Annotated in this window: 48 protein-coding genes, 2 rRNA genes and 1 riboswitch (2 of these 51 running past the window's edge); of the genes, 33 read left to right on the top strand and 17 right to left on the bottom strand. The window is 60.7% G+C overall.

What is annotated here, in order from left to right:
* The 3 genes from YH3_RS21825 to YH3_RS21835 all read left to right on the top strand — a co-directional run.
* A 23S ribosomal RNA gene (locus tag YH3_RS21825) occupies positions 1–1,454 on the top strand (it extends 1,700 nt beyond the left edge of the window).
* Between the two features lie 153 nt (positions 1,455–1,607).
* A 5S ribosomal RNA gene (gene rrf, locus YH3_RS21830) occupies positions 1,608–1,724 on the top strand.
* A 521-nt stretch (positions 1,725–2,245) separates the two neighbouring features.
* Positions 2,246–3,535 (top strand): plasmid pRiA4b ORF-3 family protein, encoded by a 1,290-nt coding sequence (locus YH3_RS21835; protein ID WP_238592677.1) that lies wholly within the window; start codon positions 2,246–2,248, stop codon positions 3,533–3,535.
* A gap of 81 nt (positions 3,536–3,616) precedes the next feature.
* On the opposite strand, the gene YH3_RS21840 is transcribed toward YH3_RS21835, so the two are convergent.
* Both YH3_RS21840 and YH3_RS21845 read right to left on the bottom strand, forming a co-directional pair.
* A complete protein-coding gene (locus YH3_RS21840; protein WP_003940660.1) occupies positions 3,617–4,192 on the bottom strand; it encodes a TerD family protein in 576 nt (191 codons plus the stop codon).
* A 113-nt stretch (positions 4,193–4,305) separates the two neighbouring features.
* The gene (locus YH3_RS21845) at positions 4,306–7,488 is read right to left on the bottom strand and encodes a DEAD/DEAH box helicase (RefSeq protein WP_064444046.1); all 3,183 of its coding nucleotides are present in this window, start codon (positions 7,486–7,488) and stop codon (positions 4,306–4,308) included.
* 112 nt (positions 7,489–7,600) lie between these two features.
* Between YH3_RS21845 and YH3_RS21850 the strand changes: the two genes are divergently transcribed.
* Complete coding sequence (locus YH3_RS21850) at positions 7,601–8,728, top strand: alpha/beta hydrolase family protein (RefSeq protein WP_031333643.1); 1,128 nt, start codon at positions 7,601–7,603, stop codon at positions 8,726–8,728.
* Positions 8,729–8,780: 52 nt separating this feature from the next.
* On the opposite strand, the gene YH3_RS21855 is transcribed toward YH3_RS21850, so the two are convergent.
* Together YH3_RS21855 and YH3_RS21860 are read right to left on the bottom strand one after the other, a co-directional pair.
* Positions 8,781–9,140: an excalibur calcium-binding domain-containing protein gene (locus YH3_RS21855; RefSeq protein WP_003940648.1), complete on the bottom strand. Its 360-nt coding sequence runs from the start codon at positions 9,138–9,140 to the stop codon at positions 8,781–8,783.
* 172 nt (positions 9,141–9,312) lie between these two features.
* Positions 9,313–10,686, bottom strand: a complete 1,374-nt coding sequence (locus tag YH3_RS21860; RefSeq protein WP_003940669.1) for a dicarboxylate/amino acid:cation symporter — start codon at positions 10,684–10,686, stop codon at positions 9,313–9,315.
* A 339-nt stretch (positions 10,687–11,025) separates the two neighbouring features.
* On the opposite strand from YH3_RS21860, the gene YH3_RS21865 reads away from it, so the two are divergent.
* From YH3_RS21865 to YH3_RS21875, 3 genes are all read left to right on the top strand, one after another.
* Positions 11,026–11,931, top strand: a complete 906-nt coding sequence (locus tag YH3_RS21865; RefSeq protein WP_064444047.1) for a phosphodiesterase — start codon at positions 11,026–11,028, stop codon at positions 11,929–11,931.
* 78 nt (positions 11,932–12,009) lie between these two features.
* A riboswitch (SAM riboswitch) is annotated at positions 12,010–12,123 on the top strand.
* Complete coding sequence (locus YH3_RS21870; protein ID WP_154100322.1) at positions 12,106–13,452, top strand: LLM class flavin-dependent oxidoreductase; 1,347 nt, start codon at positions 12,106–12,108, stop codon at positions 13,450–13,452. Its footprint overlaps the riboswitch before it by 18 nt.
* A gap of 20 nt (positions 13,453–13,472) precedes the next feature.
* Complete coding sequence (locus tag YH3_RS21875; RefSeq protein WP_064444048.1) at positions 13,473–14,840, top strand: NtaA/DmoA family FMN-dependent monooxygenase; 1,368 nt, start codon at positions 13,473–13,475, stop codon at positions 14,838–14,840.
* 51 nt (positions 14,841–14,891) lie between these two features.
* On the opposite strand, the gene YH3_RS21880 is transcribed toward YH3_RS21875, so the two are convergent.
* Positions 14,892–16,385 carry a stealth family protein gene (locus YH3_RS21880; RefSeq protein WP_020970156.1) on the bottom strand — a complete coding sequence of 498 codons (1,494 nt, stop codon included), beginning with the start codon at positions 16,383–16,385 and terminating at the stop codon, positions 14,892–14,894.
* 279 nt (positions 16,386–16,664) lie between these two features.
* On the opposite strand from YH3_RS21880, the gene YH3_RS21885 reads away from it, so the two are divergent.
* The gene (locus tag YH3_RS21885) at positions 16,665–16,898 is read left to right on the top strand and encodes a hypothetical protein (protein ID WP_064444049.1); all 234 of its coding nucleotides are present in this window, start codon (positions 16,665–16,667) and stop codon (positions 16,896–16,898) included.
* A 3-nt stretch (positions 16,899–16,901) separates the two neighbouring features.
* Here the strand turns inward: YH3_RS21885 and YH3_RS21890 are convergent, their stop codons facing one another.
* Positions 16,902–17,450 (bottom strand): nuclear transport factor 2 family protein, encoded by a 549-nt coding sequence (locus YH3_RS21890; protein ID WP_238592678.1) that lies wholly within the window; start codon positions 17,448–17,450, stop codon positions 16,902–16,904.
* A gap of 111 nt (positions 17,451–17,561) precedes the next feature.
* On the opposite strand from YH3_RS21890, the gene YH3_RS21895 reads away from it, so the two are divergent.
* Positions 17,562–18,536: a TauD/TfdA family dioxygenase gene (locus YH3_RS21895; protein WP_003940665.1), complete on the top strand. Its 975-nt coding sequence runs from the start codon at positions 17,562–17,564 to the stop codon at positions 18,534–18,536.
* On the opposite strand, the gene YH3_RS21900 is transcribed toward YH3_RS21895, so the two are convergent.
* Together YH3_RS21900 and YH3_RS21905 are read right to left on the bottom strand one after the other, a co-directional pair.
* Positions 18,537–19,379 carry a hypothetical protein gene (locus YH3_RS21900; protein WP_064444050.1) on the bottom strand — a complete coding sequence of 281 codons (843 nt, stop codon included), beginning with the start codon at positions 19,377–19,379 and terminating at the stop codon, positions 18,537–18,539.
* Positions 19,380–19,410: 31 nt separating this feature from the next.
* Entirely contained in the window at positions 19,411–21,204 is a 1,794-nt protein-coding gene (locus YH3_RS21905) for an alanine racemase (protein ID WP_064444051.1), read from the bottom strand.
* 160 nt (positions 21,205–21,364) lie between these two features.
* Here YH3_RS21905 and YH3_RS21910 point away from each other — a divergent pair, with 160 nt between their 5' ends.
* Positions 21,365–22,810: an amino acid permease gene (locus tag YH3_RS21910; RefSeq protein WP_007729264.1), complete on the top strand. Its 1,446-nt coding sequence runs from the start codon at positions 21,365–21,367 to the stop codon at positions 22,808–22,810.
* Positions 22,807–23,727: a universal stress protein gene (locus YH3_RS21915; protein ID WP_064444052.1), complete on the top strand. Its 921-nt coding sequence runs from the start codon at positions 22,807–22,809 to the stop codon at positions 23,725–23,727. The genes YH3_RS21910 and YH3_RS21915 overlap by 4 nt, the downstream gene beginning before the upstream one ends.
* A 42-nt stretch (positions 23,728–23,769) precedes the next feature.
* Here YH3_RS21915 and YH3_RS21920 read toward each other — a convergent pair whose 3' ends face one another.
* On the bottom strand, positions 23,770–24,771 hold the full coding sequence (locus tag YH3_RS21920) for an MBL fold metallo-hydrolase (RefSeq protein WP_058037188.1): 1,002 nt from the start codon (positions 24,769–24,771) through the stop codon (positions 23,770–23,772).
* A 296-nt stretch (positions 24,772–25,067) separates the two neighbouring features.
* On the opposite strand from YH3_RS21920, the gene YH3_RS21925 reads away from it, so the two are divergent.
* The 8 genes from YH3_RS21925 to YH3_RS21965 all read left to right on the top strand — a co-directional run bounded on the left by YH3_RS21925 (position 25,068) and on the right by YH3_RS21965 (position 36,740).
* Positions 25,068–26,168, top strand: coding sequence for an LLM class flavin-dependent oxidoreductase (locus YH3_RS21925; RefSeq protein WP_054825837.1), 1,101 nt, complete (start codon positions 25,068–25,070; stop codon positions 26,166–26,168).
* A gap of 109 nt (positions 26,169–26,277) precedes the next feature.
* Positions 26,278–28,401: a hypothetical protein gene (locus YH3_RS21930; protein WP_238592679.1), complete on the top strand. Its 2,124-nt coding sequence runs from the start codon at positions 26,278–26,280 to the stop codon at positions 28,399–28,401.
* Complete coding sequence (locus YH3_RS21935) at positions 28,394–29,911, top strand: ATP-binding protein (RefSeq protein WP_064444053.1); 1,518 nt, start codon at positions 28,394–28,396, stop codon at positions 29,909–29,911. The genes YH3_RS21930 and YH3_RS21935 overlap by 8 nt, the downstream gene beginning before the upstream one ends.
* Entirely contained in the window at positions 29,908–32,832 is a 2,925-nt protein-coding gene (locus tag YH3_RS21940; RefSeq protein ID WP_064444054.1) for a Z1 domain-containing protein, read from the top strand. Before YH3_RS21935 ends, YH3_RS21940 begins: the two co-directional genes overlap by 4 nt.
* A 33-nt stretch (positions 32,833–32,865) precedes the next feature.
* Positions 32,866–33,720, top strand: a complete 855-nt coding sequence (locus YH3_RS21945) for a ParA family protein (RefSeq protein WP_042447943.1) — start codon at positions 32,866–32,868, stop codon at positions 33,718–33,720.
* The gene (locus YH3_RS21950) at positions 33,717–34,208 is read left to right on the top strand and encodes a hypothetical protein (protein ID WP_042447940.1); all 492 of its coding nucleotides are present in this window, start codon (positions 33,717–33,719) and stop codon (positions 34,206–34,208) included. The genes YH3_RS21945 and YH3_RS21950 overlap by 4 nt, the downstream gene beginning before the upstream one ends.
* A 175-nt stretch (positions 34,209–34,383) precedes the next feature.
* Positions 34,384–35,379, top strand: coding sequence for an HNH endonuclease (locus YH3_RS21955; protein ID WP_054825839.1), 996 nt, complete (start codon positions 34,384–34,386; stop codon positions 35,377–35,379).
* Between the two features lie 198 nt (positions 35,380–35,577).
* A protein-coding gene (locus YH3_RS21965; RefSeq protein ID WP_154100266.1) for an IS3 family transposase occupies positions 35,578–36,740 on the top strand; the annotation gives its coding sequence in 2 pieces (ribosomal slippage) (positions 35,578–35,862 and positions 35,865–36,740; 1,161 coding nt in all).
* On the opposite strand, the gene YH3_RS21970 is transcribed toward YH3_RS21965, so the two are convergent.
* Positions 36,728–37,282 (bottom strand): hypothetical protein, encoded by a 555-nt coding sequence (locus YH3_RS21970; protein ID WP_064442763.1) that lies wholly within the window; start codon positions 37,280–37,282, stop codon positions 36,728–36,730. The genes YH3_RS21965 and YH3_RS21970 overlap by 13 nt on opposite strands.
* A 381-nt stretch (positions 37,283–37,663) precedes the next feature.
* Between YH3_RS21970 and YH3_RS21975 the strand changes: the two genes are divergently transcribed.
* The 5 genes from YH3_RS21975 (at position 37,664) to YH3_RS21990 (ending at position 43,457) form a co-directional block, all read left to right on the top strand.
* A complete protein-coding gene (locus tag YH3_RS21975; RefSeq protein WP_082920628.1) occupies positions 37,664–38,920 on the top strand; it encodes a plasmid pRiA4b ORF-3 family protein in 1,257 nt (418 codons plus the stop codon).
* A 364-nt stretch (positions 38,921–39,284) separates the two neighbouring features.
* Positions 39,285–40,961 (top strand): sodium:solute symporter family protein, encoded by a 1,677-nt coding sequence (locus tag YH3_RS21980; protein WP_042447928.1) that lies wholly within the window; start codon positions 39,285–39,287, stop codon positions 40,959–40,961.
* A gap of 27 nt (positions 40,962–40,988) precedes the next feature.
* A complete protein-coding gene (locus YH3_RS36785) occupies positions 40,989–41,120 on the top strand; it encodes a putative transporter small subunit (RefSeq protein WP_003941363.1) in 132 nt (43 codons plus the stop codon).
* A gap of 85 nt (positions 41,121–41,205) precedes the next feature.
* On the top strand, positions 41,206–41,667 hold the full coding sequence (locus YH3_RS21985; RefSeq protein ID WP_080726576.1) for a MarR family winged helix-turn-helix transcriptional regulator: 462 nt from the start codon (positions 41,206–41,208) through the stop codon (positions 41,665–41,667).
* Complete coding sequence (locus tag YH3_RS21990; protein ID WP_064444056.1) at positions 41,664–43,457, top strand: long-chain fatty acid--CoA ligase; 1,794 nt, start codon at positions 41,664–41,666, stop codon at positions 43,455–43,457. The genes YH3_RS21985 and YH3_RS21990 overlap by 4 nt, the downstream gene beginning before the upstream one ends.
* Here YH3_RS21990 and YH3_RS21995 read toward each other — a convergent pair.
* Complete coding sequence (locus tag YH3_RS21995) at positions 43,454–43,834, bottom strand: helix-turn-helix domain-containing protein (RefSeq protein ID WP_064444057.1); 381 nt, start codon at positions 43,832–43,834, stop codon at positions 43,454–43,456. The genes YH3_RS21990 and YH3_RS21995 overlap by 4 nt on opposite strands.
* 222 nt (positions 43,835–44,056) lie before the next feature.
* Here YH3_RS21995 and YH3_RS22000 point away from each other — a divergent pair, with 222 nt between their 5' ends.
* The 3 genes from YH3_RS22000 (at position 44,057) to YH3_RS22010 (ending at position 46,336) form a co-directional block, all read left to right on the top strand.
* Entirely contained in the window at positions 44,057–44,302 is a 246-nt protein-coding gene (locus YH3_RS22000) for a hypothetical protein (protein WP_020908376.1), read from the top strand.
* 124 nt (positions 44,303–44,426) lie between these two features.
* Positions 44,427–46,016: an FAD-dependent oxidoreductase gene (locus tag YH3_RS22005; RefSeq protein WP_064444058.1), complete on the top strand. Its 1,590-nt coding sequence runs from the start codon at positions 44,427–44,429 to the stop codon at positions 46,014–46,016.
* Positions 46,013–46,336, top strand: coding sequence for a ferredoxin family protein (locus tag YH3_RS22010; protein WP_007726052.1), 324 nt, complete (start codon positions 46,013–46,015; stop codon positions 46,334–46,336). Before YH3_RS22005 ends, YH3_RS22010 begins: the two co-directional genes overlap by 4 nt.
* On the opposite strand, the gene YH3_RS22015 is transcribed toward YH3_RS22010, so the two are convergent.
* Positions 46,326–47,381: a 2,3-butanediol dehydrogenase gene (locus YH3_RS22015; protein ID WP_003941279.1), complete on the bottom strand. Its 1,056-nt coding sequence runs from the start codon at positions 47,379–47,381 to the stop codon at positions 46,326–46,328. The genes YH3_RS22010 and YH3_RS22015 overlap by 11 nt on opposite strands.
* Positions 47,382–47,464: 83 nt before the next feature.
* On the opposite strand from YH3_RS22015, the gene YH3_RS37365 reads away from it, so the two are divergent.
* Together YH3_RS37365 and YH3_RS22025 are read left to right on the top strand one after the other, a co-directional pair.
* Positions 47,465–48,055 (top strand): DUF3558 family protein, encoded by a 591-nt coding sequence (locus tag YH3_RS37365; RefSeq protein WP_371595378.1) that lies wholly within the window; start codon positions 47,465–47,467, stop codon positions 48,053–48,055.
* A 33-nt stretch (positions 48,056–48,088) separates the two neighbouring features.
* Positions 48,089–48,427, top strand: coding sequence for a hypothetical protein (locus YH3_RS22025; protein ID WP_064444060.1), 339 nt, complete (start codon positions 48,089–48,091; stop codon positions 48,425–48,427).
* Between the two features lies 1 nt (position 48,428).
* Here YH3_RS22025 and YH3_RS35025 read toward each other — a convergent pair whose 3' ends face one another.
* From YH3_RS35025 to YH3_RS22035, 3 genes are all read right to left on the bottom strand, one after another.
* The gene (locus tag YH3_RS35025) at positions 48,429–48,782 is read right to left on the bottom strand and encodes a UBP-type zinc finger domain-containing protein (protein WP_003941317.1); all 354 of its coding nucleotides are present in this window, start codon (positions 48,780–48,782) and stop codon (positions 48,429–48,431) included.
* Between the two features lie 69 nt (positions 48,783–48,851).
* Entirely contained in the window at positions 48,852–50,288 is a 1,437-nt protein-coding gene (locus YH3_RS22030) for an ATP-binding protein (RefSeq protein WP_003941311.1), read from the bottom strand.
* Between the two features lie 9 nt (positions 50,289–50,297).
* Positions 50,298–51,974: an FAD-dependent oxidoreductase gene (locus YH3_RS22035; RefSeq protein WP_003941369.1), complete on the bottom strand. Its 1,677-nt coding sequence runs from the start codon at positions 51,972–51,974 to the stop codon at positions 50,298–50,300.
* A gap of 213 nt (positions 51,975–52,187) precedes the next feature.
* Here YH3_RS22035 and YH3_RS22040 point away from each other — a divergent pair, with 213 nt between their 5' ends.
* Positions 52,188–52,682 (top strand): DUF3558 domain-containing protein, encoded by a 495-nt coding sequence (locus YH3_RS22040; RefSeq protein ID WP_082920630.1) that lies wholly within the window; start codon positions 52,188–52,190, stop codon positions 52,680–52,682.
* A 392-nt stretch (positions 52,683–53,074) separates the two neighbouring features.
* Here YH3_RS22040 and YH3_RS22050 read toward each other — a convergent pair whose 3' ends face one another.
* Together YH3_RS22050 and YH3_RS22055 are read right to left on the bottom strand one after the other, a co-directional pair.
* Positions 53,075–53,536, bottom strand: coding sequence for a 6,7-dimethyl-8-ribityllumazine synthase (locus tag YH3_RS22050; protein WP_007726074.1), 462 nt, complete (start codon positions 53,534–53,536; stop codon positions 53,075–53,077).
* Between the two features lie 46 nt (positions 53,537–53,582).
* A complete protein-coding gene (locus YH3_RS22055) occupies positions 53,583–54,095 on the bottom strand; it encodes an Lrp/AsnC family transcriptional regulator (protein ID WP_003941343.1) in 513 nt (170 codons plus the stop codon).
* Between the two features lie 219 nt (positions 54,096–54,314).
* On the opposite strand from YH3_RS22055, the gene YH3_RS22060 reads away from it, so the two are divergent.
* The 3 genes from YH3_RS22060 to YH3_RS22070 form a co-directional block, all read left to right on the top strand.
* Positions 54,315–55,430, top strand: a complete 1,116-nt coding sequence (locus YH3_RS22060; RefSeq protein WP_064444061.1) for a Glu/Leu/Phe/Val dehydrogenase — start codon at positions 54,315–54,317, stop codon at positions 55,428–55,430.
* 129 nt (positions 55,431–55,559) lie between these two features.
* Positions 55,560–56,678: a class I SAM-dependent methyltransferase gene (locus YH3_RS22065; RefSeq protein ID WP_064113001.1), complete on the top strand. Its 1,119-nt coding sequence runs from the start codon at positions 55,560–55,562 to the stop codon at positions 56,676–56,678.
* Positions 56,679–56,791: 113 nt separating this feature from the next.
* Positions 56,792–57,671, top strand: partial view of an acetamidase/formamidase family protein gene (locus YH3_RS22070; protein ID WP_064444062.1) — the 5' portion only. 488 nt of this gene lie beyond the right edge of the window; 880 of the gene's 1,368 nt are visible here — the first part of the coding sequence; its start codon is at positions 56,792–56,794; its stop codon lies off the right edge, out of view.

Below are 57,671 nucleotides of genomic sequence, written 5' to 3' on the forward strand. Positions count from 1 at the left end.
CAGTCAGTGGTAATACTGGTGTAAGCGTGTAGGGCGTGACCTAGGCAAATCCGGGTCGCACATAGCCTGAGACGTGATGCGTAGCCGATTGAGGCGAATTCAGTGATCCTATGCTGCCGAGAAAAGCCTCTAGCGAGCTTTCACACGGCCCGTACCCCAAACCGACACAGGTGGTCAGGTAGAGAATACTAAGGCGATCGAGATAACTATGGTTAAGGAACTCGGCAAAATGCCCCCGTAACTTCGGGAGAAGGGGGGCCCTGTCTGGTGACGACATTTACTGTCTGAGCTGGGTGGGGCCGCAGAGACCAGTGAGAAGCGACTGTTTACTAAAAACACAGGTCCGTGCGAAGTCGTAAGACGATGTATACGGACTGACGCCTGCCCGGTGCTGGAAGGTTAAGAGGACCGGTTAGTTCCTTCGGGAGCGAAGCTGAGAATTTAAGCCCCAGTAAACGGCGGTGGTAACTATAACCATCCTAAGGTAGCGAAATTCCTTGTCGGGTAAGTTCCGACCTGCACGAATGGCGTAACGACTTCTCAGCTGTCTCAACCGTAGACTCGGCGAAATTGCATTACGAGTAAAGATGCTCGTTACGCGCGGCAGGACGAAAAGACCCCGGGACCTTCACTACAGCTTGGTATTGGTGTTCGGTTCGGTTTGTGTAGGATAGGTGGGAGACTGTGAAACGGTGACGCCAGTTATCGTGGAGTCGTTGTTGAAATACCACTCTGATCGAATTGGACCTCTAACCTCGGACCATGATCTGGTTCAGGGACAGTGCCTGGTGGGTAGTTTAACTGGGGCGGTTGCCTCCCAAAATGTAACGGAGGCGCCCAAAGGTTCCCTCAGCCTGGTTGGCAATCAGGTGTCGAGTGCAAGTGCACAAGGGAGCTTGACTGTGAGACTGACAGGTCGAGCAGGGACGAAAGTCGGGACTAGTGATCCGGCACCGGCAAGTGGAAGCGGTGTCGCTCAACGGATAAAAGGTACCCCGGGGATAACAGGCTGATCTTCCCCAAGAGTCCATATCGACGGGATGGTTTGGCACCTCGATGTCGGCTCGTCGCATCCTGGGGCTGGAGTAGGTCCCAAGGGTTGGGCTGTTCGCCCATTAAAGCGGCACGCGAGCTGGGTTTAGAACGTCGTGAGACAGTTCGGTCTCTATCCGCCGCGCGCGTTAGAAACTTGAGGAAGGCTGTCCCTAGTACGAGAGGACCGGGACGGACGAACCTCTGGTGTGCCAGTTGTTCCGCCAGGAGCACCGCTGGTTAGCTACGTTCGGAAGGGATAACCGCTGAAAGCATCTAAGCGGGAAGCCTGTTCCAAGATGAGGTTTCTCACCCCCTCGAGGGGGTAAGGCCCCCGGCAGACCACCGGGTTGATAGGCCAGAACTGGAAGTGCAGTAATGCATGCAGGTGACTGGTACTAATAGGCCGAGGACTTACCACAAAGAAGCTACGCGTCCACTGTGCGGTATCTGAAACAACACACAGATACTGATGAGAAACCCTGTTTTCTCCATCCCCCAACACCAGAAACTGGTGTTGACGGGTGGTGAAACCAGGTGATCAGAAGAAGGTTACTGTGACAGTTTCATAGAGTTACGGCGGTCATAGCGAAGGGGAAACGCCCGGTCCCATTCCGAACCCGGAAGCTAAGCCCTTCAGCGCCGATGGTACTGCACTCGACAGGGTGTGGGAGAGTAGGACACCGCCGAACACACATTAGAGAAGCCCCCCAACCAGTACTGGTTGGGGGGCTTTCTCGTACCCAAAACACCCCACCCCGCCAACACCCGAAAGCACCCCCGCCGGCACCCCCGACTTCGAGCGAACAGCACTGTCGTCGCCTCAGATCGACCGAACGTACCGTTCGCACGATCGAAGGGGGAGCATCCCCGCTGGCATCCCCGCATCGAGTGAACGGCACTTTCGTCGCCTCAGATCGACCGAACGTGCCGTTCACCATCAGGGCAGGAATTGGGCGAGGAAGATGCCGCCGCCGACGCACGTAGCGACTTGTTAGCCAAGGTATTAGGTTGTGAACCGTCTCATAAGTCCGAAGTACTCTCCGATTTTGTGCCTTCGTCCCTAGCACTTTGGCCTAGGCTGAGTCTCATGGTGGGGTTGAGCAGCTCGAGGGTGTCGCATTTGCGACTCGTTCCGACGGAACCTGAAGAACTGCAAAGGTTTGTACAAGAAGCTGGCGGAGGGCGTGGGGGCATTCAGATTGCGCGATCGTTGCGTTCGAAGAGACGCGCGGTACCGGCGCAATACGCGATACGTATCAGTGTCGACAATGTTTCCACTCAGATCTGGCGACGAATCCTCGTCGCGTCGGATCTGAATCTGGATGACCTGCATTCGGTGGTTCAACGGGCAATGGGGTGGAGTGACCGTCAATCGCACGCGTGGTCCAAGTCCGGCAGCCGATTTCCCGGCGAGGTCGAAGAGTACGTAGCTTCCGGGAGCAACGCAGAGCAGCGTCGCGCCGGCCGAGCCGCGATCGTAGAGTCCGCGGTACGCCTGGACGAGGTCATGGTCTCGCCTGGCGATGAAATCAGTTATCGCTACGGACGCTTCGGGAACTGGCGCCACACGCTGACACTTGAATCTTCCGAAGTACTGCCCGACGGGTTCCAAGTTGTGTGTGCCGCGGGTCGCGGTGCTTGTCCGCCGGAGGAATGTGTCGGACCTGACGAGTACGAGCAACTCCTCGGTGTTCTCGCTTCGGAGAAGCTGCGCTCCCATGAATGGACCCTCGAATGGCCGCAAACTGAATTCGAGCCGACACGATTCGAGATCGCTGAGGTCAATAATCGACTGCATAGTCCTAAACCGGACGAGATCGCTGCGTCGTACGACATTGCAAAGCTCGTCGAATGCCTGGGACCCTCGCGAGTCCCGGAACTGCACGCGGTCCTCGCCCAAGCAGGCATTGACGATCAGTCGGCAATCGGGGAGTTGGTCCACGTCGAGGCGGGCCAACGCATTCAAGCGGTTCTGGCTCTGATCGGTGTCGAAGGGATCGGTGCCGATGATTTCTTCACGACGGTCGACGCGATGCTCGACGAACCTGAACTGGGACCTGTAAACCTTCCACAAGGGCGATCACTCTTCGCAGTGCTCAAGAAGTTCGGCCTGGTGCGAAAGCACAAAGGGCAGATTGTTCTGACGAAGCGGGGACAGTCGGCAGAGCGGGACGCGTCAATGACGTGGTCGGTGATCGTCGAGGGAGTTCCGGTTGCGCCCGGCGGCTCGCAGAGAGCGGTGGAACTCCTCGTCCTCCTTGCCGTAGCCGCCGGCATGTCCCCGGCGGATCGTCATCGTTTCGTCGCGGGAGCGCTGGAGTCGATTCGGTCGTCGAGCATCCTGATGGCTGGAGCTCAGACTTCCAGACGTGACACGTCCGGGAGCACCGTAGAGGTGCTCGGATTGATCGGCGCTACGGGGTACGAGCTGGGGAAGTTCGGCAGCAAAGCGGACTCGCCCTGGGCTGTTCACCTCGCGAGGGCGATCCTGCGGCGTTAACTCGCGCGTCGACGCAGACAACCGAAACGGGGGTCGATCCGGCAATGCCGAATCGAACCCCGTTTCGTGTACCGATAGAGATCAGATGTTCACGCCGTAGTCGCGGGCGATTCCGGCCAGTCCCGATGCGTATCCCTGTCCGACTGCACGGAACTTCCATTCGCCATTGTGGCGGTAGAGCTCACCGAAAAGCATGGCTGTCTCGGTGGATGCATCTTCGGAGAGGTCGTAGCGTGCCAGTTCGGAGCCGTTCGACAGATCTACGACGCGGATGTAGGCGTTGGTGACCTGTCCGAAGGACTGGAGTCGCGCATCGGCGTCGTGAATCGAGACGGGGAAGAAGATGTTGGTGACGTTGGGCGGTACAGCCGGGAGGTCGACGTTGATGACCTCGTCGTCGCCGTCACCTTCACCGGTGAGGTTGTCGCCGGTGTGCTCGATGGATCCGTCGGGCGAGCGAAGGTTGTTGTAGAAGACGAAGTGAAGGTCGGAAAGGACCTTGCGTTCCGGGCCGGTGACCAACGCGCTGGCGTCGAGGTCGAAGTCGGCACCACTGGTGCTGCGTGCATCCCAGCCGAGACCGACTGCGACCTTGGTCAGATTGGGTGCGGCCTTCGACAGAGATACGTTGCCGCCCTTGGCAAGTGTGACGCCCATTCAGGTTCCTCTCGTTCGAACGAAGTGGATTTCTTCGTTCGGGAGTTCTGTGTTGTCCGTTCGCGACTCACATTACCGTGAGCGGGTAGGTGCGGTTCGACCGAATAGGCACCTCACTCGAACAGCGCGCGAAGATCCTCGGCGTCGAGTCCGGTGCCCAGTGTGCCTTCGGCGTCCATGACATTCGAGAACAATGCCGACTTCTTGGCTTTGAGCGCCATGACCTTCTCTTCGATGGTGTCTTTGGCAATGAGGCGGTAGACCATGACGTTTCGTGTCTGCCCGATGCGGTGAGTACGGTCGACCGCTTGTGCCTCGGCGGCCGGGTTCCACCAGGGGTCGAGAATGAAGCAGTAGTCGGCCTCGGTGAGATTGAGGCCGAAGCCACCAGCCTTGAGGCTGATCAGGAAGACGGGGACTGCACCAGACTTGAACTCCTCCAACACTTCACCGCGATTGCGCGTCGAACCGTCGAGATAGCTGTACGGAATTCTTTCCTCGTCGAGTCGGTTGCGGACAGAACCGAGGAACCCGGTGAATTGGCTGAAGATCAACGCACGGTGTCCGCCGGCAATGACGTCGTCCAATTGCTCGACGAGAGCGTCGACCTTGGCCGATGGGACGGGTCCGCTTTCCTCGTCGACCAGCGAGACGTCGAGACTGAGTTGGCGTAGCAGCGTCAGCGATTGCAGGATCGTGAACCGATTCTTGTCGACGTCGTCGAGCAGTCCGAGAATCTTCTGCCGTTCGCGTTGCAGGTGGGTGTCGTAGATCGCGCGATGGCTCGGATGCAACTCGATCTCGAGTACCTGCTCCTGCTTGGGCGGCAAGTCCGCAGCCACCTGTTCCTTGGTGCGCCGCACCATCAGCGGTTTGACGCGTCGTCGCAGTTGCGCCAATCGCTCTGTGTCGCCTTCCTTTTCGATGGGAGTGCGGTAGAAATCGGTGAAGGTGGTGGGGCTGGGAAACAGTCCTGGTGCAGTGATTGCGAGGAGCGACCACAACTCCATGAGATTGTTTTCCATGGGTGTTCCGGTGATCGCGAGTTTGAAGGGTGCGTTCACTGCCGTCGCACACTTGTGGACCTTGGACTTGTGGTTCTTGGCGAATTGGGCTTCGTCGAGCACCAGTCCGGACCAGCGGCCGGCGGAATACGCATCGGTGTCGAGGCGAAAGAGAGCGTACGACGTCACGACGATATCCGCCCCGTCGACGAGTGTTGCCAGGTCGGTTCTTCTGCGCCGCAGAGTATCCGTGATGACAGCGGTGTGGAGGGTCGGTGCGAACTTCGCCACTTCGGACTTCCAGTTGGAGACCACGCTGGTGGGAGCGACGATCAGAAAGGGAGGCGCGGCCGGATTCGATTGCCTTGCAGCGCAGATCATTGCGAGGGTCTGCAGGGTCTTGCCCAGGCCCATGTCGTCGGCGAGTATGCCGCCCAAGTTGTGCAGTCGGAGGAAATTGAGCCAACGGAATCCGTCGACCTGATAGGGACGTAGCGTTGCCGTCAACGTGTCCGGGACTTCGACGGGATCGATGCCCGAACTGCCGAGCAATCCTGCGATCTGCTTCTTCCAAGCTGCTGCTTGATGTTCCACCCTTCCGAGCGCCGTCAATTCTTCCCACAGTCCGGCCTGAAATTTGCTGATCCCGAGTTTGCCGGTAGGCCGATCGAGTAGCGACCGCGCTTCGGTGATGAGACGGTGCAGGCCGAGTAGTTCAGGTGCGTCGAGCCGAAAGAAGGCGCCGTCCGGTAGCAGTATGTGAGTCTCGCCCTTGCTCAGAGCAGAGAACAGTGTTGTGAACGGAACGCTTTGTCCCGCAACATCGACGGTGACATCGAGGTCGAACCAGTCGGATCCGCTGTCCCCGTCGGGGGCTGATGTGCTGAGGCCGATCACGACAGCGTCGTCTGCAGGCCGGTAGTCGGCGGGGGTTCCTGCAACCGTGAGGTCGATGGCGTCGTGCGCTTCGAGTTGGGGCAGGAGGTCGAGTGTGAACTGCATGGAATCGAGGCCGGTCAAAGTTCCCGCGAGAGTGGCCTTCGCCGCGGCCGCACCGAGGCTCTTGGCAATGGCATCTTCGGCAACGTGGTTGCGGATCTCGGACTCGTCGGTGGTTGTGTCTGCGGTAGAAATGATCAGTTCGTCGGCATCGACGGTGTACTTCCATGCCGATTCGATGTCGATGCGGTGGTTGTCCGCGTAAGTGGCCATCAGTTGTAGCCGAGGACCGGACACAGTCGGTGGGTTGTAAGCACCGTCGGAAGATATGACGGGAGCGAGGTTTCCGAGTTTGAACACGAACCGCGACGTGAATGCATCCCGATGCTCGGCGGGTATGTCGACCGATTTTCCGGAGTCGATCAACTGCCTCAATTGGTGAGTTATCGGCGTGTGCAGTGGTGCGAGAGTGATCGCGTTGGCGGCGTCGAGCGCGAAGACGCCATGTGCCGGCGTGCCGACCAGTCCCCAGTCGGAATGAGTCACGATGTGCCCATCGGTCTGAATTCGGGGAGTGAGACGGAGGTTGTTGTCTTCCGCTCCGTGGACGTCGAGGCAGATGTTGGCGTCGTAGAGTAGGGAGATGTTGCCGAGGCCGGCTTTCGAGTGAACGAGTGAAACGCCGACGCTGAGGGCCTCACGAAGAAGCGACCAGAGTTGCGGGCTCGCGAACCCGGCAAGATCGATTTCCGCGGCATTTTGATTTCGGTAGTAGTTGCCGGCGCTGTGGAGGAGATGTATGTCGCGTAGAACCCGGAGGTGATCTGCGGGGAACTGAAAAGTGCTTCCGAGTTTGTTCCAGGCGAGCCCGCCGGAGATCCACCCTCTCGCTCCTGGTTGTACGGGTTTGATGATGAGCCTTGTCGATGCGCCCTTGGTTCGGGTGGTGAATTGAATGCCAAGTCCACGTGTAGTGCGGCCGGCCAGGTCTGGTCGGAGCAACTCCTCGAGCGAGCTGTCCCATCCGAGGTGTTGTGGAGTCTTGTTCGCCTCGGCAACCGCTGCGAGCACCAACGCGACTACGTGCTTGCAGTTCATCCGCACGGGACACGTGCAGAGGCCACGCGTGAACGTTGCTGTACCGGCCGCGCCGCGACTTACCGAAATCGTGCAGGTGTACGGCTCTCGCGCAGTTCCCGATACAGCGCCGGTCAAGATGTCAGCGGTGTCGTTCCATCCGATGGATTCGACTGCATTCTCCCGCAGGTAGACAAGTCCGCGGTCGTAGGTGGTTGTGCCCACGACAGCGCGAATTCGGTCGAGGTCGAGGGCCCTGACTGAATCCGGTTGCACGGGGGCCAGCCTAGTAGCGGCGACCGACAGATCTTGTCGTGGTCGTTTGTCCAAGAAAGTCCGAACTGCACGGTATGTTCACGGAAACATCTTTGACTGGTTTGGGAGTTTCATGAGGACTGAGCGGCGTGCGTGGATTCGATCTGCGCGCACAGGTGCGGTGTGTTTGGCCGTCTGTGCACTTTCTTTGCAATTGGGCGGACTGTCGACGGCAGCGCCGAGTTCCGGAAGCTCGGGTAGTTCGGGAAGCTCGGGAAGTCTGGGCAGCGTCGAGGGAAGCGTGAGCTCGGGGTCGACGATCCCGGGACCACTTCAGGAGGATCCGGGCCCCAAACCGGACCTGCGCGACGACATCGTCGTCCCGGCCATCGTCGGCGAGAAGGTGACCGCACCACAAGCGATCAGGCTGACGGTGGCGTCGCCCGCACTTCGACGCGAGGTCGGCGTCGAGATTTTGCTACCCGCTGACAATTCGGTTCCGCGCCCAGCGCTGTACATGCTCGAGGGTGTCGACGCCGGAGAGAAAAGCAGCGGATGGATGACGATCGGCGGCGCCCCGGCGTTCTTCGCCGACAAGAACGTCAACGTCGTGATGCTCAATGGCGGAATCGCGAGCCTGTACTCGGACTGGGAGAATCCGGATCCGCGGCTGGGACTGCACAAGTGGGAAACCTTCATCACCGAGGAGTTGCCACCGCTGATCGACGCGCGACTCGAGACCAACGGAATCAACGCGATTGCCGGCAATTCCATGGGCGCGATGGGTGCAATGATGCTCGCCCAACGCTTTCCGGACATGTATCGCGGCGTTGCCGTGTTCAGCGGCTGTTATTCCACGATGGATCCGCTCGGCCGAACTGCCGTCCAGGCCACGATTTCTTCTCGAAGCGGAGATCCGGCCAACATCTGGGGTGTGCCAGGGGGCCCGGAGTGGGAGGCACACGATTCGTTGATCAACGCAGAGAAGTTGCGTGGCAAGGAAATCTACGTGTCGACGGCAAACGGTCGTCCCGGATCTGACGAGACGCTGCAGACTCCTGAACTGCTCGAGCGTCTGGTGATCGGCGGCGGCATCGAGGTTGCCGCCCACGCCTGCACCAAGATGTTCGACGCTCGGTTGCAGGAGCTGAAGATTCCGGCGCAGGTGGATTACGAGCCGAACGGCACGCACGCGTGGGCGTATTGGCGTGAACGACTGCCGAAGGCGTGGCCGACTCTGTCCCGGGCATTGGGCGTCTGACGGTTCGACAACAGTGCTCGGGTTGTGGATGCACCACAACCCGAGCGTTGGATCACTCGCAGGCGATGCCGTCGTTGTCGCGGTCGAGATGCGGGGCGTATCCGTTCTGGCCCCGGTACAACGGAGCTGCGCCGGCATTACGAACGGCTGTGCAGTTCTGGTAGTACCGCGCTGGTGCGGGAGTGTTCTGCGGCGCCGGCTGGTTCTGGGGCGCTTGCGGAGCGGGCGGCGCCGGCGGTGCGAAGACCGGGGGAAGGAACGGCTGGACTGCGTCGGCAGAGCCAGTCGGAATCATGCGTGCGATCTCGATCGGTAGGAAATCGAAAACCGTGGATGCCTGAGCGGCGGGTGCGGCAACCAGAGTGATTGCGGCGCAACCTGCGACGCTGAATGCCAGACGGCGGAGCTTCATGTGACCTCGTGTTCAACTGGGCAGCCCTTCCACTTCTGAGGGCTGTGCCGGCTGAGCATACTGGTCATAACGACCAAATGGTTTATTTCGGTAAGGGTGAAATCTGGGGTGAAAAGCAGCGCCCCCGCACCGTATTGCTCAGGTGCGGGGACGCTGCTGTTGTCATCGAGGGTTACGCGTCGACAAGTTCCTCGGCGAAGGGATCACCGTTGCGGGGAGCGTCGAAGCGCTCCTTGTCGAGGATTCCCTCACGCTTTGCGACGATGACCGGAACCAGAGCCTGGCCGGTGACGTTGACTGCGGTGCGGCCCATGTCGACGATCGGTTCGACTGCGAGGAGCAGTCCGACGCCGGCAAGGGGAAGACCCAGGGTGGAGAGCGTGAGTGTGAGCATGACTGTCGCACCGGTGGTTCCGGCCGTTGCTGCCGAGCCGATGACCGAAACGACGACGATCAACAGGTAGTCGGTGAAGGTCAACGGAACGTCGTAGAAGCCTGCGACGAAAATCGCCGCGATCGCGGGATAGATTGCGGCGCAACCGTCCATCTTCGTGGTGGCACCGAGCGGAACGGCGAACGAGGCGTACTCACGAGGAACACCGAGGTTGCGTTCGGTGACGCGTTCGGTCAGAGGCAGAGTGCCGATCGACGAGCGCGAGACGAAGCCGAGTTGAGTTGCGGGCCAGACACCGGAGAAGAAGCTTCGGACCGAGAGGCCGTGCGCGGCAATCAGGATGGGGTAGACCACGAAGAAGACGATGGCCAGACCGATGTAGATGGCGGCAGTGAAGACGCCCAGCGAGCCGATTGCATCCCAGCCGTAGGTGGCGACAGCGTTGGCGATCAGTGCGGCCGTACCGATTGGGGCGAGGCGAATGATCCACCACAGGACCTTCTGGACGATCGCGAGCAGCGAAGCGTTGAACTCGAGGAACGGCGCAGCCTTGGGACCGATCTTGAGTGCAGCAATACCGATTGCACCGGCGATGACGAGCAGCTGCAGGACGTTGAAGCTCAGCGATGTAGTCGCCACGCCTTCGGCGACGGAAGTCTTTGCACCCAACCCCAGGAAGTTGTTCGGAACCAGTCCGGTGATGAACGCCCACCACGAGCCGGAACTCTTGGGTTCCTTCGCGGCTTCGGCGGCGACGTCGGTCCGTGAACCGGGATCGGTGATCAGGCCGACGATGATGCCGATGATCACAGCGATGAAAGCGGTGATCGCGAACCAGAGCAAGGTCTGCACGGCCAGACGAGCGGCGTTGGCGACCTGGCGCAGATTGGCGATGGAGCTGACAATGGCGGTGAACACCAGCGGGATCACCGCAACGGTGAGCAGCTTGACGTAACTCGAACCGATGGTCTGCACGGTGCCGACCAACCAGTTGACATTGCCGTCGGCCGCATCAGGCATTGCCCGGGCGACGAGACCGATGATGACACCGAGTACGAGACCGGCGACGATCTGCGGTCCGAATGCCGTCGCCCAGGACGGAAAACGGGACGTGGACTTTTCCGGCACGCCGGTGGAGGTGGAGCTGGGCATGACTATGCCTTTCGAAAATCAAGGGAGCGAAACGCAGCGCGGCACCAGAGGCCGGGCAGATTCGAAGAAATGTTTCCTGGTACGCGTCAGGTCAGAGCGAGCGCGTACACATTGCGCTCGCCTGCAGGCGAAGGTCGACGTAACGCCGACTGGTCAGGAACAACACTGTCCACACACTACTCGCAGCTTCAACTACTCGATCCCGAGGGTCGCCGCGGGAGTTCGCTTCGTGTTCGTCGGGCGTGCCCCGATCAGTCACTGTTGGTCGGTTGACTAGTCTCGACGATCAGTAGGTGCCGCACCGGCGCCTACGCGTCGGCAAGCGGAAGCGAGAGACCGATGAGCGTTCGGAATGCCGAGTACCCGCGTCCGAAGCATTTCCTGGTGCACCTCAGTGACACGCATCTGGTGGCTCAGGGGGAGTTGTACGACGCCGTGGATGCGTCGACGAGATTGCGGGAAGTGCTCAGCGGGATCGTGGCCTCGGGCGCACGCCCGGATGCACTGATATTCACCGGCGACCTGACCGACCAGGGACACCCCGACGCATACGCGGAACTGAAAGCCATCGTGGAACCCGTGGCGGCCGAGATCGATGCGCAGGTCGTCTGGGCGATGGGCAACCACGACGACCGCCCTACGTTCAGATCTCTGCTGTTGGGCGAGGATGCCACCGATCATCCCGTCGACAACGTCTACGACCTTGACGGACTGCGGGTGATCACCCTGGATTCGTCGGTTCCCGGTCATCACTACGGTGAGATCTCGGATCGTCAATTAGACTGGCTACGAACAGAATTGACGGTGCCGGCGCCCGACGGAACAATTCTGGCGCTGCATCATCCGCCGGTTCCGTGCATTCAGGATCTCGCGGTTCTGGTGGAGTTGCGCGATCAGTCCCGGTTGGCAGACGTCTTGCGTGGCAGCGACGTCCGGGCGATTCTTGCCGGGCACCTGCACTATTCGACGACGGCGACGTTCGCCGGCATTCCGGTTTCCGTGGCGTCGTCGACGTGTTACACCCAGGACTTGAACGTGGAAGTCGGTGGTCAGCGTGGTCGTGACGGGGCTCAGGGGTGCAATCTGGTGCACGTGTACGACGAGACAATTGTTCATTCGGTCGTTCCACTCGGTGCGCACATGACGGTCGGTGAGCCCGTCGACGCGGCCGAGGGTGCCCGGAGGCTCAGTGCTGCCGGCATTCGAATCCTCGAGAGCGAAAAGGCGGCACGCTCGATCATCTGAGGTCGCAGGCGGTTTCCGGCACCCACGCGCAGTTCCGGGTGATTGCCGGGCGGTCGCGTACTCACTACCGTCGAGGTAGGTGCAGAGCTCCAGCAACAAGGACCGGCTAGCTGGACGGCAACCCTTCATGCCGATGGGGTGCCCCGGAATCACACCTGGCGATACGCGCGGTGCGTGTCGCAAGCGGCAGTCGCCACGAGAACCGTCAGTCGGGTGCTGACGGTTTCTGCGGTCGGCACTGTGCGCTCCCGAGTAGTTCTCGAACAGGAGTATGCGCCGATGACCTCCACCCCTTCTTCTCATCTTGCTCCGTTGCATCTCGCCGTAGCGCTGGACGGTGCCGGTTGGCACCCAGCGGCCTGGCGAGAGCCGCACTCGCGCCCGAGTGAGCTGTTCAGCGCGTCGTATTGGACTGACGTGGTGACGATCGCCGAGCGTGGTCTGCTCGATTTCGTCACCATCGAGGACAGTCTCTCGGTGCCGGCCAACCCACTCGAGCCCGTCGACGACGCGGTTGATCGGGTGCGCGCTCGGCTCGACGCGCATCTCGTAGCCGCCCGACTGGCACCGATCACGAGCAACATCGGCTTGATCCCGACCATCACCACCATTCACACCGAGCCGTTTCACGTGTCCAAAGCCGTTGCCACGCTGGATTACACCTCACGCGGTCGCGCCGGATGGCAGGTGAAGGTTTCGGCGTCGGAATCCGAGGCAGCACAGTTCGGGCGTCGCGACATCCCAGCGCTCACCGATGCCGACCGTCAGTCGATCGTTTCAGGCGTCCTCCCGGACTTCGTGCGCGACCTGTTCGACGAAGCTGCGGAGGCGGCTGACGTAATCCGGCGACTCTGGGACAGTTGGGAGGACGACGCCGAGATCCGTGATGTCGAACAGCGTCGATTCATCGACCGGGACAAGTTGCACTACATCGACTTCGAGGGAAAGTACCTCTCGGTCCGTGGACCGTCGGTGACCCCGCGCCCGCCGCAGGGGCATCCCGTCGTTACCGCGTTGGCACATCAGCGGGTCGCGTACGAACTGGCGGCGCGGACGGCCGATCTGGTGTTCGTGACGCCGTTCGACGAGGAGCAGGTCACGGCAATCCTGGGTGAAGTGCGAGCAGCCGAAGAACACGTGCAGCGCACCGGCGAACCTCTTCGGGTCTTCACCGACATCGTCGTCTTCTTCGATACGCCGGAAGAAACCGGAAAGGAACGGCTCGCTCGCCTCGACGCGCAGGCCGGCGCCGAATACCGTTCGGACGCACTGACCTTCACCGGCTCTGCTGCGGAGTTGGCGGATCTTGTTCTCCGGTGGCAGCAGTTGGGAATCGACGGCTTCCGTTTGCGGCCGGGCGTTGTCGTGGACGACCTCGACGCCATCGCAGGTGAGCTGGTGCCTGAATTGCAGCGACGCAACGTATTCCGCACCGAATATCCGCAGGCGAATCTTCGCGGACTCCTTGGTCTACCCATCGACGTTCCCAACCGCTACGCCGCCGGTACTCCGGCCGCCTGACAGACGAGGAATAGATTCTCATGAGTTCTCAGAAGCGTAAGCAGGTCATCCTGGGTGCCTACCTCGGCGGCGTCAACCATCACACTGCGTGGTGGGATCCGCAGGCGGGCAGCCAGATAGAGTTCGATACCTTCGAACACACCGCTCGAACCGCCGAGCGTGGGAAGTTCGACTTCTTCTTCCTCGCCGAAGGCCTCGCCCTTCGTGAGCGTGCGGGACAGATTTTCGACCAAGACATCATCGGTAGGCCGGACACCTTCACGGTCCTTGCATCGTTGGCGGCGGTAACCGAACACCTCGGATTGGCCGGCACTATCAATGCCACGTTCAACGAGCCGTACGAACTGGCCCGCCAATTCGCGACGCTCGATCAGTTGTCCGGAGGGCGTGCCGCCTGGAACGTCGTCACCTCGTTCGACGCATTCACCGGCCAGAACTTTCGCCGCGGCGGATACCTCGACCGCGCGCAACGATACGAGCGTGCGGAGGAGACCGTAGCGCTGGTGCGTGAACTGTGGGATTCGTGGCGAAGCGACGACATCGTGGCAGACAAGGCATCAGGGCGCTTTCTCGCGCGACCGGATGCCGGTGAATTCGTCTTTCATGGATCGCATTTCGACGTGAACGGCCGATTCACAGTGCCGCGTAGCCCGCAAGGGCGCCCGGTTATTCTGCAGGCCGGGGTGTCGCCGCAGGGGCGCGATTTTGCTGCCGGCAATGCCGACGCGATCTTCTCACCGTACGGTCAGTTGCCCGAGGCGGCCGATTTCTATCGCGATATCAAAGCACGTGCCGTCGCGGCCGGACGTGACCCGGGTGACATCAAGATCCTGCCGTCGGCGAGTTTTGTTCTCGGCACCTCGGAGGCAGATGCGATCGAGAAGTACCGAGAGATTCGCGACCAGCAGGTCACCGGCCAGACCGCTTTGGTTCTGCTCGAACAGATCTGGAATCTCGATCTGTCGAAGTACGACCCCGAAGGACCACTACCCGATATCGCTCCGGATCCCGAGGCTCCGCCGATCATCCAGGGCCGCGCCTTCATTCACCAAGATCGTTTCGCGACCGTCGCAAAACTGCGCGCGGTAGCGGAGAGCAAGAAGTTGAATCTGCGCGAAGTGGTGATCGATCAGTTCGAGCGTGGACCGATCGTCGGTACACCGCAGCAGGTTGCCGAGAAAATAGATTCGTTTGTCAGCAACGACGGTTCGGATGGGTTCATCCTCGGGTCGCACCTTGTGCCGACCGGCCTCGACGAGTTCGTCGACGACGTGGTGCCGCTGCTGCAGGATCGAGGTGTTCTCCGCAGTGACTACGAAGGAACGACGTTGCGTGACAATCTCGGTCTGCCCATTCCGGTGCAACGGGAGCATGTGACAGCACGCTGATCGACCGAAGTAGCAAGGGCCCAGCCGAAATCGGCTGGGCCCTTGTTTCGTCTAGGCTTCCCAGGGCGCCGGGATGGGGTAGTAGCTCTCCAGGAACTCCGTGATCTTGCGTGTCCGAAGTTCCAGATCGATCTCCGGAGCGCTGCCGTCGTTGAGGCAGAAGAAGTCCATGGAGCGCTTGGCGAGCAGTGAGTCCATGTCGCGCAAACCGGCCTTGACCGTCGTGTCGACGTATTTGACGGCGGCGGACTTCTGCACCACCGACCGTCCACTCATGAGCGTGTAGTAGTGGTACAGCGAATTGGTCACCGAGATATTGGAACTCGCGCGGAAGGTGCTTGCTGCAGTGGCCGCGAAGTCTTCGGCGAACTCGCGTTCCATCTCGGCCATCACGCTCTTGCGTAGTGGCGTCGCTGCGTGCTCCAGATGTCTGGTGGTCATCAGACCGAAGCGGTCCTGTAGCAGACGGCGGTTGACGCGAGCCGCATTCTCGAACCCGCTGCGGTCGTTGTCGTTGTGTCCCAAACCGATTCTGGTGTCGGCCTCGATGAACATGCTGATCCCGCCGGGGGAGAAGAACATATCGGGGCCGACGGGGCGACCGAAGAACATGTCGTCGTTGGAGTAGAGGAAATGCTCCGCCAGACCCGGAATATGGTGCAGCTGGCACTCGACAGCTTGAGAATTATGGGTGGGCAACACACTTGGATCGGCGAAGAACTTTTCGCTGGGCATGAACGTGACTCGCGGATCGTCCGCAAGCCAGTCCGGACGATCGGAATCGGTTGCGACGAAGATCCGCCGGATCCACGGCGCGTACATGTGGATGGATCGAAGCGCGTATTTGAGCTCGTCGATCTGACGGAAGCGCGCTTCTGATTCGTCGCCCTCTCCGACGATGTAGTTCTGCATGCGCTTGGCGCGCTGAGCCTGAAACTCCTTGGAAGAGCCGTCGACCCAGGAAAAGACAAGATCGATATCGAAGCTGATATCGGAGGCATGATCGGCGAACATGTTCTCGATGGTCGGCCAGATCCGGCCGAATCGCTCGACGGTTCCTCGGACCGCTTCTTCAGGGAGGACGGTTCGTCGTGTCAGTGAGTTCTCGACGGGTAGGACGATTTCTTCGTCGGAAATCGACCACAATTCGATTTGAACGCCGATGTTCGCGCCGTAGTTCATACCGCTTGCGACGTGAACCCTCGGACGGAACAAGCGGAAGATCCGTGACTTGTTGGTTTTCGACAGGGCACCGTCCGCGACAAGGAGAGCTGGGCTCTTCTTCGCGTCGACGGTTTTGGAATAGAAGGGTGCGTTTGCGCATCCCTCGACAAGTGCCTGCCGCAGGTTTTTGCGCTCGGTCCAGCTCACCGCGATCACGGGGCGCTCGTCGTTTCCGCGGACGAGTAGATACTCGATTCCTGCGGCGTCGAGGATGTCGCGGATGAAGAGGAGATCTTCGACCATCGCCTCGAGCGGCGTGGTGGTCGTGATCGCGAGGGCAAAACGATTCTTGAATCGGACGGTCTCGGGTAGCTCGCCCATCCGTGCGCGTGACGCGGCCGACGCCGGCTCCACAGGATTGGGGCTGTCCTGCTCCGGGGGTACGAAGTAGATGTCGTGCGGAGCGGGAGATTCTGTAATGGGATGCCTTCCGATTCTGATCCAGCTGTGTATCTGTCGCCCCGACGCTGCGAGAGCGTGGTGGCGACGAGCTCAGTCTATGCCGTCGGCGCCGAAAGTCGGACATGAGTGACGGCGATGGGTAGGGCGGGCCGAGTCGGGTACCCCGAGGACCGAAGCGAGAGTGAAGGAGGAGAACCGATGCGTGTGAAAGCGATGGTCGGAACAGGCGCGATGGCGGTTGCGCTGGCCGCCGGCCCAGTTGCGACAGCGTCTGCGGAGGGAACCGAGGCAGCGGGGTCGGAGGGTTCACCGGAGATGCTGACCTGCGAGGTGGTCTTCGATGCACTCGAAGACATGAGCCCCGAATGGACGGAAGAGGGGATCGATCAGGTCGAAGACTGGTGTGAGGCGATCACCGGCGAAGAAGACTGAGCGTCAGCCGCGCGAAATCACCCGTCGCGAGAGTCGCCACCGCCCATCTTCGAGTTCGAACTCGTCCGCGTAGCTCCCGACGCCGCTGAGCTTGGGGGTTGTGGTCGTGTCGACGTAGAACGTCCACACCGCATCCGCGCGGGCTGTCGTTTCCGAGGTCACGTCCACGGCGATCGCCGTGGTGACGTGGCGTGTGAATGTGCCCGGGCCTTGTATGCCGGCGGCTCGACGCTCGACTACTCCAGCAGCAATTTCTTCGCGGCCACGTCGTACCTGTGCGGGGATACCGCGATCGGGATTGGCGGGCATGTTCCATTCGGCCTCGCGGGTGAACTGCTCCACGTAATCCTCGACCGAGCCGGTGTCGGCAAGATGCGCGATGCGAGCGAGCGTTGAACGAATCTGTTCGGCAGGGCCCTCGGGTTGCATGCTGTCCTCCGTAGACGTGGGTGCGGCAGATCGCACGCTACAGCTCATGACGACAACGACGACGGCCTCGTCCCAGTGAGCGGCAGTATTCTCCGACGAGGGAGCGGTGAACTTTGAGATCACCTCGAGTTCAACCGTATTCGAGCCCGCAGCGTAAATGATTGAGTGTTCACAGTAGGCGGCGCCATGACGACTGCCGCGCCCGTAGGCTTGACCGACTCACAGGAGATCGCCATGTCCGTCACCGAACTCGAACGTGTCACCCAGACCCCGGAGCAGATCTACGCTGCCGGTGGAATCACTGTCCACAAGGTCGGTGAGCTGATCGGCGCCCGCATCGACGGCGTACACCTCTCGGGGGATCTGTCCGAAGAGACCGCCTACGCGATCAACTATGCGCTGGCAGCGCACAAGGTTGTGTTCTTCCGTGGGCAGCATCATCTCGACGACACGTCGCAGTACGAATTCGCCGGAACCCTCGGCACCCAGACCACCCCGCATCCGACGGTGAAGTCCAGGGGCGACAAGCTGTTGGTGCTCGACCGAGCCGCCAACAGTTGGCACACGGACGTGACGTTTGTCGACCGCATCCCGAAAGCCTCGATTCTGCGAGCGACGACCATTCCCGAGTACGGCGGAGCGACCACGTGGGCGTCGACCACCGCCGCGTACGACCAACTGCCGTCTTCACTCAAGGTCTTGGTCGAGAATTTGCGGGCCGTTCACACCAATGCCTACGACTATGCCGAGGTTGTCGATCAGGCGAACCCGGTAGACGCGCAGCGCCAGGCCTACTACGCCGAATTCACCCGTGAGATCTACGAGACCGAACATCCGGTGGTGCGTATCCATCCGGCGACGGGGGAGAAGACCCTCCTGCTCGGTCACTTCTTCAAGGAGTTCGTCGGGCTCAAACCGTCGGAGTCGGTAGCTCTTTACCAGATCCTGCAGGCACGAATCATCAAGTTGGAAAACACTGTTCGATGGAACTGGTCGGCCGGCGACCTGGCGATCTGGGACAACCAGGCGACTCAGCATTACGGTATCGCCGACTACGGGACTCAGGCGCGCAGTGTGCACCGAGTGACATTGGCCGGCGACGTCCCCGTCGACGTCCACGGCGAGCAGAGTCGAATCCTCCAGGGTGACGCCGCGGAGTATTCGATCATCGCGGACATCGATCGGCTTCCCGGCTTCGCCGCGAACTGATCAGTCGTGCTGCGGGTGATCCGGCGGGAACATCTGTCCCCATGAGTGACTGCACGCTCGGCACGTCCATTCCGGGGTGTCCGGTCCCACGACGCAGCCAGTTACGGCGAGCCACGGTAGGTGATCGAACGGATGGACCGGCATCCCCGGTGCACACTGAGCGGTTCTGTGTGCACCGCAGAGTGGGCACGACGGATTCTTCGCCAGCATGTAGTCGATGAAGTTGGTGTGCCCAGACGTGGCCATCCTTCCGGTGCACTTGCGGCACAGGACGGCTGGGTAGTCGTCACCAGGTTCAGCCTGCCTGAAGATCCGTGATGCGGAATGAAAGTGAAGGCGATCGCTGCTGTTGAACTTTCGCAACGGCATCGGTGAGCTGCAACCTGTGCAGTTGCCCCGCTCGTTCATCAACGTTCGGGCGTGGGCAGCTGTGGACGTCGGATCCAGCGTGTCGATGTCGCCGAAGTAGTGCGCATAGTGTGACTGGCCGGCCGTGAGAATCCGGTCGGCCAGTGCGTCGTCGACCGGCCCAGGATCCGTGGGAAACGTGATGGACCATCGTTGTTCGAGTTCTGGAACGGTGGGCAAACCGTGGAGTTCGTACGGGCGTTCATCGACTTCCATCGGCGACGTGCCGTCGAAGGGCGCAGCCACGGTCTCGATGCAGAGCACCGCGCGAGGAGTGGTGTCGAGAACCGTGACCAGCAGGTCACCGATGGCCATCTTTCCGCGCATGATCCAGGGATCGACACGGGCCCGGGGTTCGAGAAACGCGACCACAGCATCGATCCATGGCGTGCCGAGTGCGATGAATACGTGCTGACCGGGGCTCCGCATGATCATCGAACGATTCTCGCAAGGGCTGCCGACAACGTCAGGCTTTGACCACCTTGCGCCCGAGCAGCGATGCAACCAGTCCGTCGACGAAGGTCGCCTGACGGCCGAGAGGATCGGAATCCGCTGCCGCGACGCTGCCGATCGAAATCGATCTCGTCAGGCCGGTCTCGCTGATGAATTCGGCGGCGAGGTGAGCCTCTCGGAACGTGAGGCCGCCCAGATGTGTCGTGTCGTCGACTCCGAGAACACGTCCGTCGATGATGTCCATGTCGAAGTGGACGTGGACGCCGTTCACACCCTGTCCCGCCGCGGCGAGAACGCGAGGCATCAAGGCCGCCATGCCATGGCGATCGATCTCGTCGATCGTCACCAGCAATACCCCGTACTCGTCGAGTGCGCGCTTGTGATCGACCGTGGCGTCCTTGACGCCCACCAAGACGGTGTTCTCCAAACTGGGGCCGTGCAGATCCGCCGCCGACGACAGCAATTGTTCGATATCGCCGTGGGAGGCGAAAATGATTGCACCCAAATCGGTTCCAGGTTCGGTGGCGATCGGAATTCTGGTGTTCTGCCAGGCTTCGGCAGTGAGCCACAGCGGCAGCGTTGTGAGATCCGCAGCGGCATTCTCGGCTTGAATGCAGTCGAAACCGATTCCGGACATGTCCTCACGTAGGCCGTGATCGAGGAGATGGCTTGCCAGCCCGGTAGTTTCGAGGTCGATCAATTCGACGGTCGCATTGGCATCGATCGGTTCGGTGCCCAGGACGTAGCGCTTTTCGACGTAGGGCGATGTCATCGCCATCAAGAGCGCGCCGTAATCGATCGTGAAGTCGACGGTGCCACCCAGTCGGTATTCGTCGCCTGTTTCTCCGGCGTCGACGAGGAGGTGATCGCTACTGGCGCTGATCACCTTCAGACGCGGATCGATCGGGGTCAAGCCTTCCGGCGAGATGTCCTCGCGGCCGATGGACAAGATCAGGCGTCGGCTCGGCTTGTCCTCGTTGTCGAAGACGGGGCGTCGGCCGAATGCGTCTTCGCCTGAGACGCCGTACGGCCGCGACGGCTTGACCTTGGCCTCGATGATGTCCGCGGTGAGAGTGAAGGCATCGTTGTTCAGCAGTTCGTACAGTCCGGGGGGAGTGGGTGATTCGGCCAGTACGATGCTGGCGCCCAAACGCAGATGGTTGATCCCCTCGGGCATCGTGCCCGTCTCGAGTAGTGGCAGCGAGAACGTATTGCCGCCGGAAACGATCGGCAGTTCGATCGAGAACCGCTTCGTGATTTCGTCGGCTAGGTAGACCAGATTCGACAGGTTGTCGACGGTCGGTTGGATGCCACCGACGCACGCGAGGTTCGCGCCGATTCCGATCAGTCTGATGCCCTCGATAGGAAGGATTTCAGCGACTACGTCCAGCGCCTCCGCCGGCAGGATTCCTTCGCGGAGATCTCCGAGGTCGATCATCAGCACGATGTCGTGGACTACGCCTCGCGTTTGTGCTGCTCTGCCCAGAGCAGCAATCGTCGTCAACTCGGAGTTGAGGCTGATGTCCGCGTAGCGGATCGTGTCGTCGATCTCGTTCAGCGACGGTGCGCGGATCAGCATCAGGGGAACGGTGATGCCGTCGCGGCGAATGCGGGCCAGGTTGTCCAGGCGGGAGTCGGCGATCTGCGTGACGCCGCCGCGGACCATTGCTCGTGCCACCTTGGGGGATCCGCACGTAGATTTGCTGACACCGGCCACCGATATACCGTGAGCGCTGGACGCCTCGACGAGGACGCGCGCATTCTGTTCGATACGACGCAGGTCGACGGTGATGGTCGGTCCGGTCATGATCTCCCCGTTTTCTCCGAAGGCGGTTCACGATCCGGGCTTTCCAGACCGGACGGTTGGCGTGAGCTGGACAACTTTGCTCCAACAGTTGTGTCGCAGGACACTTGCGTGCAGTATGAGGATACAACAGTTTCCTACCAGGCACTCTAGAGGAGCGTCGATGGCTACTCTCGTCAAACACGTACTTCGGCGCAAGCCGGCTTTGCAGATAGACCAGGAGACCGGCGCAGATACCAACGGCGGCGAGCTGACCCGCAGTATCGGTTTGGCGCAGTTGTCCATGTTCGGCATCGGCGCCACGATCGGCACCGGTATCTTCTTCGTCCTCTCGCAGGCAGTCCCGGTTGCGGGTCCGGCGGTCATCATCTCCTTCGTTGTTGCCGGTGTCGTCGCGGGACTCACGGCGATCTGTTACGCGGAGTTGGCCGGAGCTGTCCCGGCGTCGGGCTCGTCGTATTCCTACGCTTACGCGACGCTCGGAGAGCTTCCGGCCATGGCCGTCGGAGCGTGTCTGCTTCTCGAGTACGGAGTATCGGCCGCGGCGGTGTCCGTCGGATGGTCGCAATACTTGAACCAGCTGCTTGGCAACCTCTTCGGGTTCCAGATTCCCGACGCGTTGTCACAAGCGCCGGAGCAGGGCGGCATCATCAATCTGCCCGCAGTGATCCTGGTGTGCCTGTGCGGTGTTCTGCTCATCCGCGGCGCCAGTGAATCGGCCAAGGCCAACGCCATCATGGTCTCGATCAAACTCGCAATTCTGTTGCTCTTCATCGTGGTCGGCATCGCCGGATGGAACAGCAATCACTTCGCCGACTTCGCACCGTTCGGATTCAGTGGCGTCATGTCCGCCGCCGGAATCATCTTCTTCTCGTACATCGGCCTCGACGCTGTGTCCACCGCCGGCGAAGAAGTGAAGAACCCTCGTCGCAATCTCCCTCTCGCGATCCTCATTGCGCTCGTGTCTGTCACCGCGATCTACATCGCTGTTGTCGCCGTCGCGATCGGTGCACAGGATTCCGCTTCGTTCGAAGGTCAGGAAGCCGGACTGTCCGCCATCCTCGAACAGGTGACCGGATCTACCTGGCCGGGAACACTTCTGGCCGCCGGTGCGGTGATCTCGATCTGCAGCGTCACGCTCGTGGTCATCTACGGTCAGACCCGGATCCTGTTCGCGATGTCACGCGACGGCATGATTCCGTCGATCTTCCACAAGGTGAACCCGCGGACTCTGACGCCGGTGCCCAACACCATCATCGTCTGCGTCGTCATCAGCATTCTGGCCGGTTTCATTCCGATCAACTTCCTCGCCGAAATGACCAGCATCGGAACTCTGGTGGCCTTCCTCGTGGTCTCGGTCGGGGTCATCATCCTGCGGCGCAGTGACCCGGACCTGCCGCGCAGCTTCAAAGTTCCCGGCTATCCGGTGACGCCGATCCTCTCGATCCTGGGCTGCCTGTGGATCATCAAGGACCTCCGAACCGTCACGATCTACGTATTCCTCGTCTGGGTGACCGTCGCGATCATCTGGTACTTCGCCTACGGTATGAAGCACTCGCGCCTCGGGGCGAAGAACCGCGCCGAACTGGGATCGGAGTCCGAGTCATGACGTTGCTCGCGGGATACGCACCCGACGGTGACAGCTCCGGAACCGTCCATCTGGCAACGCTGTTGGCGCGCTCGTCCGGTGAACCGCTGGTGATCTGCGCGGTGATTCCCTCGCCGCCACCGCCCGGGATGGCGCGTGTCGACGCCGAATACCACCAGCAATTGCGAGCCGAAGCCGAAGCGGCACTGGCGAAAGCGCGGGCAGACATGCCCTCCGACGTCGACGTAACCTATGTCGTGCATGAGGCTCAGTCGACGTCGAGTGGCCTGCTCGATCTCGTTCACGAGCACGAAGCCAAGATGATCGTCCTGGATTCGTCTACGGCCGGGGTGTTCGGTCACGTGGCTCTCGGCAGTGTCACCTCACGCTTGCTGCACAGCTCCGACGTTCCGGTCGCCCTGGCGCCGAGGGGATTTCGAACCAAGCCCGGTGAGGTGGTTCGCCGCGTCACCGCCGCATACTCGGGCACACCCGATCAAGACGATCTGGTGCTCGCCGCCGCGACCGTGGCTGCGCGTGTCGATGCCGGACTCAGACTGGCGGCGTTTGCAGTTCGCGCAAACGCGCAGTACACGACCACGCTCGGGACCGAGGGGGATTCACCGATCATCTCTGAGTGGGCCGAGGTGGTCGAGCGCGAGACCAACGCTGCCTTCGAGCGCGTGCGTGCACTGCCCGAAATACCCGACGTCATGGAATCGGTTATCAGCCATGGTCGTAACTGGGCCGAGGCGCTCGAGGGCGTCGAGTGGGACCGAGGTGACGTTCTGACTGTCGGCTCGAGCAAGGCAGGTCCACTGGCGCGGGTGTTCCTCGGCAGTCGGGCGGCGAAGATCGTGCGGTACTTACCGGTTCCGGTGGTGGTGGTGCCGCGATCGGCGTCGACCCGAATAGTCGATCAGGCCGAAGCGGAATAGAGATCATGGCCGACGAGCGGAGTGCTTGTCGGCCCTGATCTTTCAGACGGAGCGAGCGAAGAGCGCTGGCTCGGAGCCGGGAACCTGAGAGACCTGCTCTCGGGCAACCAGATGGCGAAGGTGAGCTGCGCCCTCGGAGAGCGCCATCGTCTTTCCCATCGGGGAGATCTCGGCCCACGGCTTGTACCACTTCATCTTTGCCGCGACGTCCCACACCGTGAGCTTGTCGTCGGCGAACTCCTGCAGCAGGTGATCGAGTCGCTCCTGGTGATGCTCGATCAGCTCGCCGGCGCGACCTCCGACGTCGTCGATCGGAATGCCGTGTGCGCCGAGACCGCGGGTGATGTTCATGTTCTGCACCCGTGCGAGCGAGTCGAGGAAATCGGCGAGGGCATCACGCTCGTCGAGGGGGTACACGAAGTTGCCGACGTGTGGTGTGGTCTTCTGCAGGACGTGGTCGCCGGTGAACATGACGTCGGCGTCGTCGAGGTAGAAGCAGACGTGACCAGGCGTGTGGCCGGGGGTGTAGACAACGCGGAGGCCGCGGCCGGTGAGCGCGATGATTTCGTCGTCCGCGAGAAGGCGGTCGGGAGCGGACTCGGGGCCCACCGGAGACTCACCCGCGGCAGCCAGTCGGAATGCATCACGGTCAGCTGCGGGCGCTCCGGCACGTTCCATGTTGTCGAGCTGGTACGCCATCCACTCCTCGTTACGCGCAGTGGCCATCTGATCGAACAAGTAGTGGTCGTCCTCGTGCATGGCGATCCAGGCGCCGGATGCCTCGCGGACCCGTCCGCACAGGCCGGTGTGGTCCGGATGGAAGTGCGTGACCACGACGCCCTCGATGTCGGTCACCGAATGCCCGATCTCGGCGAGCCCGGCGTTGAGGCCCTGCCAGCCGTTGTCGTCGCCCCAACCAGCGTCGACCAAGATCAGTCCGCCGGGGGATTCCATGGCGTAGACGAGCGTGTGCCCGAGCGGGTTGTCCGTGATCGGGACAGGAATCTGAAATATGCCATCACCGATGGCTGCCGCACCGTTCATATCAAGTACCTCTTAACGATAAGGGAACGCACTCTTAGTACTTCATGTTTACCGTGCGCTCGTTTGGTTGGTGACACAGGTCCTGCCTGGCGGGAGTGCGGCATGTTTTCGGTCGACTTCGGATCGGGGAGAGTTTTATCGACCGAATGATGCCATTGAGTCGAAAGTAGTTGTTGAATAGGGTTTTTCGTGATTTCGCCGTGTCAGGGGCGTCCTCGGATGGCGGATCCGTCGACGAGTCGCGCACTAGCCTCCGAGGGACAGGCGCGCTGTGCGGTTATCGAGAAAGACGGGTCATGCGTTTTCAGGTTCTGGACATCATTTTCAACCCACCCCATCCAGTGACCGGCGAGGAAGTTGCCCCGTCCGATCGGCTCAACCGCGTCGTCGAACTGGCGGTTCTCGCCGAAGAACTGGGTATCGATTCGTTCTCGGTGGGTGAGCGCCATGCCGGGCCGGTTCTTTCGTCGGCGCCAACCGTCGTTTTGGGGGCGATTGCGCAGGCCACGGACAGAATCCTGCTCTCGACGGGTGTCACGGTCCTTTCGCTACTCGACCCGATCCGAGTCGCCGAAGATTTCGGAACCATCGATCAACTCAGCCGGGGACGCCTCGAGATCGTGATCGGCAAGGGCAACGAGGTTCTTCAATACCCGCTCCTCGGTCTGGACATCGCCAAGCAGTACGAGTACCTCACCGAGAACTACGAACTCCTCAAACTGCTGATCAGCGAGGAAAACGTCAAGTGGGTGGGAACGCACCGGCCTTCGCTCGAGGACGCGACGACGCTACCGCGTCCTTTCGACGGCCCGTTCCGTATCTGGCACGGATCGGCTACCTCGTTCGAGGCCGTCGAACTCGCGGCGAAGTGGGGTGACCCCATCGTCACCGCCAACGCCTTCCAGCCTCGTGAGAACTACAAAGTGCTGATCGACCACTACCGCGAGCAGTACCTGGCGTACGGACATGACCCGGCCAAGGCGTATGTCGGTTCGGGTTCGGGCGGATTGTTCCTCGCCGACACGACCGAGCAGGCCATCGAAGAGTTCCGTCCGATCTACGAAGGCGCCGTTGCGCAGGCCGACAAACGCAAGCACGATCCCAAAGCGGTCGGAAAGTCGACAAGCTTCCGGACCATCGAGGAAGCCGTCGACCGTGGGCCGGCATTGGTCGGGTCTTCGGAGCGAGTCGCCGAGAAGATCCTCGATTATCACGAGAGCTACGGCCACGATTTCCAATCGGTGTCGGTCAATCACGTGCTCGACTTCGAGCAGCAGAAGGACACCCTGCGCCGATTTGCGGAAGAGGTTATCCCGCTGGTGAAGGCCGAACTGTCGACGACGCTGTGGACCTCGGCCGACAAAGATCGGGCGAAGGGTTTCACCGCCGTCGACTGAGCGGAGAAGTCTGACTGTCGGGTAAGCGGGTCCGGCGCTGCGACCGCTCACGAGCTGCAGTAACTTGTTACCGACATCGCGGTCGGTTTTGACCGCAATGAAGGTATCCGTGAGTGGGAGTAGTGCGTTGACGTTGGGTGTGAACTCGCTTCCCGCGAACGAGCTGAGTCAGACGCTGTGGGTCGATCTGTTTCCTTGGCTGGACGACTACGTATCCGATCGTGCTGCGCTGCTCGAGCCGCTGGCACCGTCACCTGATTGGTGGTTCAGCGAAGCGCCGTCGTTCACTGTTCTCGAGGTCGATCTCGAGAAGGTTCTCTCCGAGCTGGCGTCCCTCTACATCGCTCACCACGCGGCAGCGGTATTGAGAGCGAGCTTTCCGCTACTTGGTGAAGATCTCCCGTTGGAGGTGTTGAGTCTCGATACTCGCGCAGTGACTGCACTGTCTCGGCTCACCACCGACAAAGCAATCGGCGGACTGCTGATGCACACGACCGCTGAGATCTTCGGCGTGCGCGGAACGAGCGAACAGACGGTGCACGACATAGTGCTCAACCTGTTGGTCTGTGCGGTCATGACGACTCCGCTCGCCCGCGTCGAGGCCAATGAGGAAGCAGGTGCCCCACCCGCGATCACAGCGCTGCTCGACGATCTCGCTCAGCTTGCTATGTGGCGACGGGTCCGAGGTCAGGACAGCAGACCACTCGTCACCGTCGAGATCGACGACGAATCTCCGGCCTCGATTCAGGAAGTCGCCGCCCGGATCTCGGCTCTGACGCCGAACGACTTGCCCGACACCGACCGTACCGACGCGATGGACGAAATCGACAATCTCTTCTCCCAGTTGGACGAGCGGGAGTCGTTGGTGTTGCGTGAGCGGATCGTAGCGCGAGTGCCGCAGCGTAGGGGAGCGATCGGAGCCAAGCTCGGAGTGGGCTCGGGGCGGGTCGGGCAGATCGAGGCCGACGTGAAAGCCAAACTCAACGCGGCGTGCGGATTCGGGACAGCCGTGGGGAACCTGCTTGCCAGCCTGCGCGTCGAGATTCAGCCGGTAGCTTCGCTTGATCGCCTCCTCGACGTGCATCCGAGCATCGCGGCGGAGGTGCCTGGTTACGGAGTTCCGCTGTGGTTGGTTCTGGACCGTCTCGACGACTACTTCGAGGTGACTGACGGTTGGGCAGCCGCTCCGGGCGTCGCGGCGGCCAAGAAACGCACTCAGACCTTGCTGGAAGACTTTGAGTCCCCCAACGGTGTGGTTGCACTCGACGACGTCGCCGAAGTTGTGTCGATGTCACGCGGCGAACTGGAGAAGTGGCTTGCGTGGTGCGGCGTTGTCGTAGTGGCGGATTCTGCGCTGACGCGTGCGCGTCGGATCTCCGATCTGGCAGTCGGCGCGCTCGAAGCCGTCGGATCGCCGAAGTCCGTCGTCGAGCTTGTGGAGTTGCTGAAGTCCGATCGCAGTGACCGGTCGATCGAGCGCGCGCTCGAGGCCGACGATCGCGTGGCGCTCGACGGCGCAGTGTGGCGGCTGCACGCCTGGGGAAGCGCGGATTCCGTTGGGGAGGAATCGGTTTCTTCGGGAGAGGCTGAAGAAGCCAGTGAGTTCAACATTGGTGGTGACGGGATCGTCCGGCGCAAGCGGACACGTAAAACTGCGAAGACGCCAGAGTTGACTCGCCGCCTGTACCGGTCAGGTAGTACGTGGCGGTATCGACTGACCGTGACCTCCGATCATCTACGGGGTTCCGGGTTTGCGGTGCCCGCCGGTGTTGCGGTCGCTGCGGGCTGTGTTCGCGGTGAGACCATCGAGTTGGAGAGCCACCTCGGCGTTCAAGCAGTTCGGTGGACCGGAGCGCAGCCGACGTTCGGCACTATCCGCCGATTCCTGCGTGAACTCTCCGCTGTCGAGGGCGAAGACGTGTTGCTCGAGCTGTGGCAAGACGGAACCTTCCGCGTGGTCCGACCGGCGATTGTCCACTCTGACATCGACCCACTACGTCAGGCACTCGCAGAGGTTGGCAATCGCGAGCCATTGCGAACTGCCGAGAGACATGTGGTGCGGATTCTCGCCGAAGCAGTGTGTCTGGACGGCGAAGACCGTCCACGAAAGATACTGCGCGCGTACGAAGATCGTGGTGAAGACGTGGTTCTGGACTTCCTGGAGGCGGCATGGCGGCGCGGCGAAGCATCCGAAATCGACGAGGTAGACGGTAAGGATGCATCCCATGACTGACGTCGCGGACACCCGCATAGTGGCCACCAAGATCCTTGCTGCGGACGAGTCCCTCGCCGGCGCCATCGGCTTGCACCACACCATCGCGACAGCGCTCGCCGATCTGATCGACAACAGCCTCGACGCCGCGGCCTCCCACGTGCTGATCAGGTTCGTTCAGGACGGCACACGGATCGTGTCGATGATGGTGATCGACAACGGCTCCGGCATGGACAGTGACACCATTGATTCCGCGATGACCTACGGCCGCCGACGCGACTATGCCGCCGAGGACCTCGGTCATTTCGGTGTAGGGATGAAGGCGGCGTCGTTGAGTCAGGCTCGGTTGCTCCGAGTGTGGTCTCGAAAGTCCGGGCACCCGACGCAGGGCCGCGAGATCGACTCGGCCTCAGTGCAGGGGCGTCAGTCAGTTTCGGTGATCGAGGACCGGCAAGCCGAAGAATTCTTCGACGCAGTCACGCCCCGCTTTCCCTTCGACACCGGAAGTGTTGTCGAATGGCGCGGCATCACAACATTTCTCATGTCCGCGCACGCGGACGAGCAGACCAGCTGGCTCGAACAGACCATCAACGACGTGCGCAGTCACCTCGGCGTCGTATTTCACCGTCTCATCGAATCCGGCCGGATCGCTCTGACTGTGGATGTCTTCGACGTCGAAGCGGGACGCGCCGGCGCGCTGCGCACAGTCAGTGCCATCGACCCGTTCCGGTATCCGCGCACCGGCGACCCCAACTACCCTCGGACACTTACCGTGTCGATCGCCGGTGCCACAGTAACCGCCGAAGCTCACCTGTGGCCCGCCCGGAGCAATGCACCGGAATTTCGCATCCACGGCGCCCCCGGCCGCGACCAGCAGGGGCTCTACTTCTATCGGCACGATCGACTCCTGCAGATCGGCGGCTGGAACGCGATAGTGCGGGGCCGACCGGACTACGGATTGGCACGAATTGCTGTCGATCTGAACGATTCTCTGCTGCAGCACATCACCATCAATCCCGAGAAATCGGGGGTGACGCTCGACGCCACTGCGTCGGCTGCCGTCGACGGGGCCGTCTTCACGGATTGCAACGGTGGATTCCGTTCGTATCTGACCGATGCCGAGCGCGTCGTGCGGGCAGCCCGAAGTTCTGCACCTCGGCCGATTAGCGTCATCGAGCCGGCATCCGGCTTTCCGGAAGACGTGCTCGATTCCTTCAGCGACGCCTTCGAATTCAGCGTCGGTGATGATCCTGTTGCTGTGGGTTGGCGAGCCTTGGCGCGTGATCAGTTCTTCGAAGTCGACCTCAAGACTCGGACTTTGTGGATCAATGCGCGTTTTCGGCGTGATCTGCTCGGACGTCGCAGTCTCGACCCGGCTGATGCTCCGGTGCTCAAGACGCTTGTCTTCCTGTTGGTGAGTGAGATGTTCGAAGGAACGAGAATCGGCGCTCGTCAGAGGGAAAAGATGCAGGCGTGGCAGGAAGTGTTGATTTCCGCAGTGGCAGCGCACCGGGAGCAGGTAGTGCAGTGAGTGATGAAGTATTCCGTGCGGTTGCGCGTGAACTCGGTGACGGGTTTCCGCCCGAGAACGTGCTCTACCCGGTCAACGCGCGCCTGCGAGCGAGCTATCCGGATGGCCTGACCATCGCGGACATCATCGATGTGTTCCTCGATGAGAGTGCTGTCGGTGTACGAACGGCGCTCACCTCGCGTCTACGGCAGTGGGATGCGGAAAGTGTCGAGACGTGGGTAGGCTCGACTGTTCCGCAAAGTCCGGAACGGCGGGCTCGGATCTACGACTTGTTGGGATTGCCGGTCGACGCCCACGCCGAGATGGATGCGCACTTCCTTCGCGAAGGTGGGCCCGTTGTCATTGCGGCTCAGCAGCCGTGGGACCCCTGGTACACCTCCGAACGCCGCCGCGAGCACGACTTCTATTGGCGCGCTTACAAGCGAGTTCTAGCCGACAAGAACTGGGACGAGGCGACAATCGGAAAGCTGGACATTGCAACCACTGAGGTTGTGCACCGGCTTGCGGATCCGACGCGGCCCGAGCCGTATCAGTCCAAAGGTTTGGTGGTCGGCTACGTCCAGAGCGGGAAGACGGCGAATTTCAGCGGCGTGGTGGCCAAGGCGATCGACGCTGGGTACCGCTTGGTCATCGTGTTGACCGGCACGATCGAGATTCTCCGGAGCCAGACTCAGCGACGCCTCGACATGGAATTGGTCGGTCGTCAAAACATCAGTGCCGGTGTGGACGACGACTACGCCAACGACGAGGACTGGCGGGACGGGAACTTTCTCGAACACGAAATCGATCCGAACAAGACCAATGAAATCCCGGCTATCCGTCGACTCACCACCTCGACCTTTGACTACAAGAGCCTGCTCGCGGGCCTGAGCGCACTGCACTTCGAAACCGTGGATCACTCCCTTCCGCTGAATGATCCGAAGAATCTGTACCCCAGCAATATTCGCATCGCGGTCGTGAAGAAGAACGTCTCCAGCCTCAAGAAGCTGGTGGCCGATCTGAAGAAAGTGCCGACCGAACTCGATCAGATTCCTGCCCTGATCATCGACGACGAAGCCGATCAGGCATCGGTGAACACGATCGATCCGAAGAAGATGAAAACCGAGCAGGTCGAGCGGACGGCGATCAACGGTCAGATTGCTGAGATCCTCGGTCTACTCGAGCGTGCCCAGTACATCGGTTACACCGCAACACCTTTTGCCAATGTGTTTGTCGATCCGGAAGACAGCGTCAACGTCTTTCCTTCGGACTTCATCGTCAGTCTCGAGCGGCCCGGCCCGTACATGGGTGGTGCGGACTTCCACGATCTAGACGATCTCGAAGACGACGACAAGACTCCGGCCAATTCGAACCAGAAAGCGTACGTACGGGATCTCCGGGCCGAGTGCGACGAGGATCGCTCAGCCGAGCAGTTGCGAGCGCTCGACTCGTTTGTCCTGACCGGGGCGATCAAGCTATTCCGGGAATCGAAGGGCGCCAAGCCGTATCGGCACCACACGATGCTGGTGCACGAATCGGTGAAGCAGGCCGAGCATGACGCCGTAGCCGACGACTTCAAGGCCTTGTGGAAATCGGCCGGATACAGCCAGGCCAAGAGTCTTTCCCGGCTGGACAAGCTCTGGGCCGAAGACTTTGCGGTGGTGAGTGCGGCTCGGGGCAGTGAACTGGAGAATCCTGGTTCGTTTGCCGAGTTGGAGGATTTCATCGGCGCTGCCTACGACAAGATTTCCGAGGGAACCAGCCCCGTTATCGTGGTCAACGGTGCGGCCGAGAAGGACTACAAACAGGATTCCCTCGATTTCCAGGAACGCGGCGTGTGGAAGATTCTGGTCGGCGGCACGAAGCTGAGTCGCGGCTTCACGGTCGAGGGCCTGACCATCACTTATTACACGCGTCGAACGGGCCAAGCTGACACATTGATGCAGATGGGACGATGGTTCGGATTCCGCCCCGGGTACCGAGACTTGGTGCGCCTGTTCATCGGCCGCACGGTTGGCGGACCCGCCGGCGCGGACTACGACATGTACAAGGCGTTCGAGGCGATCGTTCGGGACGAGCAGGAGTTCCGGAACGAGCTCACTCGGTTCAGCGGCGTGAACGAGAAGGGCGAACCGTGGGTCACTCCACGCGATGTGCCGCCGATGGTGTTTCAGCAGCTGCCGTGGCTGAGGCCAACGGCTCGAAACAAGATGTTCAACGCCGATCTGGTTTATCGAGGCATGGGCGGTGAAAGTTTCAGCTTCACGATGCAGCCCCCGCGAGGTGACGGTTCGATCAACGCTCGGCACTTCGACGCGGTTGCACCATTATTGAAGTCGTTGGGCGAAACAGGGTCCTTCAATTTCGTTGACAAGGATGATGTTTCGCGATCGTTCACTGCGCGATACGGCATTGTCCCTGCCCATGTGGTGTTAGAGGCCGTCGACCAGTTCGAGTGGGCGAACGGGTGGGATTTCGGTCCCCACCGCGAAGCGCTTTCGACCGCAATCGAATCCGGATTGCTCGAGGATTTTGCAGTTCTGCTGCCGTACCCCAAGACCCGGGAGCCGATCGAGATCAAGGGTTGGCACGAGAAACTTCCGATCGTCAATCGCAAGCGTCAGGAACGCGATTACCGAACAGGTTTCACCGGTACGGCCGTCCGTGAGCGCGATGCGATCGAGCACATTGCGGGCAGCCCGAAGAAGAACGGTGGACCGCTTGCGGGTGCTCTTCATCGGAAGACTCGCGGTGCATTGATTCTGGTATTGGCGAACGATCCGGCTCCTCGTCAGTTGAAACGGGCACAGGCTGGTCCCGTGGACTCGCGCGATTTTGCGACGTTGTTCTCGTACGCGCTTCCGCACGCGGCGGAGCCGTTGGGGCGAATCGGTTTTCGGGTGAAGCAGTCAGGGACAGGGGCGATCGTCGATGCGAACTAGGTGTGTTGTGGTGGGAGACAGGAATGGGTTCTGATGGCTAAGACGATTGCGACGATCAACCTCAAGGGCGGCGTCGGTAAGACGACGATCACCGCGGGGTTGGCCGAGTTCATGTCGCTCGAATTCGGTCAGCGCGTGCTGTTGATCGACCTCGATGCGCAGATCAATCTGACGACGATGATGATCAGTGAGGATCACTGGCTCGAACTCAACAAGCAAGGGCTGACCAGCGCAACCATTTTCCGCGACGCCGTCGATGGCACGTCGAACTTCGATCTTGAAGCCTCGATTCAGCGCGGAGTTTCTCCGGTCAAGCGAGTGACGGGTGTGGATCTGCTTCCCTCATCTCTCGATTTGATCGAGCTACAGGAGGAGATCAGTGCCCTTCGGGTTGCTGATCGGAACTCCACCAAGCCGGTTGAATTGTTGAGGGATGCCGTCACCCCGGTGATGCCGTACTACGACTACGTTCTGATCGATTGCCCGCCGAATCTCGGGCCGATCACACTCAACGGATTGGCCATGGCTGACGGCTACGTGATCCCCACGATCCCGGATGTGCTCTCCACGTACGGCATTCCGCAGATCCAGACGCACATCGCGAAGTTCGGCAAAGAACTCGGCCGTGAACTCTTCGAACTCGGGTTGGTGATCACCAAGTACAAGTCCAACTCGGCGGTGCACCGCACGACTGTGCGAAATCTTCGACGCGATCCCAACGTCCCTCACGTATTGCCGGAGTATCTCGCGGAGTCGAATCAGATTGCCGCGTCGGCGGAGTTTCACCCGTACAGCACTTTGAAGGTGAAGTACGGCAATGCAGGTCAGTTCGATCAGATGCGTGCAATTACGCAGAACATTCTCACGGAAGCGCAGGCGAAGCTATGAGTGCGGGTATCGATGAGGCGCGTCGTCGCGTGCAGGTGCAGGAAACCGGTGCAGCGCTCCTCAAGTTGGGAGCAACCAATGCCTCGGCATCGGTGTTGCTGGCCAAACTGGTTCAGGTAGTTGCAGAGGAAGCTGCCCGTACCCCGCGCTTCGCGAAGGCAATCGAAAGCGCTTTCGCAGTTCCGTCGGATGGATCCGCCGTTGTGGTACCTGCTTCTGCGCCGGCGCCGCGTCGTCGTGCTGCTGTACCGAAGGTGAAGCGGGAGCCGGGGGCTTTCGACCCGTTCGACGTCTTCAAGGTCGATGGGGAAGCAGCGCTGCTGGAGCGTCTTTCAGCCCTCGATGCAGACGGGATCAAGGACATCATCGCGGAGCAGGAGATCGACACGCACAAGGAGACCGGCCGTAAACGGAAGGTCGATGTGCTGGCGGTCTGGACCGTCGAGCGGGTGAAGGCACTGACCTCGAAGGGCAGTGCGTTCCGGTAGGGGCTCCTCCTCTCAGCGCGCCGTTGTGGTCCTTGGGGCCGCCAGATTGGCGCACTGGTTCGCCGGACTCCTTCATCAGTGGATGGCGATACCACACGAGTGGCTTCGAATGATTCCGCGCGGCGCCGGCTAGTGTGTGAACTTGCGGGTTGGACGCTTACCAGGAAGGCGCATAGTGGCACCTTCGGTGATCTCCGAGTTTCTTGACCCATCGCCCGCCGCGCTGGAGGCGCAGTGGAAATCGGTACTCGCACGTCAGGAGGTACCGAAGGGAAGCCGACAGGTGCCGTTCGTTCCGAGCGAGGTCGTGTTGTCGCTCTGCGCATCGCTGTTGGTTGACCATCGCCGGTTCGGTAGCTCTTCTGCACATCGAGCGGGAATGCCGGTCCAGCATCTTGCGAGTTTGTTCAAGCGTCCGCCCACGAGCTTTATCGCAAAGATGGCGAACCTGGATGGAACACGTAGTCATGGCGGGCGATATGAGGTCGAAGTCGCGTCGTTGATGCTTTCGGACAGCGTGTTGATGCAGGACGTATACCTTCGAATTCTGCGGTCGGCGCGTTCCCACGGAATTGACGAACATGCGTTGCCAGACTTCCTCGAATTGGAAAACGGCGAAACGCTGTGGCTGGCGGGACAAGAAGAGTTAGTCCAAAGTGAGATCGAGAGATCCTTGGAGCAGTCGCTCGAAAAGTGGTCTAGCGAGCGTAAAGATATCCCCATCGCGACCACCCAGCGATTGCTGACCTCGAGGGTTCGGATCGGCCAGCATCGGTTCGCCGCTGGCGTACTCAGCAATCACGAGCACCGCTGCGTGTTCTGTGGCCTTAGCGCGAACATCGGTGGCCGACGCCGGCCGCGCCTCCTTACTGCAAGCCATATCAAGCCCTGGCGAGACAGCACTGACAAAGAGCGACTTGACCGTCGCAACGGCTTCACCGCGTGTCCGACACATGACATTGCCTTCGATACGGGGCTCATCACCGTCGATGAGGACTTGAACCTCCATTACGCGCCCGGCGTCGAGAGCGATATGGAGATCGAAGGTCCGCTTCGCGCCGCACTCGGGAAGCCACCTCTGAGAGACCGATTGATCTTGCCGGACAAGGCGGAGCGTCCGGATGTTGTCTATCTGGACTGGCACCGCACGCAGATCTATGTCGCTTCGTGACTTCGCCAGCGAGCGCTCTGCGGAGCAGATCGAAGATGAGCCAGACTACTTAACTTGTGTAATACCAAGATCACCGTCGACGCCGTCTGCATCATCGCCGCACGCACAGTCACAGTCACCGCCGCAACCGGGTCTGCTGCACGGATAGGTGACATCTGATCTGTGGTGCCGAGAGGTGCCGCTGGAAGGATGTGCACCATGCCGAAGCCCTATCCCCGAGAGTTCCGTGAGGACGTTGTTCGGGTTGCCCGCAGTCGCGAGCCCGGAATGCTGTTGAAGCAGATCGCCGCCGACTTCGGGATCAGTGAATCCTGCCTGACGGGTTGGCTGAAAGTGGCCGATATCGAGGACGGAATCAAATCAGGAACTACCGGTGAGGACGTGGTCGAGAACCGGGAACTGCGCAAGCGAATCCGGTTGCTCGAGCAGGAGAACGAAGTCTTGCGCCGTGCTGCCGCCTATCTTTCCCAGGCGAACCTGCCGGGAAAATGATGTACCCGCTCGTTCGTGAGCTGGCCGAGGACGGCATTCCCGTCACGGTGACGTGCCGGGTACTCGAGATCGCTCGCCAGCCCTACTACCGGTGGCTGGCTGACCCGGTGACCGATGCCGACCTCGCGGAGGCCTACCGGGCGAACGCTCTGTTCAGGGCCCATAAGGACGACCCGGAGTTCGGCTACCGGTTCCTGTTCTACGAGGCTCGCGACGTCGGCCAGGTGATGGCCGAGCGCACAGCGTGGCGGATCTGCTCGAACAACGGCTGGTGGAGTGTGTTCGGCAAGAAACGCGGAAAAGCCAAGCGCCCGGGGCCTGCGGTCCACGACGACCACGTCCAACGCAACTTCACCGCCGATGCTGCGAATCAGCTGTGGTTGGGCGACATCACAGAGCATTGGACGAGCGAAGGCAAGCTCTACATGTGCGCGTTCAAAGACGTATTCTCCAACCGGATCGTTGGCTACTCCATCAGCGATCGGATGAAGTCCCGGCTCGCGGTCGATGCGCTCGACAACGCCGTCGCCCGCCGAGATTTCGTCGCAGGCTGCGTGGTCCACACCGACAGAGGATCGCAATTTCAATCAAAAAAATTCGTCCGCGCTCTGAGCCGCCATCACATGGTCGGCTCGATGGGCCGCGTCGCTGCGGCCGGCGACAATGCCGCCATGGAGAGCTTCTTCTCTCTACTGCAAAAGAACGTCCTGGACCGCCGCCCCTGGCGCACCCGTGACGATCTCAGGATCGCGATCGTCACCTGGATCGAAAAGACCTACCACCGCCGACGCCGCCAAGTCGGACTCGGCCGATTGACCCCCATAGAATACGAGACCATCATGACCACACCAGCCACTCAGGCTGCGTGACTCAACCTGTCACCTGATCGTGCAGCAGACCCACCGCCGGGATTGCAGTCTCCGGCGTAGCTGTCGTCATCGGCGTCGCAGTCGAGGTCTCCGCCGAAGGATTCAGCAAAATCGTCGTCGAGTTCGTGAGTGAAGTCGTGAACCTCGTCGATCAGGTTCAGCAGATGCTGCGGAGCGAAGGGATCGGCGTCGAGCATCGTGGAGACCAGTAGGTGGTCGCCGCTGAAGGCGAAGCGGAGGCGCGGCCATTCCTGCGCGAGTTCGATGAGTCGAGTCGCAGCATGCGAGGGATTGCCGAGGCCGGTCAGAACCGAAGACCAAACGTTGATCTGGGGTCCGTCGTCGGCGACGGTCACGTAGACGACAAATCCGTGAACCGGCACGACAATGTCGCCGTCGTCATCGGTGGCAGGCTCACTGCCCAGCAGTTCGGCGAGGGTCTGGACGCACAGGTGAACCAACTCGTCGCGCTCGTCCGTCACCAAGGCAATTGCGCCGTTGATGTGGAGGGGCTGGTCGGCGGTCGTGTCTTGGTCGCTCATGGATCCTCATGTTCTGTGCCAGTCCGAGCAGGCGCTGGGCACTGTTTTCGTGCGGTAGCTGTCAGGTCTACGGTAATCGGCGCACACTATTGTCCGCGCAGTGGATGATCAAAGATGCCTGGGTAGGTCCGTGTTGATCTGGACTTGACAGCCGACCAGCGACAAGATGCGAGCCCCGACAAATCGGGCAACCTTGTGGCAGTGAGTATCTCGGCTGTCGGTAGGTAGATCTAGCCTCCATACATGACGGGTCAGCGAGTTCGGCGAGCTTCACATCTGCGTTTGGTACCTGCATATCAAGCGGCGCAAAGCCAGATGAAGGTCCTTACGCCGAGGCAGATGCGGAATCAGCGTCGACGGCCGGAGGTGGCGAACTTTGTCATGCGGATCGAACTCGATTGCATCACGCCGCCTATTTGGAGACGGTTTTCGGTCCCGTCGAATATCGAACTGGACCAACTTCATTCGATTGTGCAGGCGGTGATGGGGTGGGGAGATCAACACGCTCATCAGTGGGTGAGTGTCCATCATTCAACGGACAATGGCCCAGATCGGTATATCGCGCCAGAGGTGATCGAGCGCGACGGATACCAGGAAGACGAGTTTGGTGAGGACGAAGTCCGGATCGACGAGGCAGTTACCGCGGTCGGGGAGTACGTCCGTTATGAGTACAACGCCCGCGCAAGGTGGAGTCACACGTTGGTTCTCGAGCAGATTGTCGAAGACCAGCCGATTTCTGAGCCATCCTGTCTCGACGGCGAGAGAGCGTGCCCGCCGGAGGGTTCTGGCGGTCCGATCGGGTATCGCGAGTTCCTGAACGTGCAGGCGAGTACCGGACTGTTCGATCCCGAACGTTTTGTTCCCGCAGAGTCCAATGCAGCAGTCACCATTGCAGTGGCATTGCATAAATCACCGCCCGTGGAAAGCTCGCTGTTCGAGAATTTCTTGCGCCGCCTGTCGGTTCATTCCGCGCCGAAACTGTTTGCCGCAGTTGCCAAATCGGAGCTTCGTGGCGGATATGACAACTATTTCGAGGTGATGCGTGAGGGAGCAAACTGCCAACTGCTGTGGCTGCTGAACTCCGCGCGAGGTGGTGGGATTGTTTTGACGGCGTCCGGGGCACTTCCTTCGGACCATGTTGCGGCCGCCCGAGACGAACTCGATTGGGGCAGCGACTGGATCGGTGTCACGGCAGGGAGTGACTCGCAATTAGCAGTACTCGTTGAAGTCGCAAAGACACTGAGATTTGTCCGGAAACTCCGAGGCACATTGCTTCTGACTCGACTCGGCGCGTCAGTGCTTGCATATGAAGGCGAGCTGTGGCGTCACATCGTGTCGGCCATGCCGTTGGGAAAGGGTGAGATGGCGCAGGAAGCCGGCCGAATTCTGTTCCTTACGTTGGCTGCCGGCTTGTCGGAGTCCGAACGTAGTGAAGTGATGATCGAAGGCCTCACGGCATTGGGTTGGTCGACAACAGACGGAACACGACTCGGGGACGACGATTGGACGTGGATGGTGCGAGACACTCTCGTGTACCTGCGAATGATCGGGGCGATTGTCTCCAATCCGCTGGACCAGCATGTTTCCGCCGATCCCGAGTGGGGCCGACGGTTTGCCAGGATGGTCCTGTCGAAGTAGCTGAGCGATCGAATCGAGCATCGATTTCAATCGATGCGGAGTTGTTATATGCGCTGGAAGAGCACGATTTTACTGCGGCGGAAACATGAATATTTTCGGGTGGGAAAATATCGGAGTTTTTGTTCGAAATTGCCATTATGCTATGGTCGATTCTCAGTTGTTGAATTGCGTGGTCGAGCCAAAAGCTTGCGCAGAAGATTTATTTTGTGGAGGTTGGGTTTCCGAAAAGACGAAGTGCGTGTTGCTAGTCAATTGAATATGTGACCGGTGTTGGTATGGCGGTCGCTCCTAGGGCGTGCAGAAACGAAGCGCAAAGATTCTGAAGAGGGGTTTTGCGCTTTGCTCTGCCGATTATGTGCGAAGGATGTGGCATGTGACGGGGTCCGACATGGTCCAGTTCAGTACCTTGGTAATTGTTTCACTGCTTGTTGCTTTTTATGGTGGAACATTTCTGATTTCTCTTCGTATTGGTAAGAAACAGGAAAATGCCGACGGTTTTATGACCGCCGGAAACAAATTAGGATTTGGTGTTTCGGCCGCGAGCATGACGGCCACCTGGATTTGGGCGTCGTCGATGTACGCATCTGCCACTTCTGGCTACACCTACGGAATCTCCGGCCCCATTCACTACGGTTTGTGGGGCGCGTTGATGATTCTCTTCATTTATCCGTTCGGCCAGCGAATTCGCAAAGTAGCGCCGAAAGCCCACACCCTGGCTGAGGTCATGTACGCGCGGCACGGACGCTCGAGTCAGCTGATGCTCGCGGGCTCCAATATCGTCGGCAGTCTCATCAGTTTGATGTCGAACTTCCTCGCTGGTGGTCTGCTGATCGCGTTGCTTTCGCCGTTCAACTTCATCCAGGGTGTGTTCATCGTTGCGCTGGGCGTTTTGCTGTACACGTTGTGGTCGGGCTTCCGCGCTTCGGTGTTGACCGACTTCGTTCAGCTGATCGGAATGCTCGGTGCGGTAGCGGTTTTGGTGCCGTTCATCTTCTTTGCGGCAGGGTTCCCGGCAGCCTTCGAATCCGGGGCAGGCAACCTTACTGCTGAGCAGGGCAACTTCTTCTCGAGCGTTGCCTTCTTCGAGCAGGGCGCGCCGTACATCGCGGCAGTTCTTGCCTACGCAATCGGCAACCAGACCATTGCCCAACGTCTGTTCGCGGTCCGCGAAGACCTGATCAAGCCCACCTTCATCACCGCAACCGTCGGATACGGCGCAACGGTCATTGGTGTCGGAATGCTGGGTGTTCTCGCTCTGTACCTCGGAATCGAGCCGATGGATGGTGACGTCAACAACCTGATTCCCCAGATGGCCGCGTCGTACCTGCCCGGAATTTTGCTGGCCGTCTTCTTTGTCATGATCATCGGCGCGCTGTCATCGACGGCAGACTCGGACCTTGCTGCGCTCTCGTCCATCGTGATGACCGACGTTTACGGCCAAGCCGTCGCAGGCAAGGCCAATGCGAACCCTCGACGGATGCTGCTCATCGGCCGAGTAACGATGATAGTTGCCACGGCGGCGGCTATCTCCTTGGCAAGTCTGCAACTGAGCATTCTTGATCTGTTGGTGTTCGTCGGCGCGCTGTGGGGCGCGCTGGTGTTCCCGGTTATCGCGAGCTTCTATTGGGGAAAGGTCACCAACAAGGCCTTCACTGTGTCGGTTCTGGTGGCGCTTGCCGCCTTCTTGCCCGTCCGATTCAGTTGGGTGCCGATGGATGGGATGTTCGGGCTCTTCTCCGACATCGTTGCCGTTATCGGTATCGGAGTGGTGCTGGGACTCATGGTATTTGGATTCTTCGGTCTGAAGGTTGCGCAGATCGTCGGTGGCCTGGCGATCGTGCTGTCCGCGCCGTTCGCGATCGGCTTCCTGCACGATTACCCAACGCTCAGCGGATCTTTGGTGGCCTATGCCGTCAGTACCGTCGTGTGCTTTGCGATGTCCGTCAATCAGCGTGAGACGTTCGATTTCGAACTGATCAAGCAGCGGACGGGAGACTTCGACGATGACGAGCTTCCTGCCGTGGGAGCGTCCGGAAAGTAACCGTCGAGACAAGTGGAAGGAATACGAATGAGTACAGCTCTACTGACCATTTATGTTCTGATCTGGCCGGCGTTGGTCTTGGTCGTGCTGGGAGTCATCAGCAAGGGATTCTTCAAGGATTGGGCAACTGCTCGCCGCAACGGTGAGGATCTGGTCTAACTTTTCACGCCGCCACCGACGGACTTCTTGTCGGTGGCGGCGGTCATATTGCGTCGGACACTGGGGGCAGCGTTATAGTTGCCCAGTGCAACACGACGGAGCAATGGCGCTCACCGGTCCACCAGCCGTTCATGACGAGCTGGTGCACCTGACGCGGCAGTTGATGACGGGGGATCGGCATTCCGATGACCACCCGTCGATCGCCCAGCATTCGTTCCTCTCCTTCATCGGCCGCAATGACGGATGCAAGGCCACGGAGATCTCCGAAGTCTTCGGCGTCAACCGCTCGACCATCTCGCGCCAAGTGCGCGGGTGCATCGAGGCAGGCTGGGTATATGCCGATCCGGGATCCGTTCGTCAGGGCAATCCGCTGCACCTCACGGAGGCTGGCCGCAAATACCTCGACGCCGCCGACGCGCGTCGGCTCGACCAAGTCGCCGGCAGGCTGCACGATTGGACCGAGTCCGAGGTCGCAGACTTCGCCCGCGCACTCCACCGCTTCAGAACCAGCATCGAATCGCAGACCAACGGAGATGACACCCTGTGAGTGAGTACAGCGCCAAAGCCCAGTTCACCATCTCCGACAACGAGTCCGTGGTGCACACCGTCTTCACTCACGCCGAGCGCACGCCCGAACTGACGGTGTTCTCCCGCCCCAAGGGCGAGGGTTGGGTAGACGTCACAGCCAAAGAGTTCGCCGAGCAGGTCACCGGCGTCGCAAACGGTCTCATCGCCGCTGGCGTGCAGGCAGGCGACCGCGTCGCACTCCTCTCCGCGACCCGATACGAGTGGACGCTCTTCGACTTCGCCATCTGGGCGGCCGGCGCCGCTACCGTCCCGATCTACGACTCGTCGTCTCAGGGGCAGGTCAGCTGGATCCTCGAAGACTCCGAGGCCGTCATCGCAATCGTCGAAACCGGCGCGCACGAGCAGCTGTTCCAGGACGCGCCAAGCACTCTCAAAGCCGTCATGCAGATCGACGACGGAGCAGTCGAGAAGCTAACCGCACATGGTGCCGACGTCGACGACACCGAGCTGAAGAAGCGACTCGCGGGCATCAAGGCCGACGATCTGGCGTCACTCGTCTACACCTCCGGCACGACAGGCCGTCCCAAGGGATGCATCCTCACGCACCGCAACTTCCTGTCCGAGGTGCGCGGGATTCTCACGGCATCGATCGGCAAGGTGGCGGTTCCGGGAAACCGAGTCCTGACCTTCCTGCCGCTCGCTCACGTACTGGCCCGCGCGGTGTCCCTCGCGACGTTCGAAGCTGGTGCGTCGCAGGCCCACTGGTCCGACTTTGCCACCATCACAACCCAATTCGAGCGATACAAGCCCAACACCATCCTCGGTGTTCCGCGTGTCTTCGAAAAAGTTCGTGACGGCGCAGCACGCAAGGCGGAGTCCGGTGGAAAGATCCCAGGCGCGATCTTCGCTTTCGCCGAAGCCACCGCCAAGGAATACAGCCAAGCGCTCGACAATGGCGGTCCCTCGCTGATCTTGAAGGCGAAGCACGCAGTGGCAGACAAGCTCGTGTATTCGAAGCTTCGTGAGGCTCTCGGCGGCGAGTGCTGGTTCGCGATCTCCGGCGGCGGCGCCCTGACTCCTGAGCTGGGGCACTTCTTCCGTGGGCTCGGAGTTCCGATCTACGAGGGTTACGGTCTCACTGAAACCACTGCGGCGCACTGCGTCAACGTCCCGGGTGCTCAGAAGATCGGAACCGTCGGACAGCCGATGGGCGGCAACGGGGTTCGCATCGCCGAGGACGGCGAGATCGAACTCAACGGCGGGGTTGTCTTCAAGGGCTACTGGAAGAACGACAAGGCCACCGAAGAGTCGTTTGTCAACGGCTGGATGCGCACCGGGGATCTCGGTGAACTCGACAGCGACGGTTACCTTTCCATCACGGGACGCAAGAAGGATCTACTGGTGACGGCGGGCGGCAAGAACGTCTCGCCCGGCCCGATGGAAGACCGTATCCGTTCACATTCCATCGTCTCGCAGGCAGTCGTCGTCGGTGACGGGAAGACCTACATCACGGCGCTGCTGACCGTCGACCCCGAGGTGTTCGAGAAGTGGAAGGCCGAGAACGGCAAGCCTTCTGGTGCCACCGTCGCCGAACTACGTGACGACAAGGACCTTCGAGCGGAGCTGCAGAAGGCCGTCGACGACGCCAATGCCGCTGTCTCACATGCGGAGTCGATCAAGAAGTTCGTCATTCTCGATCGCGATCTGACCGAGGAAGACGGTGAGATGACAGCGACGCTCAAGATCAAGCGCAATGTCGTCGTCGATCGGTTCTCGAAAGAGATCCAAGGAATGTACGCGAAGAGCTAGGCGCGTTTGGGGAACTGCTCGCGGTAGGCCATCACGTCATCGAGGCGGAACCTGCGGTGGGTGCCGCGTAGTTCGATCGGAAGTTTCCCGGCGTCGGCGAGTTTGCGTACATACGTGTCCGAAACGCCGAGGATCTCTGCTGCCTGCGAGGTGGTGAGGAGTTCTGCGACGGGCCCGAGGGCGACGCTGTCTCCGGCAGCGAGGTAGGTCAGGAGCTGCACGACGGCGTCGCCGACCGACGGCGGAATCTCGATGCTCACGCCGTCGAACACCAGCGTGGTCGTGTCCGTCGAGGTTTCAGCTCTCTGGGCCAGAGCCGTCTTGATCCGCTCGGCAGCGTCGCCGTCGACTGCGGAAACAATGTGGTCGATGCTCACGCGATTATCTCCGATCGAAGGCAGTGTTTCGCAAGCATAGACAGCGACAGTGTCCGTCGGCACGCTGGCTAGCGCCGTGTGCGTTGCATTACATGAGTGCCGTGAGTGGAAAACTATTTACCCACGTAGATCGGAATTCGAAGGTTTTGGCGCCCAAAGATATTCGACTCGACGCATTTGTAACTCACCAAATTTGGTGTACCCGCAAGTAACATCCTGAGCGTGGCTAGACGATCGGTAACGGTGAGATTCGACGTAGAGGAACTGAGGGCCCTAGAGACCCTCCAAGAGCTCACGGGCGCGGACATTTCCAGCGTCATTCGTGAAGCTGTGATCGAGCATGCTCGTCGATGTGTTGCACAGGGAAAGCCCCGCGACATCGCCGAGCGACGCAAATCGCTGACCTTGCAGGAAGCCTTCGCCAAGTACTCCGCGTTGTGCACCGACGAGGAGCGGGAAGCGTCGTAGCGCTCTGTCGATGCAACGGTGAGCGGTTGAGTTCACAGTGATTCTGACTGTGGCGCTGGGTAGTTCGTCCGAGGAATATTACGGCAACAGAAGTGTTGCGTAGACCTCTGACAGGAGCTGGCCAGTGACGGACGTCCTCGAACTCTCCACCGATGTATTGGTGATCGGTGGTGGCCCCGCCGGCGCGTGGGCAGCGTTGCGCGCGGCCAAAGCCGGTGCAGACGTCGTCCTGGTCGACAAGGGCTACTGCGGAACGAGCGGCGCAACGGCCCCCTCCGGAACGGGTGTTTGGTACGTCGAACCGGATACGACTGCCCGTGAGCGGGCAAAGGCCGGTCGTGAGGCGCTCGGCGGATATCTTGCCGACCACCATTGGATGGACCGCGTCCTCGAGCAGACCTACTCCAACATGGATCTCCTCGCGGTGGAGGGCAGATATCCGTTCCCTGTCGACTCCAGCACGGGCAAGCAGATCCGCACCGGCTTGCAGGGGCCTGAGTACATGCGACGGATGCGCACCTGGATTCGTCGAACCGGTGTGCGGATCCTCGATCATTCGCCGGCGCTGGAGTTGTTGGTGGACGACGCCGGGCGAGTTCGCGGAGCGGCGGGCTACCAACGCCACGAGCAACAGGATTACCGAGTCTCGGCAGGCGCGGTAGTGGTCGCCAGCGGAGGTTGTGCGTTTCTGTCCGGTGCGTTGGGTACCAACGTCGATACCGGTGACGGTGCATTGATGGCAGCCGAAGTCGGAGCGGAGTTCTCTGGGATGGAGTTCTCCAACGCGTACGGAATCGCAGCGGCCGGATCGACGATCACCAAGACGGCTTACTACGCGTACGCGACGTTCTTCCATGCAGACGGAAGAGTGCTCGAAGGGGCCGGTTCGGCGAAGGGGAGGTCCGTCATCGCCAGCACGTTGCGGAACGAGCCGGTCTTCGCGCAGATCGATCGGGCCGACGCCGAGGTGCAGCGTCGAATGAGACTGGGGCAACCCAACTTCTTCCTTCAATTCGATCGCCGCGGAATCGATCCCTTCACCGACAAATTCGAGGTCGGCATGCTCGCTGAAGGCACGGTGCGCGGCACTGGGGGAATCAACGTCGTCGACGACGATTGCGCGTCATCCGTTCCAGGTCTGTTTGCCGCCGGGGACGCAGCGACCCGAGAGCGAATCTGCGGAGGGTTTACCGGCGGGGGAAGTCACAACGCCGCGTGGGCGATGTCCTCTGGTTCATGGGCGGGAATCGGTGCTGCGCGCTATGCGCTGTCGGTCGGACGCGGGGCTACCAGTGGTCTACGCGGAGTTGGAACCGTCGCATTGCGTAATCCGGTACGAACCGGGTTTACTGCCGACGATGTGGTGAAAGCTGCTCAGGCGCAGCTGATTCCCTTCGACAAGAACTACCTCCGCAGCGGTGATCGAGTATCCGCAGCGCTCGGTGAGCTCGAATCGCTGTGGGGTGCAGTGAGTGCGGATCTGGGCGCGGATCCAGCAGGTCGGATGGCGGCGCGGCAGGCTGCCGCGATCACGGCCGTCGGTCGCTGGATGTACCACTCGACGTTGGCGCGGACCGAGACTCGGGGAATGAGCAAGCGTGACGATTATCCCGAACTCGATGGAACGCAGCATCATCACGTTCTCACCGGAGGTTTGGATTCGGTGTGGACCCGAACGTCGGAACCTGTCGGGTCTGCATTGGTGGCGTCATGATCGAGCTGGTGTCCGCGCCTGACTGCATCGGTTGCGACAAGTGCGTAGACGTTTGTCCTACAGATGTTTTCGACCGGACGCCCTCGGGCGTCCCGGTGATTGCGCGCCAATCGGATTGCCAGACCTGCTTCATGTGCGAGGCATATTGCCCGACGGATGCGTTGTATGTGCATCCGCAATCCACACCGTTGGAAACGGCCGATGTGATCGAGGACGATCACATCGGCCGCTACCGAGAGAAGATCGGATGGGGCAAGGGGCGGGCACCAGGGTCGCTGACCGCGGTGGGTCCCGAGGTGCCCCGTCCGGTCACGACCTGACGAGAATCTTGACCGCAGTGTCGTTGTGCTCGATCAGAGTGGTGAATCCTTCGGAGATCAACTCTTCGAGCTGAATACGACCGGTGATGAATGGCGCCAGATCGACGACACCGTCCTGGACCATCTTGATGACCGCTTCATGGTCACGGACGTACGCGATGGTTCCGCGTAGATCGATCTCCTTGAGGACCAGCTTCTGCATGTCGATGGTCGCGGGCTTGCCCCAAATCGACACGTTGACAACAACTCCAGCAGGCCTGACCGTGTCGAGCATGGTGTCGAGTACTGCGTTGACACCTGCGCACTCGAAACCGATGTCTGCGCCGATGCCTCCGCTGAGTTCGAGGACGCGCGCTTTGACGTCTTCGGTGGTGGGATCGATGACGTAGTCGGCGACTCCACTGGAGAGGGCCTTGGCTTTGCGGGCTTCGCTGAGTTCGGTGACGATCGTCGTGACACCCAGACCCTTGAGGACTGCCGCAACGAGGAGTCCGATTGGTCCGGCTCCGCCCACGATGGCGACGTTGCCGCTTTCGGCACCACTGCGTACGACTGCGTGATGGGCGACGCTCAACGGTTCGATGAGGGCTGCCTCGTCGAGCGGGATGTTGCCGATCTTGTGGATCCAGCGACGGTCGACGACTACCTTCTCGCTGAGCCCGCCACCTCCGCCGGCCAAGCCGATGAACCCCATCTTCGTACACAGGTGGTAGTTGCCCGCCTTGCACGGGGCGCACTCGTTGCAGACGAAGTACGGCTCGACGACAACATTTTCGCCGACCTCGACGTCCGTGACACCTTCGCCGACCTCTTCGACGGTGCCGGAGAACTCGTGGCCCATCGTGACCGGCGCATTCTCGTGTGAGAGTGGATGCGGGTGTCCGGGTGCGGAGATGAAGATTGGTCCCTCGAGGTACTCGTGGAGATCGGTGCCGCAGATTCCGCACCATGCGACCTTCAGCTTGACTGTTCCTGGCCGCAATTCGGGCTCAGGGATCTCTTCGATCCGGATGTCTTTCTGCCCGTGGAACCGTGCTGCCTTCATTGATCCGCACCTCACTTCGTTGTGAATCCCCTGGTAGATCGACGCTAGGCCGATTATCGGCGTGGGTGAAGGGTTGCAACGGAATGCAATGTCGTGGAACCGACCTGTGCTGGGGCGCGTCCAATACTGTGAGCGGGCCGCGAACGAGGGGGAGTGCTGTGGGACTGAGGGGTGCAGTGGTCTTGGTCGCGGCCGCGCTGTTGGTTGGGGGTTGTTCCTCGACGGTTGAGGGGCATGCGGTTCGCCCAGATGGAGCTGACGGACTCTTCGATCCATGTTCGGCGATCCCGGACGAAGTGATCTCAGGTCTCGGCGCAGACGTCGCGAGTGAAGAGACCGGAATCCTCGGCGTCCGTCAGGGGGAATTTGAGATATGCACCTGGATGTCTGATTGGTATCAGCTCGGAGTGTGGTCGACATTCCACACGCTCGACGATGTTCGTCGAAATCCCAACGACACAGATATTCGGGATGCGCCAGCTGTCGGGGCGGGAGCAATAACATTTCGCGAGCGCAGAGATGTGGACGGGAATCTGTGCATGGTCGCGATCCCCGTTCAGCAGGGTGCGATATTCGTTAGGATTGATGCTCTCTTTGGTGAGACTCACAAGGAAGAACTATGCGAATTGGCGACTCGTCAAGCAGTTGTGCTTCGTCCGCACTTACCGAACTGAAACTGGCATTGAATCGACGACCGAGGAGGTTCGATGAGCGACATTAGCGATGTGTTTTTCCTTGACGCTGGAATCGCTGCCCGTCTGCATGATGCGTGTGACGTGCTGCGTGCGGAACTGCAAGCGATGATTGTCAAAGCGATCGAGTTGGGGACGATCGACGCCTTCGGCACGCTCGTGTCTGGACAAGCGCTCCAGACCAAATTCGAGCAGAAGGCTGTGGGTGGGCCGGACGCCCTACTCGACGTACTCAAAAGCCACGTCGAAGCTGTCAAGTCGATGCAAGCTCAGTTTCAAGCCTGCATCGACAACGCATTGGATCAGGAGTCGTCGAACGTCTCGACTTTGAGGTCGATCGACCGCCCGAACTGAGTCAGTGGATGTGTTGCTGCCAATCGGCCGGGACACGACCCTTAGGCCCTGGGGTCGGCTGATCTACGGGATGTGAAGTGGGCGCCGCCAATTCAGGTCCGTCGTACGCCTCGTTGGTTTCGAAGCTCCAGAACCAATCCTCACCGGGTTCGTAGCTTTGCATGAACGGATGCTTCGTCGAGGCCGCATGCTTGCTTGCGTGCTGTGACGGTGAGGAGTCGCAACACCCCACGTGACCGCATTGCGCGCATCGACGCAGGTGCACCCACCAACCGCCGCTCGCATCGCATTCAACGCATCCCGCGCCACTGGGCGGCACGCTCGGATCGATCCCCGCTGGAAGTCCGTCGGTCATGGTCCACCCTCTCGCTGACTGAAGTCGGTCATTTCATCGTGCGCTTTGCCTACCGGCCGTGCAAGGTGGCTAGTCGTCGCGCGTATCCCGCGGTGGGCCCGCGATGGGCAGCAAAACTCTGAACCGGGTGTTACCGGGCTCCGACGTGACTCGAAGCTCACCACGATGCTTGCCGACCACAATTCGCCACGAAATATCAAGGCCGAGACCGGTTCCCTCACCAACAGGCTTAGTCGTGAAGAAGGGTTCGAAGATCCTGTCGATGACGTCATCGGGAATCCCGGCGCCGGTGTCGCAGATCTCGATGCACACGCGGTCGCCATCGCGGCTTGTCCGAACGGTGAGTGTTCCCGATCCGTCCATGGCAGACACCGCATTGTCGATCAGGTTGGTCCACACCTGATTGAGTTCGGCGGCGTAGGCGTCGATCGGAGGCAACGCAAGGTCGTACTCCTTGACGACTTCGATTCCGCTTCCGATCTTTTGCCCCAACATGATCAACGTGCTGTCAAGCAATTCGTGGACATCGATGGTCTGGAAGGGTGCGCGGTCCATCTGAGAATACTGTTTGGCTGCACCGACGAGAGTCGAAATCCTCGTTGTGGAGTCGGCGATCTCGTTCATCAGGAGTTCGGATTCGATGGTGTAATTCAGCCAGCGAATTGCGCCTTCGAGTACGGACTCGTCAACGGCTGCAGCAACGTTCTCGAGCCAAGCGGTGTCGAGTCCAGCCTGCACGAAGGTCGGAGCCAGGTCCCAACCTTCTCGAATCGAATGATCCTCGAACCATTCACCCAACGAATCCTCCCGATCGGAGGCTTCGAGGGGGGTGAGCGTCGGCGCCTTGGCGACAACCTCTGCAACTTCCTCTTGAAGTCGCATGAGAGTGACGAGGGCATCGCGGTCGTAGGTGCCCGATGCAACCATTCCCAGTTTGTGACGCATGCCTGCGACACGCTCGCGCAAAGACGCGGTCGCTCGAACTGCTGCGGCTGCGGGATTATTGAGCTCGTGAGTCAATCCCGCCGACAGTGATCCAAGCGCCAGCAGTCGTTCTCGTTGGTCGATGATCTGCTGGGTGTTCTTCTTGCCGAAGAAGACACCCTCGAGTAGATGTACCGCCATCGGAAACCACTCGCGCATCGCGTTGCCGAACTTGTCGGCGTCCAGGACGAAGAACGTCGAAGGAGTCGTCACTCGCATCGACCCCGCGTAGACCTGCGGTACCCGATCGCCGAGATACGCCGTCCATCCTCCCGAGTAGACGCCGCGCTGGGTGGTCCTGTTGATCTCGATGTCTTCGCCGCCCGACAGCTTGGACAGCACCACCTCGCCCTCGATGAGGACGTAGAAGCAGGTGGCAGGCTCACCTTCGAGGTAGACCTGACCTCGATCGATTTCGGTGATATGGCCTGCCTGGCACAGTGATTCGAGCTGATCGTCGGTGAGCTTCTCGAACAGGAACAGGGTGCGAAGCAAGTCTGGGCTGCATTCAGGAATGGACATCGAATCTCCCTATTGTTGAGCGAGATAGCGGTGGACGAACATCACGGCCATCGCGCCCTCTCCGACGGCCGACGCGACGCGCTTGGCCGATTCGGCGTGTACGTCCCCGGCGACAAACACTCCGGGGACACTGGTTTCGAGATGATGTGGTGCGCGGTCGAGCGGCCACCCGTCCGGGGTGACGCCTTCGGACGGAAGGTCCGGGCCGGCAAGAACGAAGCCATTTCCGTCGCGGACCACCACGTCGCCGAGCCAGTCGGTGAGGGGAGCGGCTCCGATGAAGATGAACAACCACTGAGCATTGACAGTGTCTTCTTCTCCGGTGGCTCTGTTACGCAGTGTGATTCGTTCGAGGTGATCGTCACCCTCAGCGCCGACTACCTCCGTGCACGTGCGCACGGTGATCTTCGGATTCTTTTCGATCTGCTGAATCAGGTAGTAGGACATCGAGGCTTCGAGCGAGTTGCCGCGAATGAGAATGGTGACGGACCTAGCTCCGCGGGAGAGATAGACCGCAGCTTGCCCTGCCGAATTGGCGCCGCCGACTATGTACACATCCTGCTCGCTGCACCGAGCGGCTTCGGTGACGGCCGATCCGTAGTAAACCCCTCGGCCGGTGTAGGTATCGAGCCCCGGCGCCGACAGTTGGCGATAGGAAACACCGGTCGCCAAGATGACCGAATGGGCGTCGACCGACGAACCGTCGTCGAAACGCACTGTGCGGGCCGAGCCGTTGATTTCCAAACCGGTGACGTCTCGCGCGGTGATGACCTCGGCGCCGAACTTGGTTGCCTGGCGCCTCGCCCGATCGGCCAACTGTGCGCCGGACACTCCGTCGGGGAAGCCGAGGTAGTTCTCGATTCGTGAACTCTGGCCGGCCTGACCGCCAGTGGCCCGCCGTTCGATGAGGACCGTCCGAAGTCCCTCCGAAGCGCCGTACAGAGCAGCGCCCAGACCCGCAGGGCCGCCGCCGATGACAACGAGATCGTAAAAGTCTTCGGAGAGGGTGGTACTCAACCCGAGTTTGTCGGCGAGTTCGGCGTCAGTGGGCTCGACAAGGACATCCCCATTGGATGCGATGACGACGGGAAGCCGCAGTTCGTCGGTACCGGCAGCCGAGAGCAGTCGTTGGCCTTCCGGCTCGTCTGACATGTACCAGCGATAGGCAAGTTGGTTGCGTGCCAAGAACTCTCGGACGTCGGATGATCGCTCGGACCAACGATGGCCGATCACCTTGGTTTCCTCGGCGGGGTGATGACTCGAACTTGCCCAGGCATCGAGCAGCGCATCGATGACGGGGTACAGCTTCTCTTCCGGCGGATCCCAAGGCTTGAGGAGGTAGTGGTCGAGGTCGACGACGTTGATGGCGTCGATCGCAGCATCGGTGTCGGCGTACGCGGTGAGGAGAACGCGACGAGCTACGGGATACAGGTCCATTGCCTGTTCGAGGAACTCGATTCCACTCAAACCGGGCATGCGGTAATCGGCGACGATCACAGCGACTGCATCGCCGCGAAGTTTCATTTCACGCAAGGTTTCGAGAGCCTGGTCGCCGGACTCCGCACGAATGATTCGGTACTTCTCTCCGTACCGTTTGCGAAGGTCTCGAACGACGGCACGCGAAACACCAGGATCGTCGTCGACGCTGAGGATCGCTGGTTTGGCCGGGGCTTTCGGTGCGCTCACTCGGTGCCTTCCCGAAGTCGTAGTCAACCTCTCCAGTATGCGACTGCTGAGCTGAGCGTCAATCGCTGAAGATGCGCTCTGAGTGAACCGGCGAACCTGAACCGGGAATTTCGTGATTGCGGGAACCGATCGAGCCTCCGGTGCATCCAATACAGTGGGTCCACATCAACAGGGGGTGTCATGCGGGGGTCGGTGGGGGTTGGGCGACTGCTCATGGCTGGGGTGTTGGTGTGGGCTGCGGCAGGATGCAGCTCAGTCGTGGAGGGGGCGGCTGAGCCTGCATCCGGCCAAGAGGGATTGTTCGATCCGTGCAAGGACATTCCGGACTCGGTGTTGGAAGAAGTGGGGCTTGATCCGGCTACCGAGGAAGTTGATATCGCGGGAGCTGAGCAGCCTGGATGGAGAATTTGCTCATGGACGGGAACGTGGTTCTTCGTGTCAGTTCTCTCCAACCGATACACCCAGATTGAAGTGACCCGAAACCCGGAATATGCGGAGTTTGTTGAAATGACTATTGGCGATCGCGCGGGTATCCGGTTCCAGCGAGGAAGCGATGCAGCAGCCGATGGGTGCTACGTGGCTTTTGCGGCAACGCAGGGTTCGGTGTGGGTAAATGTCGAAGCAAAGGCCGGGGTCACGCACCAAGAGTCGGCGTGTGAATTGGTTGCAGACGTCGCAGAACACCTCGACGGGAACCTCCCGCGGTGAGCACTGCGAGGGGGCTTGTGATTGTCGAGCCCGATGTTGCGAAACCGATTGTATGTGCTTGTAATTCGTTGCTCGACGAGCTGCGAGCGATGGTGCTCATGTGTGAGCGAATCGGAGACGTGAAGGGGATGGGAACACTCAAGTCTGGGCAGGACCTCGCCGCGAAGTTCTCCAAGAAGGCCGTCGGCGGTGAAGATTCGTTGGAGAAGTCGTTGACCAGCCACATTCAGGTGGTCACCGAGATGCGGGACTTGCTTCCAGCAATGCGTCGACCGCTACGGCGAAGTCGAGGGCTCGAATGCCTCCGCACTGGCAAGCGTCGACACCCCTCGATAGACACAAAAAATCTCGCTGAGCCGATGGCATTCGACTCAGCGAGACTTGGGTAACGACTAGTTGGTGGGCAGGGCCTTCAACGACTTGACGGTGGCGTCGACCGCGCGAGCAGCCTCGGCGCCCTTCTTCACGAAATGCGTGCTGAAGTAGTCGACGTGCTCGGCGTGCTCGTGGAAGTGATGCGGCGTCAAGACCACCGAGAAGACCGGAACGTCGGTGTCGAGCTGCACGCGCATCAGACCGTCGATGACAGCCGTCGCCACGAAGTCATGCCGGTAGATACCGCCGTCGACGACCAGACCTGCGGCAACGATGGCCTGGTAGCGGCCGGTCTTGGCCAACCGCCGAGCATGCAGCGGGATCTCGAAAGCTCCCGGTACCTCGAAGAAATCAACCGTGTCCTTGGGGTAGCCGAGCTCGACGATCGCGTCGGTGAATCCGTCGCGTGCACGGTCGACGATGTTGCGATGCCACGTCGCCTGAATGAACGCGATGCGCTGTCCCTGGATCTCACTCATAACCATGAAACTAGCGCACTGGGAAGCATCGACGCGACCACCCGTCCTAGTCCTGCTGACGGGGGAAGGCGGTCGAACGACCCCAGCCGGCGTCATTGGTGAGGTGCTCGAGGAGAGGCTGAATTCGATACGGAAGGGGATTGGTCAGAGCGATGGTCGTGGTCGAATGCGTGACGCCTGGAAGCGACACGATCTGCTCGGCCAACTTCTGCAGGGCCGCGTGCGTCGAGGTGGCGACGCGAACGAGCAAATCCTCGCGACCGGTCGTGGCGTGAATTTCGATCACCTCGGGCAACTCGGTCAGACTCCGAGCGACTGCGCTGATCTTGCCCTGCTCGAGTTCCAGACCGACAAATGCCTGAATCGGGATACCGACCTCGGGGAGATTGAGATTCGGCCGAAACCCGGTGAGAAGTCCGTTGGATTCCATGCGCTTCATTCGCGACTGGACGGTGTTGCGGGCGACGCCCAACGAGTTGGCCAACTCGGCCACACTCATCCTCGAGTCCTTGCTGAGCAGTCCGAGCAACTGGACGTCGAGCTTGTCGATGCTGAGCACTTTGTGAACCTCTCCTCAGTGATATGAGTCACTGGATGATCGAATTGACTAGTTCAAGAGATTTGCATTGACCAAATCGTAACTCAGGCAGAGCATTGGTTCCACGAATTGCTCAGCGGGATTCTCTTTGGGTTATTTGTCTCTAATAGTACCCAATGGCCAATTCGTCCCAATATTTCGACTGCGCCCCGTTTATCCTTCGGAAAGGTCTATCCCACAATGACTCTCACCGCCGAGCCCGTGAACTCCGTTGTTTCCCATGACGACACTGCGGGCGTGTTCGATCGCGCCGACTACCTGCGCGATTACCCCCACGAGCAGGTGAGCTTCTTCCAGGATCCCGCGAGCGGCCTCAAGGCCATCGTCGCCATCCACTCCACGACGCTCGGTCCCGCGCTCGGCGGAACGCGCTTCTACCCGTACTCCGACGAATCCGCCGCAGTCACAGACGTTTTGCGCCTCTCGCGCGGCATGACCTACAAGGCTGCGGTTGCCGGCGTCGACCTCGGCGGCGGCAAGGCTGTCATCATCGGCGACCCCGCAACGGCCAAGACCGACGAATTGCTCGGCGCCTACGCAAAATTCGTCCAGACCCTCGGCGGCCGCTACATCACCGCTGGCGATGTCGGAACCAACTCCAACGATCTTGACATCATCGGTCGTAACACCGACTTCGTCGTCGGCCGCAACGCTACGGTCGGCGGTTCCGGCGACAGCGCTCCGATGACGGCCCTCGGCGTATTCCAGTCGATGCGCGCCGCGGCACAGTCGCATTGGGGCACTCCGTCGCTCGCAGGCAAGACTGTTGGTGTCGAGGGCACAGGCAAGGTCGGCTACGAGCTGATCAAGCTTCTCCTCGCAGACGGCGCAACCGTGTTGGCGACTGACGTCAACGCCGGAGCGCTCGACCGTGTCAAGGCGGACTTCCCGCAGGTGAGCATCGTCGACAGCATCATCGACGCTGATCTCGACGTTTACGCACCGTGTGCGATGGGCGCAACACTCACCGACACGACCGCACGCTCGATCAAGGCCGAGGTTGTCTGCGGCGCTGCCAACAACCAGCTCACCGTCCCCGAGGTCGAGAACATCCTCCGCGACCGCGGCATCACCTGGACCCCTGACTACGTGGCGAACGGCGGCGGCCTCATCCAGGTCGCCGGCGAGCTGAAGGGCAACTCGGCCGAAGAGGTCAAGCTCAAGGTCGAGAAGATCTTCGACACGGTCACCGAGATCTTCGCGAAGTCGAAGAAGGACGGAATCCTCGCCGGCGAGGCTGCTGACGCGGTCGCCGAGGCTCGGATCGCCGAGGCAGCTCGCGTCGCCAAGGGCTGACATCCCTCTCGCAGTCATGTAGCGCGGCCGGTCCCGACTAGTGTGGACACCAGACGAGCAGATTTTGCAGATCTGGACCACATCAGCCGGTAGACCGGCCGCTATGCGTCGGACGCCGGAAGGGCTTACATGACTGAACAATTCGCTGTGTGGACCGAGAACGACGCCGAGCAATCGGCCCGTTGGGGTTCGACGAGCAACGCCCCGGCGCCCAAGCGCATCGTCGTCGCCGACGACACGATGAAGGCCGACGACGCCTATCGCTTGGCATGCGAAGGCACGGCGTTGTTGTGGCGCGGAGATTTTCAGAACGCTCGCCAACTGTCGAAGGCCGTCGCGTCGCGCATCGACCGCAAGCCGCGCCGAGCGTCCGACGACCCAGCCAAAGCCTTCCATCTCCACCGGCAGACCCAAGGACGCCGCGCGCAGATCCTCGGTATGCTGCTCATTCCCTTGGATGCAGATCTGTCGATTCCACTCCGGCGAGCCCCGGACGCGCAAGTAGCGTTGACCGAAGCCTTCGGGATTACCGGTGAGCCTTCGGTTCGCTCGTTGCGTGACATCCTCGGCGCGATCGGCGCTCACGAGTGGCACCGCAAAGGTGTTTTCATCGAGGCTCTCGACGCACGAGTGCATCCCGCTTTCGGAGTGTTCTCACCCGTCCGCGGGGAGTATGTCGATCTTGTCGCGTCTGCTTCGCTACCTTCGACGGAATCTGCTTTCGATATCGGAACAGGTACCGGCGTTCTTGCTGCCGTCCTGGCGCGGCGTGGCGTCAAGACAGTGACGGCCACCGACCAGGACCCCCGGGCATTGCAATGCGCGCGCACCAACCTGTCGCGGCTTGGCTACGGCGATCAGGTGAACGTGGTGGAAGCAGACCTCTTTCCCGAAGGCACCGCTCCGTTGGTGGTCTGCAATCCTCCCTGGATTCCGGCCAAGGCCACCTCGCCCATCGAATACGCCGTCTACGACCCTGCTGGAGCGATGCTGAAGGGCTTCCTGACTGGTGTCGCAGCGCATCTGGACGACGGGGGAGAAGCGTGGCTGATCCTCTCGGACATTGCCGAACACCTCGGTCTCCGAACGCGATCGGAATTGCACGACCTGATCGCGGCTGGTGGACTCACTGTTGTCGACCGCATGGACGTCAAACCGACGCACGCAAAGGTCAGTGACCGAACCGATGCGCTTCACGCCGCCCGGGCACGTGAAACGACGTCGCTGTGGCGGCTTCGCCGTCGCTGAATTGATTCTCAGTCAACTGTATTTTCCTGCCATGAAATGGTAATGAACGAGTAACAAATCGGGTCTAGCTTTCTTCGCAGTCGCACATCGTCACGCACTCCGGAGGAAACTCGATGGAAAACACGCTTGCCCGCAACGCAGCCGAAGACCTGACGAAAGGACTTGGCCGACGCGGATTCATGAGGGCAGTCGCTGCCCTCGGTGCGGGCGTAGGAGTTGCCGGTGTGGCTTCGGGATGCGCGCACTCGAACGCGTTGCCGGCTGGATCGTCCTCCTCTGCACTGCCGTTCGCCGATGGCATTCCGATTTTGCAACCGGGCAGCAGAAACGTCAGTGGCGATCACTATCTGAGTTCGGATCCGTCGGACGTCATGTGGGGTTATGTGCCCAACATCCATACCCGCGAAGTGATGCGGATGAAGTCGGGCCAGACCGTCACGATCGACGCCCTCTCGCACGAGGGAATTCTCGAGGATCAAGGGCGCAATCCTCTCGAATACTTCGGTAGCAAAGGCGTTTCCGAGAAGGACGTGCTCGAGGATGCGATTGCCGTTGCGGCCGAATACAACCGAACCGAACGAAACTTCGACAAGGACGGACCGCACGTCGTCACCGGCCCGGTCTTCGTCGAAGGCGCCCAGCCTGGAGACGTACTCAAGATCGAGACTCTCGAAGCCATTCCCCGCGTGCCGTACGGCGTTGTGTCGAGCAGACACGGCAAGGGCGCTCTCGCCGTCACAGCAGACGGAACCGCTCCAGCGGGAATCACTCTGGACGAAGTCATGCCGCCGGTCGCCACAGACGGGCGCGCAACAAAGGACCCGTTGAAGTACGGCGGTGTTTCCACTTTCACGGCGATCGAAGACGGCAAGGGCGTGATGCCTTTCGGACAGTCGAAGGTGCGGTTTCCCCTGCGGCCCTTCATGGGAATGATGGGAGTTGCCTATTCCTCGGATGCCGACCCGACATCCCCGTCGTCGAACTCCATTCCTC

It is taken from the genome of Rhodococcus sp. YH3-3 (genome assembly GCF_001653035.1).
Taxonomy (GTDB): domain Bacteria; phylum Actinomycetota; class Actinomycetes; order Mycobacteriales; family Mycobacteriaceae; genus Rhodococcus_F; species Rhodococcus_F qingshengii.

Excerpts from the sequence above, each read along its gene's own strand:
- YH3_RS21865 (WP_064444047.1), top strand. The coding sequence starts at position 11,026 with ATGAGCGTTCGGAATGCCGAGTACCCGCGTCCGAAGCATTTCCTGGTG.
- YH3_RS22040 (WP_082920630.1), top strand. The coding sequence starts at position 52,188 with ATGGCTGGGGTGTTGGTGTGGGCTGCGGCAGGATGCAGCTCAGTCGTG.
- YH3_RS22025 (WP_064444060.1), top strand. The coding sequence starts at position 48,089 with ATGAGCGACATTAGCGATGTGTTTTTCCTTGACGCTGGAATCGCTGCC.
- YH3_RS21855 (WP_003940648.1), bottom strand. The coding sequence starts at position 9,140 with ATGAAGCTCCGCCGTCTGGCATTCAGCGTCGCAGGTTGCGCCGCAATC.
- YH3_RS22010 (WP_007726052.1), top strand. The coding sequence starts at position 46,013 with ATGATCGAGCTGGTGTCCGCGCCTGACTGCATCGGTTGCGACAAGTGC.
- YH3_RS21980 (WP_042447928.1), top strand. The coding sequence starts at position 39,285 with ATGTGGCATGTGACGGGGTCCGACATGGTCCAGTTCAGTACCTTGGTA.
- YH3_RS21905 (WP_064444051.1), bottom strand. The coding sequence starts at position 21,204 with ATGACCGGACCGACCATCACCGTCGACCTGCGTCGTATCGAACAGAAT.
- YH3_RS21950 (WP_042447940.1), top strand. The coding sequence starts at position 33,717 with ATGAGTGCGGGTATCGATGAGGCGCGTCGTCGCGTGCAGGTGCAGGAA.
- YH3_RS21860 (WP_003940669.1), bottom strand. The coding sequence starts at position 10,686 with ATGCCCAGCTCCACCTCCACCGGCGTGCCGGAAAAGTCCACGTCCCGT.
- YH3_RS21925 (WP_054825837.1), top strand. The coding sequence starts at position 25,068 with ATGCGTTTTCAGGTTCTGGACATCATTTTCAACCCACCCCATCCAGTG.
- YH3_RS21885 (WP_064444049.1), top strand. The coding sequence starts at position 16,665 with ATGCGTGTGAAAGCGATGGTCGGAACAGGCGCGATGGCGGTTGCGCTG.
- YH3_RS35025 (WP_003941317.1), bottom strand. The coding sequence starts at position 48,782 with ATGACCGACGGACTTCCAGCGGGGATCGATCCGAGCGTGCCGCCCAGT.
- YH3_RS22015 (WP_003941279.1), bottom strand. The coding sequence starts at position 47,381 with ATGAAGGCAGCACGGTTCCACGGGCAGAAAGACATCCGGATCGAAGAG.
- YH3_RS21935 (WP_064444053.1), top strand. The coding sequence starts at position 28,394 with ATGACTGACGTCGCGGACACCCGCATAGTGGCCACCAAGATCCTTGCT.
- YH3_RS22060 (WP_064444061.1), top strand. The coding sequence starts at position 54,315 with ATGACTCTCACCGCCGAGCCCGTGAACTCCGTTGTTTCCCATGACGAC.
- YH3_RS21895 (WP_003940665.1), top strand. The coding sequence starts at position 17,562 with ATGTCCGTCACCGAACTCGAACGTGTCACCCAGACCCCGGAGCAGATC.
- YH3_RS21840 (WP_003940660.1), bottom strand. The coding sequence starts at position 4,192 with ATGGGCGTCACACTTGCCAAGGGCGGCAACGTATCTCTGTCGAAGGCC.
- YH3_RS21880 (WP_020970156.1), bottom strand. The coding sequence starts at position 16,385 with ATGGGCGAGCTACCCGAGACCGTCCGATTCAAGAATCGTTTTGCCCTC.
- YH3_RS36785 (WP_003941363.1), top strand. The coding sequence starts at position 40,989 with ATGAGTACAGCTCTACTGACCATTTATGTTCTGATCTGGCCGGCGTTG.
- YH3_RS22050 (WP_007726074.1), bottom strand. The coding sequence starts at position 53,536 with ATGAGTGAGATCCAGGGACAGCGCATCGCGTTCATTCAGGCGACGTGG.
- YH3_RS21910 (WP_007729264.1), top strand. The coding sequence starts at position 21,365 with ATGGCTACTCTCGTCAAACACGTACTTCGGCGCAAGCCGGCTTTGCAG.
- YH3_RS21975 (WP_082920628.1), top strand. The coding sequence starts at position 37,664 with ATGCGGATCGAACTCGATTGCATCACGCCGCCTATTTGGAGACGGTTT.
- YH3_RS21875 (WP_064444048.1), top strand. The coding sequence starts at position 13,473 with ATGAGTTCTCAGAAGCGTAAGCAGGTCATCCTGGGTGCCTACCTCGGC.
- YH3_RS21970 (WP_064442763.1), bottom strand. The coding sequence starts at position 37,282 with ATGAGCGACCAAGACACGACCGCCGACCAGCCCCTCCACATCAACGGC.
- YH3_RS21900 (WP_064444050.1), bottom strand. The coding sequence starts at position 19,379 with ATGATCATGCGGAGCCCCGGTCAGCACGTATTCATCGCACTCGGCACG.
- YH3_RS21915 (WP_064444052.1), top strand. The coding sequence starts at position 22,807 with ATGACGTTGCTCGCGGGATACGCACCCGACGGTGACAGCTCCGGAACC.
- YH3_RS21850 (WP_031333643.1), top strand. The coding sequence starts at position 7,601 with ATGAGGACTGAGCGGCGTGCGTGGATTCGATCTGCGCGCACAGGTGCG.
- YH3_RS37365 (WP_371595378.1), top strand. The coding sequence starts at position 47,465 with ATGCAATGTCGTGGAACCGACCTGTGCTGGGGCGCGTCCAATACTGTG.
- YH3_RS21945 (WP_042447943.1), top strand. The coding sequence starts at position 32,866 with ATGGCTAAGACGATTGCGACGATCAACCTCAAGGGCGGCGTCGGTAAG.
- YH3_RS22065 (WP_064113001.1), top strand. The coding sequence starts at position 55,560 with ATGACTGAACAATTCGCTGTGTGGACCGAGAACGACGCCGAGCAATCG.
- YH3_RS21920 (WP_058037188.1), bottom strand. The coding sequence starts at position 24,771 with ATGAACGGTGCGGCAGCCATCGGTGATGGCATATTTCAGATTCCTGTC.
- YH3_RS22030 (WP_003941311.1), bottom strand. The coding sequence starts at position 50,288 with ATGTCCATTCCTGAATGCAGCCCAGACTTGCTTCGCACCCTGTTCCTG.